This is a genomic window from Cobetia sp. MMG027 (assembly GCF_027947415.1).
GTDB classification, from domain to species: Bacteria; Pseudomonadota; Gammaproteobacteria; order Pseudomonadales; family Halomonadaceae; genus Cobetia; species Cobetia marina.
Map to the genome: position 1 here is coordinate 1 of NZ_JAQJIO010000012.1, position 57,671 is coordinate 57,671.

The 57,671-nt window shown below is 63.6% G+C and carries 46 protein-coding genes and 3 tRNA genes (1 of these 49 running past the window's edge); 37 read left to right on the top strand and 12 right to left on the bottom strand.

Translation table 11 applies throughout. The features are described 5' to 3' along the window. The first annotated feature begins 359 nt into the window (after nucleotides 1-359). A complete protein-coding gene (locus PJK54_RS15605) occupies nucleotides 360-638 on the top strand; it encodes a hypothetical protein (protein ID WP_176494292.1) in 279 nt (92 codons plus the stop codon). A 115-nt stretch (nucleotides 639-753) separates the two neighbouring features. Here PJK54_RS15605 and PJK54_RS15610 read toward each other — a convergent pair whose 3' ends face one another. Further along, complete coding sequence (locus tag PJK54_RS15610) at nucleotides 754-1,599, bottom strand: acyl-CoA thioesterase (protein WP_077380196.1); 846 nt, start codon at nucleotides 1,597-1,599, stop codon at nucleotides 754-756. Nucleotides 1,600-1,753: 154 nt separating this feature from the next. Between PJK54_RS15610 and tadA the strand changes: the two genes are divergently transcribed. Beyond that, a complete protein-coding gene (tadA, locus tag PJK54_RS15615) occupies nucleotides 1,754-2,239 on the top strand; it encodes a tRNA adenosine(34) deaminase TadA (RefSeq protein ID WP_083730713.1) in 486 nt (161 codons plus the stop codon). Nucleotides 2,240-2,295: 56 nt separating this feature from the next. Here the strand turns inward: tadA and PJK54_RS15620 are convergent, their stop codons facing one another. Continuing rightward, nucleotides 2,296-4,251, bottom strand: coding sequence for a GGDEF domain-containing protein (locus PJK54_RS15620; protein ID WP_077380192.1), 1,956 nt, complete (start codon nucleotides 4,249-4,251; stop codon nucleotides 2,296-2,298). Between the two features lie 97 nt (nucleotides 4,252-4,348). Next, complete coding sequence (gene mltF / locus PJK54_RS15625) at nucleotides 4,349-5,842, bottom strand: membrane-bound lytic murein transglycosylase MltF (protein WP_077380190.1); 1,494 nt, start codon at nucleotides 5,840-5,842, stop codon at nucleotides 4,349-4,351. A 172-nt stretch (nucleotides 5,843-6,014) separates the two neighbouring features. Between mltF and purL the strand changes: the two genes are divergently transcribed. The 12 genes from purL to nadA all read left to right on the top strand — a co-directional run bounded on the left by purL (nucleotide 6,015) and on the right by nadA (nucleotide 21,479). Beyond that, nucleotides 6,015-9,929, top strand: a complete 3,915-nt coding sequence (gene purL / locus PJK54_RS15630) for a phosphoribosylformylglycinamidine synthase (RefSeq protein WP_077380230.1) — start codon at nucleotides 6,015-6,017, stop codon at nucleotides 9,927-9,929. A 239-nt stretch (nucleotides 9,930-10,168) separates the two neighbouring features. Beyond that, nucleotides 10,169-11,815 carry an FMN-binding glutamate synthase family protein gene (locus PJK54_RS15635; protein WP_077380188.1) on the top strand — a complete coding sequence of 549 codons (1,647 nt, stop codon included), beginning with the start codon at nucleotides 10,169-10,171 and terminating at the stop codon, nucleotides 11,813-11,815. 225 nt (nucleotides 11,816-12,040) lie between these two features. Next, nucleotides 12,041-12,706 carry an enoyl-CoA hydratase-related protein gene (locus tag PJK54_RS15640; protein WP_271303316.1) on the top strand — a complete coding sequence of 222 codons (666 nt, stop codon included), beginning with the start codon at nucleotides 12,041-12,043 and terminating at the stop codon, nucleotides 12,704-12,706. Between the two features lie 234 nt (nucleotides 12,707-12,940). Then, nucleotides 12,941-14,716: a DEAD/DEAH box helicase gene (locus PJK54_RS15645; protein WP_084207879.1), complete on the top strand. Its 1,776-nt coding sequence runs from the start codon at nucleotides 12,941-12,943 to the stop codon at nucleotides 14,714-14,716. 120 nt (nucleotides 14,717-14,836) lie between these two features. Continuing rightward, on the top strand, nucleotides 14,837-16,051 hold the full coding sequence (locus PJK54_RS15650; protein ID WP_169477286.1) for a tryptophan--tRNA ligase: 1,215 nt from the start codon (nucleotides 14,837-14,839) through the stop codon (nucleotides 16,049-16,051). Between the two features lie 216 nt (nucleotides 16,052-16,267). Further along, nucleotides 16,268-17,305 (top strand): segregation and condensation protein A, encoded by a 1,038-nt coding sequence (locus PJK54_RS15655; protein WP_271303317.1) that lies wholly within the window; start codon nucleotides 16,268-16,270, stop codon nucleotides 17,303-17,305. After that, nucleotides 17,302-18,375, top strand: coding sequence for an SMC-Scp complex subunit ScpB (gene scpB / locus PJK54_RS15660; protein WP_271303318.1), 1,074 nt, complete (start codon nucleotides 17,302-17,304; stop codon nucleotides 18,373-18,375). The genes PJK54_RS15655 and scpB overlap by 4 nt, the downstream gene beginning before the upstream one ends. Before the next feature lie 290 nt (nucleotides 18,376-18,665). Further along, nucleotides 18,666-19,526 carry a 23S rRNA pseudouridine(2605) synthase RluB gene (rluB, locus tag PJK54_RS15665; protein WP_240499734.1) on the top strand — a complete coding sequence of 287 codons (861 nt, stop codon included), beginning with the start codon at nucleotides 18,666-18,668 and terminating at the stop codon, nucleotides 19,524-19,526. Nucleotides 19,527-19,784: 258 nt separating this feature from the next. Next, nucleotides 19,785-19,859: transfer RNA gene (locus tag PJK54_RS15670), tRNA-Lys, on the top strand. A 36-nt stretch (nucleotides 19,860-19,895) separates the two neighbouring features. Further along, a tRNA-Lys gene (locus tag PJK54_RS15675) sits at nucleotides 19,896-19,970 on the top strand. A 16-nt stretch (nucleotides 19,971-19,986) separates the two neighbouring features. Then, nucleotides 19,987-20,061, top strand: a tRNA-Lys gene (locus tag PJK54_RS15680). Nucleotides 20,062-20,420: 359 nt separating this feature from the next. Further along, entirely contained in the window at nucleotides 20,421-21,479 is a 1,059-nt protein-coding gene (nadA, locus tag PJK54_RS15685) for a quinolinate synthase NadA (RefSeq protein ID WP_084209590.1), read from the top strand. A gap of 111 nt (nucleotides 21,480-21,590) precedes the next feature. Here nadA and PJK54_RS15690 read toward each other — a convergent pair whose 3' ends face one another. Next, the gene (locus tag PJK54_RS15690; protein ID WP_271303319.1) at nucleotides 21,591-23,093 is read right to left on the bottom strand and encodes a M48 family metalloprotease; all 1,503 of its coding nucleotides are present in this window, start codon (nucleotides 23,091-23,093) and stop codon (nucleotides 21,591-21,593) included. A gap of 206 nt (nucleotides 23,094-23,299) precedes the next feature. On the opposite strand from PJK54_RS15690, the gene PJK54_RS15695 reads away from it, so the two are divergent. Both PJK54_RS15695 and PJK54_RS15700 read left to right on the top strand, forming a co-directional pair. After that, on the top strand, nucleotides 23,300-23,605 hold the full coding sequence (locus PJK54_RS15695; protein WP_077380174.1) for a sulfurtransferase TusA family protein: 306 nt from the start codon (nucleotides 23,300-23,302) through the stop codon (nucleotides 23,603-23,605). Continuing rightward, on the top strand, nucleotides 23,602-24,696 hold the full coding sequence (locus PJK54_RS15700; RefSeq protein ID WP_077380172.1) for an AI-2E family transporter: 1,095 nt from the start codon (nucleotides 23,602-23,604) through the stop codon (nucleotides 24,694-24,696). Before PJK54_RS15695 ends, PJK54_RS15700 begins: the two co-directional genes overlap by 4 nt. Before the next feature lie 166 nt (nucleotides 24,697-24,862). Here the strand turns inward: PJK54_RS15700 and PJK54_RS15705 are convergent, their stop codons facing one another. After that, nucleotides 24,863-25,339, bottom strand: coding sequence for a peroxiredoxin (locus PJK54_RS15705; RefSeq protein ID WP_271303320.1), 477 nt, complete (start codon nucleotides 25,337-25,339; stop codon nucleotides 24,863-24,865). 447 nt (nucleotides 25,340-25,786) lie between these two features. Between PJK54_RS15705 and dapA the strand changes: the two genes are divergently transcribed. The 4 genes from dapA to purC all read left to right on the top strand — a co-directional run bounded on the left by dapA (nucleotide 25,787) and on the right by purC (nucleotide 29,389). Next, nucleotides 25,787-26,671, top strand: a complete 885-nt coding sequence (gene dapA, locus PJK54_RS15710) for a 4-hydroxy-tetrahydrodipicolinate synthase (protein WP_077380168.1) — start codon at nucleotides 25,787-25,789, stop codon at nucleotides 26,669-26,671. Continuing rightward, nucleotides 26,671-27,609: a hypothetical protein gene (locus tag PJK54_RS15715; RefSeq protein WP_077380166.1), complete on the top strand. Its 939-nt coding sequence runs from the start codon at nucleotides 26,671-26,673 to the stop codon at nucleotides 27,607-27,609. The genes dapA and PJK54_RS15715 overlap by 1 nt, the downstream gene beginning before the upstream one ends. Nucleotides 27,610-27,695: 86 nt before the next feature. After that, nucleotides 27,696-28,478, top strand: coding sequence for an MBL fold metallo-hydrolase (locus PJK54_RS15720; protein WP_077380224.1), 783 nt, complete (start codon nucleotides 27,696-27,698; stop codon nucleotides 28,476-28,478). 194 nt (nucleotides 28,479-28,672) lie between these two features. Beyond that, nucleotides 28,673-29,389, top strand: a complete 717-nt coding sequence (purC, locus tag PJK54_RS15725) for a phosphoribosylaminoimidazolesuccinocarboxamide synthase (protein WP_077380164.1) — start codon at nucleotides 28,673-28,675, stop codon at nucleotides 29,387-29,389. 141 nt (nucleotides 29,390-29,530) lie between these two features. On the opposite strand, the gene PJK54_RS15730 is transcribed toward purC, so the two are convergent. Together PJK54_RS15730 and tsaA are read right to left on the bottom strand one after the other, a co-directional pair. Then, nucleotides 29,531-30,109, bottom strand: coding sequence for an NADPH-dependent FMN reductase (locus PJK54_RS15730; protein WP_077380162.1), 579 nt, complete (start codon nucleotides 30,107-30,109; stop codon nucleotides 29,531-29,533). A gap of 118 nt (nucleotides 30,110-30,227) precedes the next feature. Then, nucleotides 30,228-31,076 carry a tRNA (N6-threonylcarbamoyladenosine(37)-N6)-methyltransferase TrmO gene (tsaA, locus tag PJK54_RS15735; RefSeq protein WP_442870690.1) on the bottom strand — a complete coding sequence of 283 codons (849 nt, stop codon included), beginning with the start codon at nucleotides 31,074-31,076 and terminating at the stop codon, nucleotides 30,228-30,230. A 215-nt stretch (nucleotides 31,077-31,291) separates the two neighbouring features. On the opposite strand from tsaA, the gene PJK54_RS15740 reads away from it, so the two are divergent. From PJK54_RS15740 to PJK54_RS15755, 4 genes are all read left to right on the top strand, one after another. Next, complete coding sequence (locus PJK54_RS15740) at nucleotides 31,292-31,960, top strand: methylthioribulose 1-phosphate dehydratase (protein WP_271303321.1); 669 nt, start codon at nucleotides 31,292-31,294, stop codon at nucleotides 31,958-31,960. Continuing rightward, complete coding sequence (locus PJK54_RS15745) at nucleotides 31,957-32,553, top strand: 1,2-dihydroxy-3-keto-5-methylthiopentene dioxygenase (RefSeq protein ID WP_271303322.1); 597 nt, start codon at nucleotides 31,957-31,959, stop codon at nucleotides 32,551-32,553. The genes PJK54_RS15740 and PJK54_RS15745 overlap by 4 nt, the downstream gene beginning before the upstream one ends. Further along, nucleotides 32,550-33,230 carry an acireductone synthase gene (mtnC, locus tag PJK54_RS15750; protein WP_271303323.1) on the top strand — a complete coding sequence of 227 codons (681 nt, stop codon included), beginning with the start codon at nucleotides 32,550-32,552 and terminating at the stop codon, nucleotides 33,228-33,230. The genes PJK54_RS15745 and mtnC overlap by 4 nt, the downstream gene beginning before the upstream one ends. A 107-nt stretch (nucleotides 33,231-33,337) precedes the next feature. Further along, nucleotides 33,338-33,856 (top strand): GNAT family N-acetyltransferase, encoded by a 519-nt coding sequence (locus PJK54_RS15755; protein WP_240499645.1) that lies wholly within the window; start codon nucleotides 33,338-33,340, stop codon nucleotides 33,854-33,856. Nucleotides 33,857-33,952: 96 nt separating this feature from the next. Here PJK54_RS15755 and PJK54_RS15760 read toward each other — a convergent pair whose 3' ends face one another. The 3 genes from PJK54_RS15760 to nadC form a co-directional block, all read right to left on the bottom strand. Continuing rightward, a complete protein-coding gene (locus PJK54_RS15760) occupies nucleotides 33,953-34,747 on the bottom strand; it encodes an SDR family NAD(P)-dependent oxidoreductase (protein ID WP_271303324.1) in 795 nt (264 codons plus the stop codon). Between the two features lie 160 nt (nucleotides 34,748-34,907). After that, complete coding sequence (locus PJK54_RS15765; RefSeq protein WP_271303325.1) at nucleotides 34,908-35,567, bottom strand: class I SAM-dependent methyltransferase; 660 nt, start codon at nucleotides 35,565-35,567, stop codon at nucleotides 34,908-34,910. Nucleotides 35,568-35,677: 110 nt separating this feature from the next. Beyond that, nucleotides 35,678-36,541 (bottom strand): carboxylating nicotinate-nucleotide diphosphorylase, encoded by an 864-nt coding sequence (nadC, locus tag PJK54_RS15770; protein WP_271303326.1) that lies wholly within the window; start codon nucleotides 36,539-36,541, stop codon nucleotides 35,678-35,680. Between the two features lie 254 nt (nucleotides 36,542-36,795). Here nadC and ampD point away from each other — a divergent pair, with 254 nt between their 5' ends. The 8 genes from ampD to PJK54_RS15810 all read left to right on the top strand — a co-directional run bounded on the left by ampD (nucleotide 36,796) and on the right by PJK54_RS15810 (nucleotide 47,855). Continuing rightward, nucleotides 36,796-37,407: a 1,6-anhydro-N-acetylmuramyl-L-alanine amidase AmpD gene (gene ampD, locus PJK54_RS15775; RefSeq protein ID WP_084207887.1), complete on the top strand. Its 612-nt coding sequence runs from the start codon at nucleotides 36,796-36,798 to the stop codon at nucleotides 37,405-37,407. Nucleotides 37,408-37,854: 447 nt separating this feature from the next. Next, nucleotides 37,855-40,530, top strand: coding sequence for a pyruvate dehydrogenase (acetyl-transferring), homodimeric type (aceE, locus tag PJK54_RS15780; protein ID WP_077380148.1), 2,676 nt, complete (start codon nucleotides 37,855-37,857; stop codon nucleotides 40,528-40,530). Nucleotides 40,531-40,635: 105 nt separating this feature from the next. Beyond that, on the top strand, nucleotides 40,636-42,675 hold the full coding sequence (gene aceF / locus PJK54_RS15785; protein ID WP_271303327.1) for a pyruvate dehydrogenase complex dihydrolipoyllysine-residue acetyltransferase: 2,040 nt from the start codon (nucleotides 40,636-40,638) through the stop codon (nucleotides 42,673-42,675). Nucleotides 42,676-42,897: 222 nt separating this feature from the next. Beyond that, a complete protein-coding gene (locus PJK54_RS15790; RefSeq protein WP_271303328.1) occupies nucleotides 42,898-43,659 on the top strand; it encodes a TerC family protein in 762 nt (253 codons plus the stop codon). Nucleotides 43,660-44,196: 537 nt separating this feature from the next. Next, nucleotides 44,197-44,853: an adenylate kinase gene (adk, locus tag PJK54_RS15795; protein WP_077380142.1), complete on the top strand. Its 657-nt coding sequence runs from the start codon at nucleotides 44,197-44,199 to the stop codon at nucleotides 44,851-44,853. Nucleotides 44,854-45,141: 288 nt separating this feature from the next. Continuing rightward, complete coding sequence (gene tsaB, locus PJK54_RS15800) at nucleotides 45,142-45,837, top strand: tRNA (adenosine(37)-N6)-threonylcarbamoyltransferase complex dimerization subunit type 1 TsaB (RefSeq protein ID WP_077380140.1); 696 nt, start codon at nucleotides 45,142-45,144, stop codon at nucleotides 45,835-45,837. A gap of 207 nt (nucleotides 45,838-46,044) precedes the next feature. Continuing rightward, on the top strand, nucleotides 46,045-46,860 hold the full coding sequence (locus PJK54_RS15805) for an undecaprenyl-diphosphate phosphatase (protein WP_077380138.1): 816 nt from the start codon (nucleotides 46,045-46,047) through the stop codon (nucleotides 46,858-46,860). 251 nt (nucleotides 46,861-47,111) lie between these two features. Beyond that, a complete protein-coding gene (locus PJK54_RS15810) occupies nucleotides 47,112-47,855 on the top strand; it encodes a class I SAM-dependent methyltransferase (RefSeq protein ID WP_271303360.1) in 744 nt (247 codons plus the stop codon). Between the two features lie 121 nt (nucleotides 47,856-47,976). Here the strand turns inward: PJK54_RS15810 and plsB are convergent, their stop codons facing one another. Continuing rightward, on the bottom strand, nucleotides 47,977-50,499 hold the full coding sequence (gene plsB / locus PJK54_RS15815; RefSeq protein ID WP_271303329.1) for a glycerol-3-phosphate 1-O-acyltransferase PlsB: 2,523 nt from the start codon (nucleotides 50,497-50,499) through the stop codon (nucleotides 47,977-47,979). A gap of 212 nt (nucleotides 50,500-50,711) precedes the next feature. On the opposite strand from plsB, the gene PJK54_RS15820 reads away from it, so the two are divergent. Then, entirely contained in the window at nucleotides 50,712-51,836 is a 1,125-nt protein-coding gene (locus PJK54_RS15820) for a phospholipase D-like domain-containing protein (RefSeq protein ID WP_271303330.1), read from the top strand. Between the two features lie 116 nt (nucleotides 51,837-51,952). Here PJK54_RS15820 and PJK54_RS15825 read toward each other — a convergent pair whose 3' ends face one another. Beyond that, nucleotides 51,953-52,684 carry a YecA/YgfB family protein gene (locus PJK54_RS15825; RefSeq protein WP_077380132.1) on the bottom strand — a complete coding sequence of 244 codons (732 nt, stop codon included), beginning with the start codon at nucleotides 52,682-52,684 and terminating at the stop codon, nucleotides 51,953-51,955. A 181-nt stretch (nucleotides 52,685-52,865) separates the two neighbouring features. Between PJK54_RS15825 and PJK54_RS15830 the strand changes: the two genes are divergently transcribed. From PJK54_RS15830 to PJK54_RS15845, 4 genes are all read left to right on the top strand, one after another. Beyond that, on the top strand, nucleotides 52,866-53,516 hold the full coding sequence (locus PJK54_RS15830; protein WP_271303331.1) for a SprT family zinc-dependent metalloprotease: 651 nt from the start codon (nucleotides 52,866-52,868) through the stop codon (nucleotides 53,514-53,516). A 294-nt stretch (nucleotides 53,517-53,810) separates the two neighbouring features. Beyond that, nucleotides 53,811-55,757, top strand: coding sequence for an acetate--CoA ligase (gene acs, locus PJK54_RS15835; protein WP_077380130.1), 1,947 nt, complete (start codon nucleotides 53,811-53,813; stop codon nucleotides 55,755-55,757). Nucleotides 55,758-56,047: 290 nt separating this feature from the next. Next, nucleotides 56,048-57,010, top strand: coding sequence for a DMT family transporter (locus tag PJK54_RS15840; protein ID WP_271303332.1), 963 nt, complete (start codon nucleotides 56,048-56,050; stop codon nucleotides 57,008-57,010). 228 nt (nucleotides 57,011-57,238) lie between these two features. Next, on the top strand, nucleotides 57,239-57,671 hold the 5' portion of the coding sequence (locus tag PJK54_RS15845; protein WP_077380128.1) for a response regulator. Its footprint extends 230 nt past the window's final position; 433 of the gene's 663 nt are visible here — the first part of the coding sequence; the start codon lies at nucleotides 57,239-57,241; the stop codon falls past the right edge of the window.

The window sequence follows — 57,671 nt, forward strand, 5'->3', positions numbered from 1 at the left end:
GTTGGACTGGGGCGCGCAATAAACCGCCCCCCCCCCCCCCCCCCGGGGGGGGGGCCGGTTCTCTTTGTGAGTGAGAAAAGTCGTGCTCTCAGAAGGTTGTGCGAGAGAGGGCCACGGATAAGCGAAGCCCGCTGAAACATTGACTCAAGAAGCCGCTATCATTTTCGTGATAGCGGCTTTCTTGTTTATTAATCAGTACGGAGGGTGAAGTACGGCAGTACTCTGCTGATGATCAGTCTCATGGGCAGGCATTCCACGTTCTCGGGGGATATTCTCTCTACTGCAGAACATGATCGATGACTGCGATGTCATTGAATACCACGCACGGGACTATTCGTGAACGCGCGCAAGGAGGCGGCATGTCGAAATACTTTTCATTTATCCCATCAAGGTCATTGCTGGCAGCGTTGATGGTGCTCTTGATAGGTCTGACGGCTTCAGGAGCAGCATCTGCTGGTGAGCGTGAAGAGAAGATAAAACGTTGCCAGTTCATCAAGAACAAGATCGAATATTATACCGCCATGCGTCGTGGCGGTGGGTCTTCAGGCCAGATGCGTAGTTGGCAGTCTCAGCGCAATGACTACAAGCAGCGTTATCGGGACGAGAACTGTACGCGGGTCCGAACGGCACTGAAGTGATCTGCATCTCGTGGCAATGGCGGTGGTTGCAGCACGACCCCTTGGCTGCAAGTCAGAACAAACGATGCCCCTCAAGAGTGCTTCTCAAGAGGGGCATCGTCGTTCCATCGATCGTTCAGGAGCGTTGGCGCAGGCGCGTCAGCCCTTCCTGAGCGCTGGACGCGACCAATTCGCCATGGCGATTGTAGAGGCTGCCGCGCGAGAAGCTGCGAGCACCGCCTGCCCATGGGCTATCCATCTCGTACAGCAACCAGTCGTTGACGCGAACATCCTGGTGGAACCAGAGTGAGTGATCCAGGCTGGCCATCTGCAGCTCCGGGGAGCCGAAGCGTACACCGTGTCCTCCCAGCGCAGTGGCCAGCAGGTTGAAGTCGGAGCTGTAGGTCAGGAGATAACGGTGCAGAGCATCATCTTCCGGCAGCTCGCCTGAAAGACGGAACCAGAGGCGCTGACGAGGTGGCGCTGATGACGCGCCCTCGCTTGTCGTAGCCGGGGCCTTCATGCGCAGGAACTCGATGGGATGGCCCTCGTAACGTTCGATGCGTGCCCCCTGTTCGATCAACTGCTCAGGGGATTCGATATCGGGCATGGCGAGCTGATGCGTGAAGCCCTCTTCCTTGCCATGGAAGGAGGCGCTGCAGAAGAAGATGGTCTTGCCGTTCTGGATGGCGCTGATGCGTCGGGTCGTGAAGCTGCCGCCATCACGTACGCCATCGACCTGGTAGACGACTGGCTTGTGAGCATCCCCCGGGCGAAGAAAGTAGCCATGCAGCGAATGCACCTTCCGTTCCGAGGGGACGGTGCGTGTCGCGGCGGACAACGCTTGGCCAAGTACCTGCCCCCCGAACAGTTGTGGAAAGCCGAGATCCTGGCTGTGACCCCGGAAGAGATTCTCTTCCAGAGTTTCCAGCCCCAGCAAGGTGACGAGTGATTCAAGCGGTGTCGGTGAAGCGTCGGTCATCGTCCCATCCTTCAGGAAAAAGAGTCACGGCAAGCGGCTTTGATACGAGCAAATGAGCGCGTTGGCATTAGCCGGTATCATGTCGCTTGCGCCAATGACATCAGGATACCGGAGAATGACGGTGAGCGACGAGAGCGTGAGGTCTGAGGCGGCGATGCCTCGCAAGGATCAGTACTACATGCACCGCGCCCTGGATCAGGCGCGGCTGGCATTGGAGGCTGGAGAGGTGCCGGTGGGGGCCGTCGTGGTGAACCCACAGGGGGAGATCATCGGGAGCGGGTTCAATGCCCCGGTCGGGACTCCGGATCCGACGGCACACGCCGAGATTCAGGCACTGCGTTCAGCAGCGGCCAGGCTTGGCAACTATCGGCTTGATGACTGCACGCTCTATGTCACCCTCGAGCCCTGCATGATGTGCAGTGGCGCCCTGATCCACGCCCGTGTGGCGCGCGTGGTATATGGTGCCGCTGAGCCGAAGACGGGGATGGTGGAGTCTCGGGCCAACCTCTTCGTGCAGCCGTGGCATAACCATCAGGTACAGATAGAAGGTGGGGTGCTGGCTGCCCAGGCGAAACGCCTGCTCAAGCAGTTCTTCGCCGAGCGGCGCGCTGCCGCGTTGCCAACCGATGCGTCACCCTGACTCGGCGCCTGCCATGACCCTGCGATGAAGCCGGTGCTTCAAGGGAGCATGAGGCTTCAGGCGGCGACCTGGACCTGATTGCGCCCACTGGACTTGGCGCGATACAGCGCCTCATCCGCCGCCTGGAGCAGTGCTTCCAGTCGCAGAGGTGCTCTGGCCACGCAGGCCATGCCAACCGAGACGGTGACGACACTGTCCGTGGCAGGCTGGGGGAGACCTGCCGCCTGTACGGCACGACGCAGCTCTTCCGCGAGCGTCCGGCCGACAGCACGAGGGCATTCGGGGATGCAGACGACGAATTCCTCGCCGCCGAAACGTGCCAGAATCCCTCCCGCTGCCTCGACAGGCGCTCGCGATACCGAGGCTATCTTCTGCAGATAGCGATCGCCCTCGAGGTGCCCCAGCTTGTCGTTGATCGATTTGAAGAAATCGATGTCCAGTATCATCACCGTCAGTGGCATCTGGCCATTGAAGGTCTGCACCTGCTCGAGGAAATAACGGCGATTGGGGAGCTGGGTCAGCTCATCATGACGTGCCAGCCATTGTATCTCGTTCTGCAGTCGCTCTCGGCGCGTCATCTCTTCCTTCAGGGCATCGTTGGCTTGCTTGACGATGCCATGCTCCTGGGAGACGCGGCGGTACATGTAGACCACCAGGAAGAGCAGATACGAGAGCATGATGCCGGTCAGGAGCGTGACTTCTGGCAGGCGGCCACGGCTTGCTGCGAGGTAATGCTGCGTCGGCTGCAAGCCCAGCGTCAGGTCCGTGGCGGGAAGTTCGATGGGGATTCGATGCCCCCAGGGAGCAAGACGGCTTTCCGGGCCTACATGAATGTAGACATTGCTGCGTTCTGACAACGTGATGGCAAAGGCATCATTGCGGGCGGCATCCAGTGCCTGGTCCAGCAGCGGTGCCAGATCTACCACCATGGCGATGGCGCCGAGGATGTCTCCATCACGCGGATTGCGTACAGGCAGGTAGGACACCATGCCCTTGCCGCCCTGCAGGAGATCGATGATGCCGGTGTGGCCTTCAATGCCCAGCTCCAGCGGATTGCGCAGGGGGGTATCTGGCTGGGCATCAAATAGCCTCACGCCCAGCAGATCATGGTTGCCGCCCTTGTCGGGGAATACCAGAGTCACCACGCTGTCGGGATCAATGAAGGCGATATTCTGGAAGTAATTGAAATCATTGTAATAATTTCGTGCCAGACGTTGCCATTCACCCCGTGAAGGTGTCTGCCCCATCAGGCTCCAGAAGCCGGCGAAGCGCCGCATGGCATTGAGTTGATCATCGATCTCGCGTGACAGCTGTGTCGCGATCTTGTCGCCCAGTACATAGGTCGCCTGGTTGATGCGGTTGTTCTCATCCTTGGTCTGCTGTTGCCACGCCAGAAGACAGACGAGCGTGATGGAGGCAGAGATGGCCAGGGGCAGCACGTTGCGTCGCCACATGCGAGTGAGCGCTGGCAGCAGATCCAGCCATTGTGCAGCCAGAAGCAAGCCCAGGAAGGCAAGCAGCGTGGTTCGCTCCACCCCTACCAGCGGCATGCTGGCCACGGAGAGACTCGGGTCGGCGATGATGGCGAAGATCAGTATGAGAGTCGTCTGCGCCAGCTGTATCGTGGCGCCGAAGCCCAGGCGCATCCGCAAGAGAGAACAGCAGTTGAGCCCCAGGCATGCCAGCAGAATCAGAATCGGAGGGCGAATGTTGGCGACATGCCAGTCACCGGGCAGGGCGGTCAGCAACGCGCCCCAATGATCGACACCGACCCAGCTTTCCGGCAAGAGAAAGGTGCAGGTAAGCACCAGGTTGATGAGCAGGGACATGCCGAGAAACAGTGGACTGAGGAACAGGTTGCGCCAGTGCCACGCAGTCTGTCCTGCCGCCTGCAATGTCAGCATGATCAACAGCAGTGCATTGGCTTCGTGGCCGGCGCGAGGCCAGAGGCCCAGCAAGGCGACGCCGAAGGCAAGCAGGCCAAGCAACATCAAGATGAATCTGCGTGTCATTCCCTGTCCTTAGAAGCTCCTGATGCACCACGCCCCGTGCGCGCTTTTCTCGCCTGTCACGAGTCGCCGACAGGTTTCCCACTACCTTGTTCATGGATCACAGGATCGGGGGGACGGTATCGAAGGGATTGTTGTCCCCTTCATCATCGGTTATCTGGCGCTCATTCAGCTGATAGAACTGCTGCTGACTGCGGTAAACATAGTTGAGTATTTCATAATACCGCCGGATGTTGCGTACATAGATGACAGGCTCACCACCGCGGGCATAGCCATAACGTACCTGTTGATACCATTGGCGTTTCTGCAGCAGAGGCAATGCCTCGCGCACATCCTTCCAGTGGTCGGGGTTGCCACCTTTCATGCGCACGATGCGCCTGGCATCCAGCAGGTGCCCGAGACCGACATTGTAGGCTGCCAATGTCATCCAGGTCCGGTCCGGCTCCTGAATTCCTTCGGGAAGACGTCCCTTTATACTCACAAGATAGCGTGACCCGCCATCGATACTCTGGACGGGGTCCAAACGATTGGCCACGTTCATCTCGCGGGCGGTGGCGTTGGTCAGCATCATCAGCCCACGTACCCCGGTAGGTGACGTCGCTTTCGGTTGCCAATGGGATTCCTGGTACCCCACCGCCGCCAGCAGTTTCCAATCGATGCCGGTATCGCGAGCGGCTTGCTTGAAGGTATCGATGTAGCGCGGGAGCCGCTCTCGTGCCTGGCGGATGAAGGTACGAGCGCCCACATATTCCAGATAGTCATCATGCCCGAAGTACTGGTCGACCAGCTGGTCCAGGGTGCCATCCTCGCTGCGTGTCTCGAGAAAATCGTTGGCAGCGCTCAGCAAGGAGATATCTCCCTGCGCCGGGAAGGCCCAGGCCAGAGTCAATGGGTCCCCCACGGTGAAGCCGTTCTCCACATTGGGGAAGAACAGCCGATTGAGCTTGAACTGGTGGGCGTAGACGACCGCCACGTCCAGGCTGTCTTCCTCGATGCGCTGCAGGAGGTCGGCCACCTCGAGTTCGCCGGTTTCCTTCCAGCTGAGCTCGGGAAGCTGCTGTTGAAGCTCATGCAGAATCAGGCTGGTACCGGCTCCCTTGATGACGCCGATCCGCTTGCCGACCAGATCTTCAAGCTCTCTGGGCGGTTGCATTCCGCGTCGATAGACCACCATCGCCTGCAGTTCGAGAATCGGTCGAGTGAAGCGCAGCCCCTGCTCTGACAGGTCAAGAGGGAGGGTGGCGGCGGCAAAATCGGCCTGATCATCACGCACGCTTCGGGTGAGGGATTCGATATTGTGTTCTGCATCCATCGACAGGCTGACGCCGAGGTAGTCGGCAAAGTCTCGCGCCAGCTCATACTCGAAACCGGTGGGGCCCTGACGGCCACGGTAGTAGGTGGTCGGGCTGTTGCGAGTCACCACCTGAAGGAAGTCGCGCGTGCGAACATCGTCAAGCCGGGAGGGCGGGGCGATCAGGGTCTTTTCCGGCAACAGCAGGGCCAGCGCCATCACCACGAGCGCAAGCCACCGGCGCGAATGGCGCAGCAGTGCTTGCAGGGGCGTGATGAGGGAGGAAAGCGAGGTCTTGAGCATGCGTCAGCATCATTCACGGCAGGGGTTTCACCATACCGACAGCGCTTCACACTGTCATCCAACGCATGTGACTGTCGGGCTTCGTTCACGGGCGGCTTTCACGTATGATATGCGCTTGCTGCCGCCGCTCGGCGGTTGTCCGTTCACGCTGCTTCAGAGGCTTTCCCTGACCATGCTCGAACTGCGAGGCGCGCCTGCCCTTTCCGCCTTCCGTCACTCCCGTCTACTGGCTGCATTGCGCGAGCTGGTGCCGGAGGTGGAATCCCTTCATGCCGAGTACCTGCATCTGGCCGAGGTCGATGGTGAACTGAGCAGTACCGACCGGACCACGCTCGAGCGTCTGCTGGACTACGGCCCCAGTCGCGACGAGAGTTCTCCCGAAGGTCATCTCTTCCTCGTCGTTCCCCGCCTCGGCACGCTGTCGCCCTGGTCTTCCAAGGCCACCGACATCGCTGCCAACTGTGGTCTCCCGCAAGTCCGCCGCCTCGAACGTGGCATCGCCTATCGCATCAAGCTCGACGCCCCTCTGAGCGAAGAACTCTTCGCCACGCTGTCTTCCCGCCTGCACGACCGCATGACCGAAACGGTGCTGACGCGTACTCAGGACGCGGCGCGCCTCTTCCAGCATCAGGCCCCGGCAAAGCTTGCCCATGTCGACATCCTCGGCGGTGGTCGTGACGCACTGGTGCAGGCCAATGGCTCTCTGGGCCTGGCACTGGCGGATGACGAGATCGATTATCTGGTCGAGTCCTTCAAGACTCTGGGCCGCAATCCTGCCGACATCGAACTGATGATGTTCGCCCAGGCGAACTCCGAGCATTGCCGCCACAAGATCTTCAATGCGGACTGGACCATCGACGGCGAAGCGCAGTCGCACTCGCTGTTCAAGATGATCAAGAACACCTACCAGCATCATCCGGATGGCGTGCTGTCCGCCTACAGTGACAATGCCGCCGTCATGGCAGGCCCGACCGCCGGGCGTTACTTCCCGACAGGCGAAGGCCACATCTATACCTATCATCAGGAACCGATCAACATCCTGATGAAGGTCGAGACTCACAACCACCCGACCGCCATCGCCCCCTATCCGGGCGCCGCGACCGGTGCCGGTGGCGAGATTCGTGATGAAGGTGCGACCGGTGTCGGCTCCAAGCCGAAAGCGGGTCTGACCGGCTTCAGCGTCTCCAACCTGCGTATCCCGGGCTTCGAACAGCCGTGGGAGCACGACTACGGCAAGCCGGAGCGCATCAAGACCGCCTACGACATCATGCTCGAAGGTCCGATCGGTGGCGCTGCCTTCAACAACGAATTCGGCCGCCCCAACCTCAACGGCTACTTCCGTACCTATGAGCAGGATGCCTTCGGCGCCGGTGGTATCGAGCGTCGCGGCTATCACAAGCCGATCATGCTGGCGGGCGGCTACGGCAATATCCGCAGTCAGCACGTCGAGAAGGGCGACATTCCGGTCGGTGCCAAGCTGATCGTGATGGGTGGCCCGGCGATGCTGATCGGTCTGGGTGGCGGTGCCGCCTCTTCCATGGCCTCCGGCAGCTCCAGCGAAGACCTCGACTTCGCCTCCGTGCAGCGTGACAACGCCGAGATGGAGCGTCGCGTGCAGGAAGTCATCGATCGCTGCTGGGCGCTGGATGACAAGAACCCGATCTGCTTCATCCACGATGTCGGCGCGGGCGGTCTGTCCAACGCACTGCCGGAGCTGGTCAAGGATGGCGGTCGCGGTGGTCTGTTCGATCTGCGCGCCGTGCCGAGCGCCGAATCCGGCATGAGCCCGCTGGAAATCTGGTGCAACGAATCCCAGGAGCGCTACGTGCTGGCGGTGGCGCCGGAGAATCTGGCCACCTTCGAAGCGCTGTGCGAGCGTGAGCGCTGCCTCTACGCCGTGGTCGGGGAAGCACTGGAAGAGCACGAGCTGATCGTCAAGGATGGTCACTTCGATACGCGTCCGGTCGACCTGCCGATGGACGTGCTGTTCGGCAAGCCGCCCAAGATGTCACGCAGCTTCGAGCGTCAGGCGCTGGAACTGCCGGCACTGGCACTGGACAACCTCGACCCGCGTGAAGCGATGACCCGTGTGCTGCAGCTGCCCACCGTCGCCTCCAAGAAATTCCTGATCACCATCGGTGACCGCTCGATCACCGGCATGGTCGCGCGTGACCAGATGGTCGGTCCGTGGCAGGTGCCGGTGGCGGATTGCGCCGTCACCACCAGCTCCCTCGACAGCCACGTCGGTGAAGCGATGGCGATGGGCGAGCGCACGCCGGTCGCGCTGATCTCGCCGGCCGCCTCCGCGCGTCTGGCCGTGGCCGAGGTGATCACCAACCTCGCTGCCGCGCCGATCGCCAAGCTGTCTGACATCAAGCTCTCCGCCAACTGGATGAGCGCTGCCGATCACACCGGCGAGAATCAGGCGCTGTTTGATGCCGTCCACGCCGTCGGCATGGAACTGTGCCCGGCGCTGGATCTGACCATTCCGGTCGGCAAGGACTCGATGTCCATGCGTACCGCCTGGCAGGACGAGAACGGCGAAGACAAGTCGATCACCGCGCCGCTGTCGCTGGTGATGACAGGCTTCGCGCCGGTCACCGACGCCATGCGTACCCTCACGCCGCAGCTGCGTCGCACGCTGAATGGCGAGGCCGTGGAGACGGACCTGATCCTGATCGATCTCGGCCATGGCGCTCACCGTCTCGGTGGCTCCGCGCTGGCGCAGGTCTATGGACAGGTTGGCAATGACGCGCCGGATCTTGCCAAGCCGGAAGACCTCAAGCACTTCTTCGAGGCCATCCAGCGCTTCAATGTCGAAGGCAAGCTGCTGGCCTATCACGATCGCAGCGACGGCGGCCTGTTGACCACCCTGATGGAAATGTCCTTCGCGGGGCGTGTCGGTCTCGACATCTCCCTCGACTGGACCGCCGCCGAGCCGGGTCAGGCCACCGGCGCGCTGTTCGCGGAAGAGCTGGGTGCCGTGGTGCAGGTGCGTCGCGAGCACACCGAATCCATTCTCGCCGAGCTCAAGGCCGTGGGTCTCGAGCACAGTGGCGTGATCGCCACGCCGCGTCATGATGAGCAGATCAACATCACGCTGCTGGGCCAGAACCTGCTCTCCACCACGCGTGCCAGTGCCGAGCGTCTGTGGGCCGAGACCAGCTATCGCATGCAGGCCGCGCGTGACAACGCCGATTGCGCCAAGAGCGAATTCGAGTCCATCAACGACGTGCGTGATCCGGGTCTCTCCGTCCAGGCCACCTTCGACGTCAACGAGGACATCGCGGCGCCGTACCTGAACACCGGTGCACGTCCGCGCATGGCGATCCTGCGTGAGCAGGGCGTCAATGGTCAGCTCGAGATGGCGGCAAGCTTCGACCGCGCCGGCTTCGAGGCGGTGGACGTCCACATGAGCGACATCCTTGAAGGACGTGTCGATCTGGACACCATGCGGGGTCTGGTCGCCTGTGGCGGCTTCTCCTACGGTGACGTGCTGGGCGCCGGCGGCGGCTGGGCCAAGTCGGTGCTGTTCAATGCGCGTGCGCGTGAACAGTTCGAGCGCTTCTTCCAGCGTGACGACAGCTTCGCGCTGGGCGTCTGCAACGGTTGCCAGATGCTCTCCCAGCTCAAGGAGCTGATCCCGGGGGCCGAGGCCTGGCCGCGCTTCGTACGCAACGAGTCCGAGCAGTTCGAGGCGCGTGTCGCGATGGTCGAGGTCGAGAAGAGTGCCTCGCTGTTCCTCGATGGCATGGAAGGCTCGCGCCTGCCGATCGCCATCGCGCATGGTGAAGGGCGTGCCGAGTTCCGCGACAGCGCTCACCTGCGCAAGATGCAGAGCAGCGGCCAGGTGGCACTGCGCTACGTCGACAACTACGGCCAGACCACCACGCGTTATCCGGCCAACCCGAACGGCTCGCCGTCCGGTATCACCGGTCTCACCACCAACGACGGGCGCGTCACCATCATGATGCCGCACCCGGAGCGTGTGGCGCGCGCCGTCACCAACTCCTGGCGTCCGGATGACTGGGAGCAGGATGGCGCCTGGTTGCGCATGTTCCGCAATGCACGTCGTTGGGTCGATTGATCCCGCGAGAGTGCGCAATGCACAGGTGATGATTGCCTGACCGACGCCCCCATGGTGAACGCCATGGGGGCGTCTTGCGTTCTGACTGACGCGCGAGCCGATTGGCTGGCGGCATCTGGCTCCCTCAACGTGGCGTTCCACGTCGGGAGCTGGGTGTCGGACGCCGGGTGGCTTAAGGTGGGGGATGCCTCGAGGTCTGGGGCACGAATCCCTGCCTGACACATTACAAGGATGTCGTGATGAAGCTGAAATGGTCGCTGTTGCCGCGTTATTCCGTCTTTCTGCTCTGTGTGCTGGGGGCTCTCGTCTGTCTGCTTCTGACGATGCAGACCCCCTGGGTGTGGCCGCTGGCCGTGATCTTCCTGCTGTTGGTCGCCGTCGGCATCAACGACATGCGGCAGTCGGATTACGCCGTGCGGCGCAACTACCCGGTGATCGGCAACATGCGCTATCTGTTCAAGGCGCTGCGCCCGGAGATGCGTCAGTACCTGTTCGAGTCGGATACCGACCAGCTACCGTTCTCCCACAAGCAACGTGAGCTGGTCTATGCCCGCGGACGCCAGCGCAATTCCTCGCAGCCCTTCGGTACCTTGCTGGATGTCTACTCCGACAGTTACGAATTCATCGGACACTCGATGCAGACCTCCGAAGTGCCTGACTTTCGTGACTTCCGTCTGACGATCGGCAATACGCAGTGTGCGCAGCCCTACAGTGCCTCGCTGTTCAACATCTCGGCGATGAGTTTCGGTTCGCTGAGTGGCAATGCCATCCGTGCGCTCAACAAGGGCGCGATGCTGGGAGGATTCGCGCACGATACCGGCGAGGGCAGCATCAGCCCCTACCATCGGGAATTCGCCGGCGATCTGATCTGGGAGCTGGGCAGTGGCTATTTCGGCTGCCGCACCGCGCAGGGGGGCTTCGATGCCGAGAAGTTCGCCCGTCAGGCGGCCAGCGAGCAAGTGAAGATGATCGAGATAAAGCTGAGCCAGGGAGCCAAGCCGGGGCATGGCGGTGTGCTGCCAGCCAGCAAGATCAGCCGCGAGATCGCCGAGACGCGTGACATTCCGATGGGCGAGGACTGCATCTCGCCGGCCAGTCACAGCGCCTTCAGTACCCCTGTCGAGTTGCTGGAGTTCATCCAGCGGCTGAGAGAGCTGTCCGGTGGCAAGCCGGTCGGGTTCAAGATGTGTCTGGGCCAGCCCTGGGAGTTCATGGCCATCGTCAAGGCAATGCGCGAAACGGGAATCGTGCCGGACTTCATCGTGGTGGATGGCAGCGAGGGCGGCACCGGAGCCGCGCCGACGGAATTCACCGATCACCTCGGGACACCGCTGCGCGAAGGGCTGCTGTTCGTCCACAACACCCTGGTGGGCGCGGGGCTGCGTGATGACGTGCGCATCGGCGCCAGTGGCAAGATCATCAGTGCCTTCGATATCGCCTGCGTGCTGGCCTTGGGGGCGGATTGGGTCAATGCCGCGCGCGGTTACATGTTCGCCCTGGGCTGCATCCAGTCGCTGAGCTGTCATACCAACAAGTGTCCGACGGGCATCGCCACCCAGGATGATTTGCGACAGAAGTCGCTGGTGGTGGAAGACAAGGCCGAGCAGGTCCGGCACTTCCATCACAACACCCTGCATGCGCTGGCGGAAATCATCGCGGCCTCGGGGCTCTCGACCCCGTGGCAGATCACTCCGGACCATCTCGTGCATCGCGTGTCGGAGAATGAAGTGCGTCTGTTCTCGCACCTGCACCCCTTCCTGACGCCCGGCGCCTTGCTCAAGGAAGCGGACGATTTCCCCTTCTATCGCCGCGTGTGGGCGATGGCTCAGGCGGACAGCTTCCAGTCACGCTCGCTGGCAGACGTCTCGGGTGCCAAGCGCGAATAGACGTCATGCAAGAGGGTGCCTTGCGATGTCGATTGGCCGGGTGTGGATCCTCTGCGACCAAACGACCGTTTCATGATGGCGTGCGGACAGCCACACTGGACCTCGAGATTGCGCTATCTGTCAGGTGTCTCGCAGATACCTCATGTCGACATGGGCATTGGCTGCCCGTCGTGTCTCGTGAGCAATCGCTGACCGCCGTTTCATTCGCCGTTCGAGGGAGCCGCCATGAGTGATGCCGCAAAGTGCCCGTCCGCACGCCGCGTGACAGTGATGATCAATGAGCATGTCGCCGATGTGCGCCTCAATCGACCCGACAAGCACAATGGACTCGACTGGGCGATGATCGATGCCATCCTCGGTGCCCAGGCAGAGTTGCGGGCACGTGCCGAGGAGGGAGGGCTGCGAGCCATCGTGCTATCCGGAGAAGGCGCCAGTTTCTGCGCGGGGCTCGACATGGCCGCCATCATGGGAGAGGCCGCGCGGGTGCCGCAGTTGCTCGTCGCGGGGGCCAATGGCTGCACGCCTGAGCGCAATACCGTTCAGCAGCTGGCACTGGGCTGGCGGGATGCCGGCGTACCGGTGATCGCGGCCCTGCAGGGCAATGTCTTCGGGGGCGGGCTGCAGATCGCGCTGGGGGCGGATGTCCGACTGTGTGATCCGGATGCGCGCCTGGCGGTGCTCGAGATCGCCTGGGGCATCATTCCTGACATGGGCATCAGCGTCACGGCACGTGGAGTGCGTCCTGACTGGTTGCATGAACTGAGCTGGAGCGGCCGCAAGGTTGCCGCCCGCGAGGCCCTGGAGGCCAGGCTGCAATCCGGCTTGCTCGGCCAGCCGGAGCACATGGAATGTGTTGGCGCCAGGCTTGAAGGCCGCACGCCGCGCTTCTGAGCGCACCTGACCTTCATTCGGGTTATCCACACCCGGTCGCTTTACCGCCGGGGGGCGGGATCAGGATAATGGGTCTTCTGCAGGTGGATGGCTGCCTCACCCCTCATGGGCGGCCATTGCCCCTCAACCTGTGCCCCTTTTCCGTGACCCGGCGAGCTCTCATGTCTGCACCACTCTTTCTGATCATGCCGCTGCCCATGGCCGGCCCACGTGTCCTTGCAGGGAACAGCCGGCATGTTTGAGCTACGTCCCTATCAGCAGGAAGCCGTCCGGCGCACCGTGGAGCATTTCCGCAAGAGTGACGAGGCGGCGGTGGTCGTGCTGCCCACCGGCAGCGGCAAGTCACTGGTGATCGCGGAGCTTGCGCGTATCGCGCGCGGGCGCGTGCTGGTGCTGGCGCATGTGCGCGAGCTGGTCGAGCAGAATCACGCCAAGTACGAATCCTATGGCAAGGAGGCCGACATCTTCAGTGCCGGCCTCAAGCGCAAGCAGGCCGCGCGTCAGGTGGTGTTCGGCTCGGTGCAGTCGGTGGTACGCAATCTCGCGGCCTTCACGCCGGGTGAGCAGACAGGTGCGTTCACGCTGCTGGTGATCGACGAGTGTCACCGGGTCTCGCTGGAGAAGGACGCCAGCTATCGCAAGGTCATCCATCATCTGCGTGAGCAAAATCCACGCCTCAAGGTGCTGGGACTGACGGCGACGCCGTATCGCCTCGGGCAGGGCTTCATCTTCCATCGTCATTATCACGGCATGGTGCGCGGTGATGACGACTGCTTCTTCCGTGACTGCGTGTTCGAGCAACCGTTGCGCCTGATGGTGCGCCAGGGCTTTCTGAGCGAGCCGCGGCGTGTCGATGTCGCCGTGGCGCGCTATGACTTCTCGCAGCTGGCACCGGGGATCGGCGGCAGCTTCCAGGAAGCCGAGCTCAACGAGGTGGTGCAGGGCTCACGCGCGACGCCAGGCATCGTGTTGGATATCGTCTCCCAGGCACGCGAGCGACGTGGGGTGATGGTGTTCTGTTCCACCGTCGAGCATGCCGAGGAGGTCACGGGGCTCCTGCCCGAGGGTGAGGCGGCGTTGATCACTGGTGAGACGCCCGGCGATGAGCGCGAGCGCCTGATCCATGCCTTCAAGGCGCAGCAGCTCAAGTATCTGGTCAACGTGGCGGTGCTCACCACCGGCTTCGATGCCCCGCACGTGGACCTGATCGCCATCCTGCGGCCCACCGAGTCCGTCAGTCTCTATCAGCAGATCGTCGGGCGTGGGCTACGCCTGAGTCCCGGCAAGACGGACTGCCTGATTCTCGATTACGCCGGCAATCCCTGGGATCTCTACGCGCCGGAAGTCGCTACCCCCAAACCGGCAGGGGATACCGAGATCGTGCAGGTCGAGTGTCCCGTGTGCGGCAATGCCAATCTGTTCTGGGGGCGCAAGGATGGGGAGCTGGTGGTGGAGCACTTCGGGCGGCGTTGTCAGGGGCTGGTGGAGTCGCCCGACGGCGAGGGCAAGCCGCTGGTGCAGTGTGATTTCCGCTATCGCGCCAAGGCCTGTCCGCAGTGTGGCGAGGCCAATGACATCGCCGCGCGCCATTGTCACGCCTGTCAGGCGCGGCTGGTGGACCCGGATGACAAGCTGCGCGATGCGCTCAAGCTGCGTGATGCACGGGTGCTGCGCGTCAGTGGCTGGCAGCTGGAGGAGACGCGCAACGGGCGCGGTCTGCCACGCTTGAAGGTGACCTATTACGACGAGGATGGCACCGATCTGTCCGAGTGGTTCGCGCTCGAGACGTCCGCTCAGCGCCATGCCTTTCGCCTGAGCTTTCTCGCCCGGCACCTGCGGGCGCCGGGCAGTGACTGGGCGCCGAAGGACATCGCCGAGGTATTGGCCGGCGAGGAGCGCCTCAAGGCCCCTGACTTCGTCATCGGGCGCAAGAGCGGCCGCTACTGGCAGATTCGTGACAAGCTGTTCGATTACGCCGGGCGCTATCGCACCGGCATCGCGGCGGGGTGAGTCGTCTGCGTGACGCAGAGCATGACGCCCCCCGTACGAGACACGACGTCACGGGGATGCTGATCGGGGGCCGGGATTGTTAGACTGGCCGCTTCATACGTTTCAGGGAGAACTCACAAGGTGAGTGCCACCGATACCTCGGCCAGGCTGGTGTCCGGCTTACGCCCCAGCGGACACCTGACGCTCGGACACTATCATGCCGTGATCCGACGCTGGACCGAGCTGCAGTACCACCACGATGCCTATTTTCTGATCGCCGACTGGAACGCGCTGGCGGTCAGTGGGCATGCGCCCCATGAAATCGAGCAGTACAGCTGGGCCATGGTCATCGATTGCCTTGCCTGTGGGATCAACCCCAAGGTCGCCACCCTGTTCATCCAGTCGTGGGTGCCGGAGCTGACCGACGTGCACATGATCCTGTCCAGCGTGACGCCCAAGGCATGGCTGGAGCGTCTGCCCAGCTATCGTGAGATGGTGGCGGGACTCGGTGAGCAGCAGGGGGCCAGTTTCGCGATGCTGGGTGCCCCTCTGATGCAGGCGGCCGACATCCTGGCGCTGCGGGGCGAGGTCGTGCCCGCCGGACCGGAACAGCGCGCGCACATCGAGTTCACCCGCGAGGTGGCGAGGCGCTTCAACCATCGTTATGGACGCGACGCCGGCTTCGAGGAGCAGGCGGAGCGGGCCATCGCGCGGCTCGGCAAGAAGAGTGGTCGCCTGTATCGCGAATGGCTGAGTGACTATCAGGAAGAGGGGGATCTCGAGGCCTTCGAGCGCGCGCGTGGACTGCTGGCCGAGACCAGCAAGCTCAACCGCAATCAGCAGGAGCGCCTGCTCGGCTATCTGGAAGGCGGCGGGCGGCGCATCCTCGGTGAGCCGGAACACTGGCAGGGGGACAGCCAGCCGCTGCTGGGCATGGAACTCAAGACCCGGTTGTCGTCGCATGAGGAGGCCATCTTCCTGCGCAGTGGGCGTGCCGAGATAGACGCCAGCGTGCGCGAGATGCCCACCGACCCCGCGCGGGTGCGGCGCAGTGATCCGGGCGACCCTGAGCGTTGCCCGCTGTGGAGTCTGCATGAAAGCTTCACTCCCGAAGCGGACCGCAAGTGGGCGGCCGCAGGCTGTCGTGAGGCCAGTATCGGCTGCCTGGACTGCAAGGGCTGTCTGGTCGAGCATATCGATGCCACCCTGACGCCGATCCGCGATCGCGCCGAGGCGCTGGAAGGCGAGCATGGCAAGGTACGTACCATGATGACCGAGGGTGCCGAGCGTGCCCGGGACACCGTTCGCGATACTCTGGATGAGCTGCGACGCGTGATCGGCCTCACCTATCGGTGATCGGCCTTGTACTGGGCGTCGCGAATTCGGCAGGTCCCCGCGCCACCATGACCTTCGACCCCATCGCGACTCTCGGTACCATCATGACTTGGGGGATGGGCCCTGAACGGCTAGAATGCCCGTCCCCCGGTCGCCGTGCGGCTCGATGGTGCCTCCGACGACCCGGTGCATCCTCCGCCCTGGTTCTCCCGACTTCAGCCTCCTGCAGGAGACTTCATGAGCGACCTGCTCGATGGCGCCAGCTTTTCCCTGACCGATGGGCATCAGCCCGCACCGCTGATCGCCGCACCTGCAGCGGGATCGGCCGTGCTGGCGCGCGTCAACGACACGCCGCTCACCGAGATGCCGCAGGATCTCTACATCCCGCCTGAGGCACTGCGGGTCTTTCTCGAGACCTTCGAGGGGCCGCTGGATCTGCTGCTGTATCTCATCCGTCGTCAGAACCTCGACATCCTCGCCATCAACGTCGCGGCCATCACGCATCAGTACATCGAGTACGTCGAGCTGATGCACGCCATGCAGATCGACCTTGCCGGGGAATATCTGCTGATGGCCGCGATGCTGGCGGAGATCAAGTCGCGCAGCCTGCTGCCGCGCCAGCCGAAGGAGAGTGATGATGACGAGGAAGAGGACCCGCGCGCCGAGCTGATCCGGCGTCTGCAGGAGTACGAGCAGACCAAGCTGGCCGCCGAAGGGCTGGACGAGATGCCACGCCAGGGGCGTGACTGGTTCGTCGCCACGGCGGAGCTGCCGGAGCTGGAGACGCGTGTCGTCCACCCTGAAGTGGACCTCTCGGAGCTGCTCGGCGCGCTGTCCGGTCTCCTGCGTCAGGCGGATCTCGTCCAGGCGCACACCATCTCGCGTGAGGTGATGTCGACCCGTGAGCGCATGCTGGCGATCATGAACCTGCTGAGCCACGAGCACTTCACGCCCTTCGAAAGACTGTTCACCCTCGAAGAGGGGCGTGCCGGCGTGGTGGTCAGCTTCATGGCGATTCTGGAGCTGGCCAAGGAGGCGCTGATCGAGGTCGTGCAGAATGCGCCGCTGTCGCCTATTCACGTGCGTGCCCGTACGCCGGAGCCTGACAGCGAGGACGACGAGGACTGGCTGGCACTGGAATTCGCCGACGAAGACGAGGTGGCGGCCGACCAGGGGGCGTTCGATGACGCAGCGTACGATGACGCGGCGTTCGAGGATGCGCAGACGTCACCTTCCTTCCCCCCATCCGACGAGCAGGAGAACGCGCCGTCATGAGTTCGCGCGATGCCCCCCTCGACCAGATCATCGAAGCGGCGCTGCTGGCTGCCGGTGAACCGCTGACGCTGGAGCGTCTGGCGGGATTGTTCGATGAATATTCAAGCCCCACCAAGCCTGCGCTGCGTGAGGCACTGGGCCGGCTGGGAGAGCGCCATCCGGCCGACGCCAGTGCGTTGGAGCTGATCGAGACCGCCAGTGGCTGGCGGCTGCGTGTTCGCCAGCAGTTCTCTCCCTGGGTGTCACGGCTGTGGGAAGAACGCCCGCAGCGCTATTCTCGCGCTCTGCTGGAGACGCTGGCGCTGGTGGCCTATCGTCAACCGGTGACCCGCGGTGATATCGAGCAGGTGCGTGGCGTGACGGTCAGCTCTTCCATCATGCGTACCCTGGTCGAGCGCGGCTGGGTGCGGGTGGTCGGGCACCGTGACGTGCCGGGGCGGCCGGCGGTCTTCGCCACCACGCGCCAGTTTCTTGACGACTTCGGGCTCAAGACATTGGAAGAGCTGCCGCCGGTGCATGAACTGAAAGGCTTCGAAGGACTCGAACAGCTGGAAGCGGAGCTGTATGATGTGCCGCCCTCACAGACCTTGCCGCTGCCGGAAGACCCGGATGGCGAGGGCGACGGGGAGGCATCGGCCGACGATGCGCCGGATCTCGCCCCGTCAGGCCCCGATGCGGCAGCCTCTGATGCGACAGCCGTTGATGCGCCGTCAGCCGAGACTTTCTCGGACGAGACATCGTCAGACGAGACATCGTCAGAGACGACGGGGGCTCAGGTGCCCGCCGACTGGCAGCCGCCGGAGATCACCGCCGAGCAGCTGGAGGAGGCGCTGAAGGCGCGCGCGCTCGATGTCGCGGATGATTCACCGAATACCGCAGGACCCTCCGCCTCACAGGCGGAACATGATCACGCCGGGATGGCGTCCACCGGCTCGGGGTTCGACTTCGCCACGATCGAAGCGCGCCTCAGCCAACGTTTGCGCGGTGCAGAAGATGAGGACGGGGCTGGCGATACGCCACCCAATGACTCCTCCGCTGCCGGGACCGTCGATGATGACGACCCTGCGTAAGCGAAATTCCTATTGATGAAATGGTTCATGTCATGAGCAAGACAGACACTGATAAGCGCAAGGCGTCACGCCAGAACGACGGCAAGTCGACCACTGGCAAGGCCTTCGCGGGCGGCAAGGCGACGGACAGCAAGGCGGCTGGCAAGCACGCTGCCAGCAAGGACGGCGCACAGCCGCGTCGCGACATGGGCAAGTCCACCCGTGGCAGCAAGGCCAATGTCGGCAAGAAGCCGGCCGCCGCCGAAGCCCCGGAATTGCGTCCGCTGCCGCCGCAGGCCAAGGGCGACAAGCTGGCCGACGACGAGAAGCTGCAGAAGGTGCTGGCGCGCTCCGGTCTCGGCTCACGCCGTGAGATGGAAGTCGCGATCAGCGCCGGCCGCGTCAAGGTCAACGGCAAGGTCGCCCAGCTGGGAGACCGCGTCGGCCCCAACGACCAGGTCAGCCTCGATGATCGCCCGCAGAACCTCAAGGGCGCCGAGGAAAGTGCGCGCCGCGTCATCATGTACAACAAGCCGGAAGGCGAGCTGTGCACGCGCAAGGACCCGGAAGGCCGTCGTACCGTCTTCGAGCGTCTGCCGCGCCTGAAAGGTGAGCGCTGGATCGCCATCGGTCGTCTGGACATCAACACCAGCGGTCTGTTGCTGTTCACCACCGATGGTGAGCTGGCCAACCGTCTGATGCACCCGTCGACCCAGATCGAGCGTGAATACGCCGTGCGTGTCATGGGTGAGGTCAAGCGCGAGCACGTCGTCAACATGGTCAATGGCGTCATGCTGGAAGATGGCCCGGCGCGTTTCACCGACGTGCAGGAATTCGGCGGCGAAGGCATCAACAGCTGGTTCCACGTGGTGATCATGGAAGGCCGCAACCGTGAGGTTCGTCGTCTGTGGGACTCCCAGGGGCTGACCGTCAGCCGCCTGAAGCGCGTGCGCTACGGCAACATCTTCCTCGACAAGCGCGCTCGCGCCGGTGAGTGGGTGGAGATGGAGCAGAGCGAGATCGATGAACTGTCCACGCTGGCAGGTCTCGAGCACCGCAAGGCGCCGGCCCTGACGCCGGACGAGCAGAACCGCTGGAGCCGCGACAAGCAGAAGCGTCGTCCAGTGCGCGCCATGAAGAAGCCGCCGCAGCGCACACGCAAGCCGCGCTGAGGCTCTGCGGAGATCGCGTGCCTTGCGCTCACCATCTCCGGCTGGCCTTCCGTGGGCCTGACGTGCATGTCAGCCTCGACATGCCGTCGGCAAGTCTCGCAAGCCCGCGCCTGTCGCGGGCTTGCGTGCATCTGGACGGTGGATGGCGTGGGGATCTCGGGGCGCCATGAGCGGTCAAGCTGGTCATTTGCTTGAAGTTTTTTTGCAAAAGACTTGCGTCGTCTCATGAATGGCGGTATCTTACGCCCCGCTTCGCAAGGGTCGTTAGCTCAGTGGTAGAGCAGTTGGCTTTTAACCAATTGGTCGAAGGTTCGAATCCCTCACGACCCACCATTTCTCGAAATGGTCTCTTGCAAAGCACCCGGCGGCGGGTCGTTAGCTCAGTGGTAGAGCAGTTGGCTTTTAACCAATTGGTCGAAGGTTCGAATCCCTCACGACCCACCATCCGCCACCCAGTTTTGGGTCGTTAGCTCAGTGGTAGAGCAGTTGGCTTTTAACCAATTGGTCGAAGGTTCGAATCCCTCACGACCCACCAGATCTTGCCCCGTGCCTTCATTGGCGCGGGGCAATTTTTGTTATGCGTCAGAAAGATTCCGCGGCGTTGCCTCGACGCACGCCCGGGTACCTGGCGTGAGGTCGACTGGAGCGGGGAGCGTGGCAGGCGTATCCTTGTGCGCGAGCCACGGCTCATGTCCTTCAGAGGATGACGCTCGACAGGACACCGCCAAGGGCGATAGACGCCCAAGGCACCAGTTGCAGTCTGGGGAGCCCAGCTGCAGCGCAAGGGAGGGCCGCCACGCGCCGTTCGTGCTCATGGCCGGGCCCTGACCCACTCAGCACAGGGGGAGCCCCTGTGGGCTAGGTGAGAGACACATGAACAGCCTGACAAATGCCATGCCGGGTCGTGAGGCCCACGATAGCGTCCGCGAGCAGGTGCGAGAGCACCTCGCCCGTGCGTACTGCCCGACCCGTCCCGCGGCAGGGGATGCTGCGCTGATCGCCGAGATCAAGCAGCTGCTCATCAAGCGTGATGCCGTGCTGGTCGCCCATTACTATTGCGATGACGCCATCCAGCAGCTTGCCGAGGACACCGGCGGCTGTGTCGCGGATTCCCTCGAGATGGCGCGCTTCGGCGCCCGTCATGACGCCTCGACGTTGATCGTCGCCGGCGTTCGCTTCATGGGCGAGACCTCCAAGATCCTCTCCCCGGAGAAGCGCGTGCTGATGCCGACGCTGGAGGCGACCTGCTCGCTGGATCTGGGCTGCCCGGAAGACGAATTCGCCGCCTTCTGTGATGCCCATCCCGATCGCACCGTGGTCGTCTACGCCAACACTTCGGCGGCGGTGAAGGCGCGTGCCGACTGGGTGGTGACCTCCTCCATCGCCGTTGACGTGATCGAGCACCTCCACGCGAAGGGCGAGAAGCTGATCTGGGCCCCGGACAAGCATCTGGGCGCCTATGTGCAGAAGCAGACCGGCGCTGACATGCTGCTGTGGGATGGTGCCTGCATCGTGCATGACGAGTTCCGCGCCCAGGGCATCACCGACCTGCTCAAGGTCCACCCTGACGCCGCGGTGCTGGTGCACCCGGAATCGCCGCAGTCGGTGGTGGAGCTTGCCGACGTGGTGGGGTCCACGTCCCAGCTGATCAAGGCCGCCGTCGAGCTGCCTCACGAGCAGATGATCGTCGCCACCGACCGCGGCATCTTCTTCAAGATGCAGCAGGCAGCACCGGGCAAGCAGCTGTTCGAGGCGCCGACCGCCGGCAATGGCGCGACCTGCAAGAGCTGTGCGCACTGCCCGTGGATGGCGATGAATGGTCTCGAGAATCTGGCCGCGGTGCTGCGCCGTGATCCCGCCGAGGCCAACGGCGAGGAAATCTTCGTCGACGACAGCCTGCGTGAGCGCGCGCTCAAGCCGCTGACCCGCATGCTGGAGTTCAATCGTGGCTGATCACGCCGACGCCTGATCGACGAGAGGTGCTGCAGGCAGGCGACGCAAACCGCCGCACCCGAGGAGTCGGGGCGGCGGTTTTTCATTGTCGGCGGGAAGGGGCGGGGGAGATCAGAACGCTTCGATGGCGTTGCGGTAGTCCTTGAAGTCCTCACGCCGCGCATTGATGCGATTGGCCAGCGCGAAGTCGTCTGCCTTGCGCGCCGCCTCATCGGCCAGTTTCAGCTGGGCGAAGGCACTGTCCATGCGTCCCTCGAGCTGCTCGAATTCCGCCCGGTACAGGAAGGCTTCGGCCTGATGCCCGCTGCGGCCACTGGCCTCGGCCGCCAGATTCCAGACCTTGGGATCATCGGGATGTTCGCGGCGCATGTCTTCCAGCTGTTGGCGTGCGCTGGCGGGGTCCTGCTGCAGCCTGACCTCGGCAAGTGCCAGGCGTGTCGGCAGGTAATCCGGCTGCAGGCGCAGCAGGCGTCTGGCGCGTTGCGTGGCCTCGTCATAGCGACGTGCATCCCGGGCGACCTCGATGGCACTGGCGCTGATCAGGGTGAGGTCGGGATGCTTGTCGTGCAGGCGGTCCAGCGCGGCGAGGGCGCTGTCGATCTCGTGATTCTCGGCGGCCGCCAGTGCCTGGTAGTAGGCGATGGCATCCGGATCGGCTGAATCCTCACGCAAGGTCACCAGCCCCTGGGAGGGCTGGCTCAGGTTGAGCGCCAGCAGGGCGCGGGCGCGTATCATCTCGTAGGCCAGCGTGCCCAGCGGATCAGGGGTCGCGGTCTCCAGGGCATCGGCACGCGCCTGGGTGTCACCGATACGTGCTTCGGTGACCGGGTGCGTCAGCAGGAATTCCGGCGCGTTGCTGCCCTGCAGGCTGGCCATGCGCTGCATGGAGCGAAACATGCGGGGCATGGCCTCGGGGTCGAAGCCAGCACGCGCCAGCGCCTCGATGCCGACACGGTCGGCCTCCTGTTCGAAGCGGCGTGAGTAGGCCAGCTGATCCGAGATCGCCGCCGCCTGGGTGCCGGCCATGGTCGCGAGACCGGCCGAGCCGCCACCGCCGGCCGCGATCACCATGCCGGCGAGAAAACCGGCCAGTGTCGGCAGGCGAGTTTCAGCCTGACGTTCCATGTTGCGGGCAAAGTGATGCTGGGAGAGGTGGCCCAGCTCGTGGGCGAGCACCGAGGCGAAGGCGTCGCGGTCCGGCGCGAAGGCGAACAGCCCCGTATTGACGCCGACCACGCCGCCGGGCACGGCGAAGGCGTTCAGCTGACTGCTGGCCACCAGGGTGATGATGAAGTCATTGCGGTCCAGTTCACTCCAGGGCGCCAGCTTGCGAACGATGCCATTGATCCAGTCCAGCGTGATAGGGTCATCCCATTCACGCACGTGGGCGCGGAACTGGCGCAGCCAGGCGCGTCCGATACGATATTCATCGTTGCTGGAAATGCCGCCGCTGGCGCTGCCCAGATCCGGCAGTCCATAGTCGTTCTGCGCCACGGCGGAGGGGCTGGCCAGGGAGGCACCCATCAGCGTCAGGCTGAGCAGCAGGCTGGACAGGGTGACGCGTGTGGTGCGTGCGTGACGAACGCGACCGCTCAAGGGGGACAGCAACGACATGCAGGCAATCCTCTTCAATAAGGTGCAAGGCACAGTCGGCCCGCACGACACATGAAGTGAGCCGGACTGACCTGGCGACCCCTCACTCTCAGGGAGTGGCGGGGCGGAAAGTTGCTTTGTCAGGCAAGGTGCCCTTAAATCGGGGCGTTTTCAAGCTGCACCCTTCATGCGTGTGGCAGAACATCATAACGAGAACGGAAGGGCAGATGGCATTCGAACGACCTGGCGCTGAGACTGCGAATCCGACGGCTGATTCCACGGCCGATACCCACCTGACAACGCTCGATGCGCGCGGCCTGCACTGTCCGTTGCCGCTGCTGCGCACCAAGCTGGCACTGGCTGGCATGAGTGCCGGCGAGCAACTCGAGGTCCTCGCCAGCGACGCCGGCGCCTGGGGTGACATCCCCGCCTATCTGGCGCTGAGCGATCACGCGCTGGTCTCGCGTGAAGAGACGGCCGCGGGTGATTATCGCTTCGTGATCAAGGCGCTCACGGAGGATGACCCCTCATGACCATGAAGACCCTGTTGCGTGGCTGGTTGGAGCGCTATTTCTCCGATGAGGAGGCGGTGGTGCTGTTTCTGGTGCTGGTGCTGGTCTTCGCGGCCGTCATCTGGCTGGGCAGCATGCTGGCGCCATTCTTCACGGCCTTGATCGTCGCCTTCCTGCTGCAGAGCGGCGTGAGCTTTCTGGAGCGGTTCGGCTTGCCGCGTCTGGCCGCCGTCAGTCTGATGACGCTGGTGTTCATGGGCATCATGCTGGCCAGTGCGCTGATCCTGTTGCCGCTGGTCTGGCATCAGCTGGCCAATCTGATCCAGGAGATTCCCGGCATGTTCGCCTCGGGTCAGCGCTGGCTGGGCGAGTTGCAGCAGCGCTTCCCCGGCCTGATCACGCCGGAGCAGGTCCAGCAGTGGGTCGGCGCCGCCGGGCGTGAGCTGACCCAGTTCGGGCAACGTGCGGTGTCCCTGTCGCTGGCGTCGCTCGGCAACCTGATGGGCGTGGTGATCTATCTGGTGCTGGTGCCGATCCTGGTGTTCTTCATGCTCAAGGATCGCGAGCGGCTGGTGGAGTTCACGCTGGCATTGCTGCCGCGCAAGCGCCTGCTGATGAGTCGGGTGTGGAACGAGATGGATGACCAGATCGCCAACTTCGTGCGCGGCAAGGTGATCGAGATCGTCATCGTCGGTGGCGTCAGCTACGTCACCTTCGTCATCTTCGGATTGCCGTACTCGGCGCTGCTGGCCATCGTGGTCGGTTTCTCGGTGCTGATTCCCTACATCGGGGCGGCGGGGGCGACCCTGCCGGTGGCCGCCGTGGCCGGTTTCCATTTCGGGCTGGGCGATACCTTCATGTACGTGATGATCGCCTACGGCATCATCCAGGCACTGGATGGCAACGTGCTGGTGCCGTTGCTGTTCTCGGAGGCGGTCAATCTGCACCCGGTGGCGATCATTCTGGCCGTGCTGTTCTTCGGCGGGATCTGGGGCTTCTGGGGCGTGTTCTTCGCCATCCCGCTGGCCACGCTGATGAAGTCGCTGCTCTACGCCTGGCCGCGTCGTTCCCGCGCCGAGGCAGGCCTGCCCGAAGAAGAAGTGCAGAGCTGAGCGCATGTCCCGGGCCTCGTCCCGTGTCGCCTGCATGAAAAAGCCCCGCCGATCGGCGGGGCTTTTTCATGGGCGAGTGGCGGCGTTTCACCGCCATGGCCCTCCAGCAGGACCCTTGCGCACAGGCAGGCCTTGACGCTCGGGGCTGGCAGCCTTCCGGCGAGCATCACTTGCCGGCGTCGAGCTCGCGGGCGGCGTCCAGCACTTCCTCGACATGGCCCTTGACCTTCACGCCACGCCATTCGCGCGCCAGGTTGCCGTCGGCGTCGATCAGGAAGGTGGAGCGCACCACGCCGAGACTTTCCTTGCCCATGAATTTCTTCATGTGAATGACGTCAAAGATCTTGCACAGGGTCTCGTCCGGGTCGCTGATCAGCTCGAACGGGTAGCCCTGCTGGGCCCGGAAGTTCTCGTGGGTGCGCAGGCTGTCGCGGGAGACGCCGAGAATCACGGTGTTGGCCGCTTCGAATTCCTTGAGGTGGTCGCGGAAGTCACCGCCTTCGGTGGTACAGCCCGGCGTGTGGTCCTTCGGGTAGAAATAGATGACGGCTTGCTTGCCCTTGAGGCTCGCCGGGGTGACTTCGGTGTCACTGGTGGCTTGGGCGGTAAAATCGGGAATTGGCTGACCGAGGCTGACGCTCATCGTGCTCTCCTGGCGATGACTGACGGCCATGTGGCGGCTGACAGTGTGGAATGAGGAAAAAAACCGGCAGTCATGGGCATCGCGCTTGCCCGGTTCTGCGGTATGTCCTGCATTACACGCAGGGCGCCCGAACTTGTCAAAGACGGGGCAGAACTCTTGTGTTTCACCGCCTTGGCGACCGGCGTCATCGGGCCCGTCCGGCGTGCATCTGTCCCGTGGACAGGCGAGGGAATCCATCGCTTTGCACAACCGGTGCAGATGGCGTCTGTACAGGCTTCGATGGTCTTTGTAACATCATCACCCTTGGCGCGACTCGCGTGTCGGCGTGCCCACGCAATCAGAGTCCTGCGTCAACCAATCTATGTCAGATGTCTGTCCCCGGGATCTGCTGTTTCAACAGCACAGGGACACGCCTGGCGCATCAGGCACCAGAGGAGAATTCGAGGGATGATCACAGGTAGCATTGTCGCACTGGCGACCCCGATGAAGGCCACCGGCGAGATCGACTGGGACGCCCTGCGCCAGCTGGTCGCCTTCCACCTCGAAAATGGCACCGATGCCATCGTCGCCGCCGGCACTACCGGCGAGCCGACCACCATGTCCTTCGCGGAGCACTTCGATGTGATCCGCTGTGTGGTCGAGACGGTCGCCGGCAAGATTCCGGTCATCGCCGGGACTGGCGCCAACGCCACCTCCGAAGCCGTCGAGCTTGCCCGTTATGCCAAGGAAGTCGGTGCGGATTACTGCCTCTCCGTGGCGCCGTACTACAACAAGCCGACCCAGGAAGGGCTCTATCAGCACTTCAAGGCCGTCGCCGAGCAGGCCGGCATTCCGGTCATTCTCTACAACGTGCCGGGTCGTACCTGCTCCGATATCTACAACGAGACGGTCTTCCGCCTCGCCGAGCTCGACAACATCGTCGGCCTCAAGGATGCTACCGGCAATCTGGAGCGTGGTCAGGAGCTGATCGACCGCCTCAAGGGCACAGATTTCGCGCTCTACTCCGGTGATGACCCCACGGCCTGCGACTTCATCCTGATGGGCGGCCACGGTGACATCTCCGTGACGGCCAACGTCGCACCGCGCCTGATGCACGAGATGTGCGCCGCCGCCGTCGCCGGCGATGCCGAGCGTGCTCACCAGATCAACACGCGCCTGATGCCGCTGCACTCCGCGATGGGTGTCGAATCCAACCCGATTCCGGTCAAGTACGCCATGCATCGCATGGCGCTGGCACCGGAAGCCGGCGTGCGTCTGCCGCTGACCTGGCTGTCCGAGCAGTATCACTCCACGGTCGATGAAGCGCTGCAACTGGCCGAGGTGCTCAACTGATGAGTCAGCGTCTTGTGCCACTGGCCCTGCTGACGGCTCTCGCGGTCGCCGGCTGCTCCAGTGATGGTTATTACTATGACCGCAACAGCGAGTATGCGGACGCCAGCATCGCGCCGCCGCTCGAGCTGCCCGAGACACGCAATCGCGCCGAATATCAGGACTCGATGCCGGTGCCACAGGCCAGCAGCGATTTCCTGGCCAGCGATGACTTCGAGGCGCCGCGTCCGCAGCCGCTGGCGACCAGCGAGAAAGGACAGCGTGAATTCGTCGCCCTGCGTCAAAGTGGCGATGCCCGCTGGCTGGCGGTGAATGCCGCGCCTGCAGCGGTCTGGACGCGCCTGCAGACCTTCGCGCGTGACCAGCAGCTGGACGTGCAGAGCATCGATGCCGGCAAGGGCGAGATCACCACCAGCCAGGGCGTGATCAGCGTCAATCAGGGCCTGCGTGCCGACGCCTCTGAAGTGCGTTGTCAGCAGGGCGGTGACGTCTCCGGCAGCTGCCTGAACGCGCTGCGTGGCTATCTGGCAGCCTCGCCTGCAGACAGCGGTGTCTCGCTGGCGGCGCAGTCGCTCAGCCGTGACGACCGGGTGCGTCTGGAAGGCCGTGACGGTACCTGGCAGATCGACCTGGCACTGGATACCGAGCGCAGCTGGGCTGAGCTGCTCTACCAGCTGCAGAAGAACTTCAACACCGACTACCAGAAGCTGGTGGATCAGAACCGCTCACGTGGCGAATTCATGGTCAACTACATCCCGCGGGAAGATCGCGACGGTGGCTGGCTGGGGATCGGCGGGGATGGCGAGCCGCTGCCGATGGTGCTCACGCTGCGTGGCGAGCAGGATCATACGCTGGTCACAGCCAAGCGCGCCGACGGTGAAGAGACCACGCCTGCACTGGCCCGCGAGCTACTCGACGCCGTGGCGTCGACGCTGCGCTGAGCATGCTGCTTGATGCGTCTGCCGCCTCATTCGACCTTGCGTCGGATGAGGCGGCTGCGTTCTCGGCGCCGGCCCGCAGCGGCGTGATGTCGATGGCCTCGCTGGGCAGTGGCAGCAAGGGCAACGGCACGCTGATACGCACGCGCGAGGCGCTGGTGCTGGTGGACTGTGGCTTCACGCTCAAGGAGAGCGAGGCGCGTCTGGCGCGGCTCGGGGTGCATCCTTCGCAGCTGGATGCCGTGCTGGTCACCCATGAACATGGTGACCATCTGGGAGGCATCGGGCCGCTGGCGCGCCGTCATGGTGTGCCGGTGCATCTGACCACGGGCACCTGGCTTGCCGGCCGCGCGAAGAAGCTGGGCACGTTGCCGAGCCGTCATCTGATCACGCCGCAGCAGGAATTCGCGATCAAGGATCTCGAGATCCTGCCGGTGACCGTGCCGCATGATGCACGTGAGCCGGTGCAGTTCGTGTTCAGCCGACGTGGCGAGACGGCCACGCGGCGTCTGGGCGTGCTGACGGACCTCGGTCACGTCAGCGAGCACGTGCTGAGCTGCTTTGCCGACTGCGATGGTCTGGTGCTGGAGTTCAACCACGACCCGCAGATGCTGGCCAGTGGCCCTTATCCGCCCAGCCTCAAGCGGCGGGTCGGTGGACGGCTCGGCCATCTGGCCAACGCCCAGGCCTGTGCCGCGCTGCCGTATCTGGGGCTGGAGCGCCTGCAGCGGCTGGTCGCCTCGCACCTGTCGGAGAGCAACAATCATCCGTCATTGGCCCGGGAGGCACTGGCCCCCTGGCTTGCGGATGACGATAGCCGCCTGATCATCTCCGCGCAGGACAGCGGCTTTGGCTGGCAGGCCATCGCCTGATACTCATGACGCCCGGTCGCTTCGCGATCGGGCGTTTGTGATTCTGGATGAGCTGACCAGATGGACAGCTCTCGAATCACGCCATACACCAACGCCACGGTCCTTCTCGACTGGGCGTGACAGACTCAAGCGTGATCGATTCATCGTCGACCGCCTCAACACTCGACGCGACTAGCGTCATCAGGGGGAATCTCATGGAAAAGCGTGAAGAGCTCTACGCTGGCAAGGCCAAATCTGTCTTCGTCACCGACGATCCGGATCTTCTGCTGCTGGAATTCCGCGACGATACCAGTGCCTTCGACGGCAAGCGTATCGAGCAGCTGGACCGCAAGGGCATGGTCAACAACAAGTTCAATGCCTTCATCATGGAGAAGCTCAAGGCGGCCGGTATCCCGACCCACTTCGAGCGTCTGGTCAGCGACAACGAGTGTCTGGTCAAGCGTCTCGACATGATGGCGGTGGAGTGCGTGGTGCGTAACATCTCCGCCGGCTCACTGGTGCGTCGTCTGGGTGTCGAGGAAGGCCTCGAGCTCAATCCGCCGACCTTCGAGCTGTTCCTCAAGAACGACGAGAAGGGCGACCCGATGATCAACGAATCGCTGGTCGAGACCTTCGGCTGGGCAGAGCCCAAGCACCTGGCGCGCGCCAAGGAACTGACCTTCCAGGTCAACGACATCCTCAAACAGCTGTTCCTCGATGGCGGCATCCTGCTGGTCGACTACAAGCTCGAGTTCGGTGTCTTCAAGGGTGAGGTCGTGCTGGGTGACGAATTCTCGCCGGACGGCTGCCGTCTGTGGGATGCCGAGACGCGCGAGAAGCTCGACAAGGACCGCTTCCGTCAGGGGCTGGGCGGCGTGATCGAAGCCTACGAGGAAGTCGGCCGTCGTATCGGGATCGATTTCACGGCGTGAGCATGGCGTGAGGCCGCCGCCTCACTCACGATGCACGCATGAACGAGACGACCCTCCTGCCAGTGGCAGGAGGGTCGTCTCGTGTCAGAGGTTTACATGTGCAGAGGTTCGCATGTGCAGAGGTGAAGCGGTACGGAGGCGTTACCCGTGGCGCAGTCTCGCCAGTTCGATCACCTGCTGTGCGACACTCGCCAGCGCGTGATCCTGACCTTCGTCATCCAGGCTGCCATCCTCGCGAAAGGCACTGCCTGCCCGGGATACCGCGATCTGCTGGGGCGCGACCAGCATGCCGAGGTTGTTCAGATAGAGTCGCACGAACGGCAGGGCGCGCATGCCGCCCATCCCGCCCGGGGACGCCGAGACGATGCCGACCGGCATGCCGCGCAAGGCATCCATGCCGCTCTGGCCTTCGGTGTCCGGACGCGACAGCCAGTCAAAGGTGTTCTTGAGCAATGGGCTGAAGAAACCATTGTATTCCGGGGTGGCCAGCAACAGCCCCTGATGGCTGGCAAACAGGGCCTGCAGACGGTCTGCACTGGCAGGACGCCCGTTGGCTTCTTCGCTGTCCCCATCGTAGAGCGGCATCGGGAAGTCGTTGAGGTCGAGCAGGTTGATCTCGGCTCCCTGATCGCCGGCCAGATGGGCGAGGCGAGTGATCAGGCGCCGATTGACGGAGGCCTTGCGGGTACTGGCGGCAAAGGCAAGCAGACGAATACTCATGCGGCGGACTCCCGGTGGAACACGTGAAGATGCTGGAATGCACGCCCAGTATGGTCAGGAGTCGTGACGGTTCGCCAATGCAATCTGGCATTGTCCTGATCTGGCGCCGCTCTCTCGTTCAGCTGGCCACGATGGCGGCGACCTGCATCGTCAGGCTGCCGTCGGGTTGGGTGTACGCCGTGAAGCGCACATCCACGTCCACCAGCTGCACGCCATATTGACGCTTGCCATCGGCAGCCTTGGCGGCGTGGTAGGCGGGGCGCGGGTCCTGGGCGAGCACTTCCTCGATCAGCGCGCGCAGCGTGGCGCTGTCGGAGCGCTGTTCAAGCTGCTGCTCGGCCTCGTCACTGAATATGACGGCATGGCGTGGTGGCGGGGCGGGCGCGTAACCGGCACGTGCCTGGGGCACGGCATCGACCCACGGCAGATAGGGCTTGATGTCCATCACCGGCGTGCCATCGAGCAGGTCATGGCCGCGCAGCAGCAGGCGCACGCCGCTGGCGCCTGTCTCGACGCCTGCCAGTTCGACCACTGACTGGCCCAGTCGGTTGGGGCGATGGGTACTGCGCGAGGCGAACACGCCGGTGCGTGCATTGCCGCCCAGGCGTGGCGGGCGGATCAGCGGCGTCCAGCGTGTGGGGCTGGCGTGGAACAGGAAGTGGATCCACAGGTGGCTGAAGCCGTCGATGTCGCGCACGCAGTCCGGGTCATCGAAGGGCGGCAGCAGGTGCAGGATGGCGGTGGCATGGCGTGCCAGACCCGGCTGGCGGGGAATGCCGAACTTGTCCGGGTAGCAGCTCTCGATGATGCCCACCGGCTGCATGGCCTGTTGCCCCAGTGTCATGGCCTGCTCACGCAGATGAGGGGGCAGCAGCGGCATGCGCCTGGCCAGTGCGGCATCGCTCATCGGGCGCTCGGCCGTGTCGGCGGTCGGATGGGGGCTGGCGGGCTGATCGGAAGAGGACATGGCAAGACCGTGGCAGAGGCTGAAGTGATGACGGGGCAGGGTGTCGTGTGACATCCCGGGCCGCCATGATGCCATGCTCGTCGTCGTACGGCATGACTGGTCTCGCCGGGCTGGCTTGTGTAGTCTGCCGCGAGAGCAGTGCCCAGCGGCACTGAGTCGTGATGCTGGCGTCGGAGCGAGAGCGCTCCACGCGATTCTTGAGGGCCAATCAGACCATGTCAGACCCCATCGCCATTGCCGCCACCGCCGATGGCCTGCAGCCGACGCTGGATCTTGATTATCTGGCGCAGGCGAGCCAGCAGTTGATCGAGGCCGGGCGCGCACTGGACGCTGCCGGTCAGGTGCCCGCCACGGGCGGCAACTTCTCCTGTCGCCTCAGTGATCGCCTGATGGCGGTGACTGCCTCGGGCTGCCACAAGGGCCGCCTGACCAGTGGCGATATCCTGGTCAGCGATTTCGCCGTCAGGTTGCTGGGCACATCACGCAAGGCCTCGGACGAGGCACGCCTGCATGGCCAGCTCTACGAGGATCTGCCGCAGGCGCAGGCGATTCTGCATACCCACTCCAGGGCCGCCACCGTGCTGTCGCTGTGTCATGAGGGCGACACCCTGAACCTGGAGGGCTTCGAGCTCAACAAGGCCCTGGAAGGTATCAAGAGTCATGAGACGCCAGTACGTCTGGCGGTGTTCGACAATACTCAGGACATCGATGCGCTGGCGCTGGACGTGCGGGCCCGCCTCAAGGCGGATGCCGGCCTGCATGGCTACCTGATTCGTGGTCATGGCCTCTATACCTGGGCCAGCAGCATGACGGCCTGCCGCCGGCATGTCGAAGCGCTCGATTTCCTGATGGGCTGTGAACTGGAACTGAGGAGACAGCGATGAGCTTTCTGGCCATCTACGCCGAACAGGACGCCTCGCGTCCACAGTTGATCACGACCGATGGCGCGCGGATCGCCAGCGAACTCGAGGCCGAAGGCATCCGCTTCGAGCGCTGGACGGCGGGCTGCGAGTTGCGTGATCCCACCGACCAGGCTCAGGTGCTGGCGACCTACGCCGACGATGTCGCGCGTCTCAAGCTGGAAAACGGCTTCGTGACCGCCGACGTGATCGGTCTGACGCCGGATCACCCCGAGCGGGAAGCGCTGCGGGGCAAGTTCCTCGATGAGCATCGCCACGCGGAGCACGAGGTGCGCTTCTTCGTGCGCGGCAGCGGCATCTTCTACCTGCATCTGGGTGAGCGGGTGCTGGCGGTCGGTTGCGAGAAGGATGACCTGATCGCCGTGCCGGCCGGTACCGCGCACTGGTTCGACATGGGACCGACGCCGGACTTCACCGCCATCCGCCTGTTCACCAATCCGGAGGGCTGGGTCGCCAACTTCACCGACAACGACATCGCCACCCGCTTCCCGCGTCATGAAGCGCTGGCGGAACACTTCACCCAGACTGCCGCCCCGCATTCCCAGGAGTCCGCATGATTCGCGCCATCGTCACTGACATCGAGGGCACCACCGGCTCGATTCGCTTCGTGCATCAGGTGCTGTTCCCCTATGCGCGCGCCAATCTGGGCGATTTCCTGCGCGCCAATGCCGAGCGCGATGATGTCGCCGAGCAGCTGGCAGCCACCCGTGAGCTGGCCGAGGTGCCCGAGGCGGACCTCGAAACCGTGATCGGCATCCTGGAAGGCTGGATCGATGCCGATCGCAAGGCCACGCCACTCAAGGCCCTGCAAGGCATGGTCTGGGCGAAGGGCTACGCGGACGGCGACTTCACCGGCCATGTGTATCCCGATGCCGTGAAGGGATTGCGTGACTGGAAGGAACGCGGGCTGTCCCTGCATGTCTATTCTTCAGGCTCGATCCAGGCGCAGAAGCTGCTGTTCGGTCACTCGGATGCCGGGGATCTCACACCGCTGTTCGCGGGCTACTTCGATACCACGACAGGGCCGAAGCAGGAGGCCGAGAGTTATCGTCGGATTGCCGCGCATCTGGGCCTGCCGGGTGCCGAGATCCTGTTTCTGTCCGATGTGGTGGCTGAGCTCGATGCCGCCGCGGCCGCCGGCTTCCAGACCTGGCAGCTGGTCCGTGAGCCCGGCATGGTCACGGGGGATCACCCTCAGGCCAGTCGCTTCGATGAAGTGTCCTTCAGTGGGTGAGAGGCAGTCGCTGATCAGACGTCTCTCTACACCCTCTGCGCCACCGCGAGTCAGCCGCATTCCCGAAAGCGAATCGCCCCGCCCCGGGGCACAAGGAGGACCTACGATTGCACAGCCAGACCGATAGCCGCGCAGCAGCCTCGCGCATCAGCATCGTGACCGCGCAGCCGCGCCACGCCGCGGATCAGGCCGAGGTGTTTTATCAGGCCGTGATGCAGGGAGCGGCCAGTCACTATGATCTGGCGCAACGCCAGCAATGGGCGTCCCGTGTGCCCAGGGATGCCGAGCGCTGGGCGGCGCGCCAGCATCGCTTCGAAGTGCTGGTGGCCGAACGGGACGGGCGCTGCATCGCCTTCTGCGAGTATGCCCCTGAATGGCCGCTGGCCCGGATCGAGATGCTCTACGTCTACCCGGGGCTGACCGGGCAGGGGATAGGCACCCGCTTGCTGGAGGAGGCCGAACAGGACCTTCGCCGACGCAAGGTGCGGGTGGTGAGTCTGGAGGCCAGTCTGATGCTGTCGCCAGGGCTTGCACGCCGCGGCTGGGAGAGTCTGGGGCTTGAGCACGTCAAGCGAGGCGGCATCTGCCTCAAGCGCGAGCGCTTCGAGAAACGTCTCGACGAGTGACGCGTGCGTCACGGTGATATCGGACATGAAGACGCCCCCACCGGTCACCCGGTGGGGGCGTCTTGCGTTCGACAGGGTAACGGACCTGGCTGGCGATCAGGCCATGGTATCGACGATACCGCCTTCCACCCGCAGTGCGGCACCTGTCGTGGCACTGGCCTGCTCGGAGGCCGCGTAGACGCTCATGTTGGCGACTTCCTCGGGGCTTGCCATGCGCTGGAGGATGGAGGTGGGGCGGGTCTGCTGGACGAAGTCAGCCTCGACCTCCTCAAGCGTCCTGCCTTGCTCCTCGGCGTTCTTCTTGAGCATCTCGAGCACGCCCTCGGAGCGGGTCGGCCCCGGCAGGATGGCGTTGACGGTGACCTGCGTGCCGGACAGCACCTTGGCGAGCCCGCGTGAGACGGACTGGACGGCGGACTTGGTCATGCCGTAATGGACCATCTCGCTGGGGACGTTGAGCGCCGACTCGCTGGACAGGAACTGGATGCGCCCCCAGTCGCGCTCCTTCATGCCACGCGCATAGTGGCGGGACAGACGTACTGCCGACATCACGTTGACCTGGAAGAACTGCTCCCAGGTGTCGTCGTCGGTCTCGAAGAAGTCCTGTGGGGCGAAGATGCCGACATTGTTGATCAGGATGTCGGTGTCCGGGACGGTCTGGATCAGCGTGTCGCAGCCTTCGCGCGTGCCCAGGTCCGCGGCCACGCCCTTTACCCTGCTGTCAGGGACGTCACGCTTGAGCTGGGCGATGGCGTCATCGACACGTGCCTGGGTACGGCCGGTCAGGGTGACGCTGGCACCCGCGCGGGCGAGTCCCGTCGCGATGGCAAGGCCGATGCCGGCGGTGGAACCACTGATGATGGCGCTGCGTCCGTGTAGATCAATCTGCATGCAACCTCCTTCACGGCAAGCGACGGCGTTCGCGCACGATGGCCTGGCACCTGGGTGAGTGCCGGGACAACGGTCACGAATCGGCTCGCTGCTGTCATCTGGATGTCCTTGTTGCGTGGCGGTGCCGGGCGCGCAATGCAAGGGGCAGCGCCGGTGCGGATCAGATCTTGCGAAGGTGCATGTGACGCAACAGGCCGCCAGGCCCGAGGTCGCGGTCTTCCATGCGCTGTATGGCATGCCCTTCCAGCAGGCCATCGAGAGGCACGCTGAGATTGGTGGCCAGCAGGCGGGCCAGCGGATTGAGCAGCCGCCGGATCACCCCGGCTGGCTGTTGACCGCGCAAGCCCTTGTCGAGCAGGGACATCTCGCCGTCCGATGCCAGCACGCGCAATGCTTCATCGAAGGCTGTCTGCGGTTCTGGCACGACCGCGAAGATCAGGTGGGCGATCACGACGTCAAAGTGGCCATCGGGAAAGTCGAGTGCCATGGCATCGCCCAGCTTGACGTTGGCATCGAAGCCCAGCGCCTCGGCGCGCTCGCGGCAGCGGCGCAGCATGGCGGGCGAGGCATCGACCACCTCGAGTTCGATGTCACGGGGCAGAAAGGGCAGGTCGAGCCCGGTACCGCCGCCGAGCAGCAGCACGCGAGTCCCGGCTTTCAGGTCCAGTGTCGCGATGGCGTCTCGGCGTGCCGAGCGCAGGACACGCGCTGCCACGCGGTCGTAGAGCGGTGCGTAGAGGCTCCAGCGGCGGGTCTGCCAGCGTCCGCCTGACACCGTGGAGGCGGCAGGCGGACGCTGATGAGGAGATGGCGAGGACATGGAGCGCCTCCCTGGCGGTATGGCAAGGCGTCATGAAGATGGACCGGTGTCACCGGTGGCATCAGCAGGACAGGAGCTGACCAGCAGGAAGACACTCACCTGTCATCTGGCTAGCGGGTCTCGACAGTGTAGATGCGCATCGACAGGTCGATGGCCGTCACGTCCTTGGTCAGCGCGCCGATCGAGATGCAATCCACGCCGGTGGCGGCGATGCCGGCCAGGGTGCTCTCGTTGACGTTGCCCGAGGCTTCCAGCACGGCTGGCCTGGCATGCGCCTTGTTGCGCGCGACGGCCTCGATGAGCTGATCGTTGTTGAAGTTGTCGAGCATGATGACGTCGGCACCGGCATCCAGCGCCTGTTCCAGCTCCGCGAAATTCTCGACTTCCACTTCGCAGGTCAGGTCCGAGGCGATATCGCGTGCCTCACGGACGGCGGCCGCGATGCTGCCACAGGCAGCGATATGGTTTTCCTTGATCAGGAAGGCGTCATACAGGCCGATGCGATGATTGTGGCCGCCCCCGCAGCTGACGGCGTATTTCTGGGACACTCGCATCCCGGGCAGCGTCTTGCGGGTATCCAGCAGACGCACGCCGCTGCCTTCCACGAGTGAAGCGTAGTGGTGGGCGCGGGTCGCGGTACCGGACAGCGTCTGCAGCAGATTGAGTGCTGCGCGCTCTCCGGTCAGCAGCGAGCGAGCGGGGCCTTCCAGCTCAAGGAAGGGCGTGTCGGCCTCGAGTCGGTCACCATCGCTGGCCAGCCACTTGAGACTGACACGCGAGTCGAGGCGACGAAAGAGCTCATCCACCCAGGGCACGCCGCACAGAATGGCCGCCTCACGGCTGATCACCCGGGCCTTGGCCCACTGTCTTTCGGGAATCAGCTCGGCGGTGATGTCGCCACCGCCAACATCTTCGGCGAGCAGGCGGGCGGCGCTGGTGCGGATATCCTCGGCGAGGGCGTCGTGGAAGTTCATGCGCGTCTGATCCTTGTGCAAGAAGTGCTGCCGGAGCTGGTATCGCGCCGCAGGAAGCCCCCCGACACAGACCCATGGCTGCCGAGCATGCCATAATGTGCGCCATTATAGGAAAAGCCGCGCGGGCGGTCAGTCCCTGTGTGCGATACCGGTGCGATATCTCGCCTGACGGTGCACCGGGCCGGCAGGGTCACGATCAGGCCGTCATGAATCTCACGCCCCGCGTGCAATGTCGTTTCCGTCTGGAGTCATCGATGCCCCCCTCGTCTTCCTCCCCATGGTCGGGCCAGCTGGCGCGACTGGCCGTCACCCCTGAGCACTGGCTGGAAAATGCCCGTCAGGTGCCGTCGCCCAACCACAATGCGCGTCCCGAGGGCGAGGTCTCGGCATTGGTGCTGCATTCCATCAGCCTGCCACCGGGGCGCTTCGGGGGGCCGGCCATCGAGCAGCTGTTCACCAATCAGCTCGACCCCGGCGCCCATCCCTACTTTGCCGACATCCATCATCTGCGCGTCTCGGCGCATGTGCTGATCCAGCGTGATGGTCGTCTGGTGCAGTTCGTGCCCTTCGATCGTCGTGCCTGGCATGCGGGGCGGTCGCGCTGGCATGACGGAGCGCGTGAGCGCGTGGAGCTCAATGACTTCAGCATCGGCATCGAGCTCGAGGGCGATGAGGTGCACCCCTACCGCGAGGTGCAGTACCGGACGCTGGCACGGACGGTCGCCGGCCTGATGGCCCGCTACCCGGCGCTGACCCGTGAGCGCATCACCTCGCATGCGCGGATTGCGCCGTTGCGCAAGACGGATCCTGGTCCCGCCTTTGACTGGGCTTACTTCGATCGCCTGCTGGACGACATTCAGGACTAAGGTCGCAAGTGCCTCGCGATGGTGCAATGCAGCATGCAGGGGCCGGATTCCGGTCAGGGAGCGTAGCCACGGGGCGCGTTGGTAGTTTTATTACAAGACGTGCTCCAGGCGACGGCTGGCATGCGGCGGGAAATCCCGCTCGGCACTGGCCGAGACCCGCACGGCCACGGCGGTGCCAGTCCATGGCGCACGGCTGCGCAGCCATGCGCACCGAATTGGCACGGGGGGGTGTTTGCGGTATCTTTCACGCCAAATGACTGCATCTTGTGCCCTGCTTTGACGCACGAAGCACAACGCATCTGGCAGCCGGAGTCTCCGGTTGCCGCGGTTTTATCGGAGACGCGGCCCACTCAGAAGGCTGTGCCCACACTGAAGAGCGCCACTGGTTCCGATGTAGCATTTCGTCGGAACAACTGACAAAAAATTTCTTCACTCGGAGAGACGTCTATGAGTCTGGAGGCAAGAGAAGATCTCGATCCGATCGAAACCACGGAATGGTTGGACTCCCTGGAATCGGTTCTGGATCGTGAGGGTGAGGATCGTGCCCAGTACCTGATGTCACGCCTGGCCGACCGCCTGCGTCGTGATGGCCATCAAGTACCCTTCTCGGTGACCACGCCCCATCGCAACAGTATCCCCGTGCACCGCGAAGCGCGCATGCCGGGCGACCTGTTCATGGAGCGTCGTATCCGTTCGCTTATCCGCTACAACGCCATCGCTCAGGTGATCCGCAACAACCGTGCCCACAAGGGCCTGGGCGGTCACATCTCGAGCTTCATGTCCAGTGCGACGCTTTATGATGTAGGTTTCAACCACTTCTTCCGTGCACCGGAAGGCGATTTCGAAGGTGACCTGCTGTATATCCAGGGCCACGTGGCACCGGGTATCTATGCACGTTCCTTCCTGGAAGGTCGTCTCAGCCAGGAGCAGATGGACAGCTTCCGTCAGGAAGTCGACGGCAATGGCCTGTCCTCCTATCCGCACCCGTGGCTGATGCCGGATTACTGGCAGTTCCCGACCGTCTCCATGGGTCTGGGCCCGATCCAGGCGATCTACCAGGCGCACGTCATGAAGTACCTCAACTCGCGTGAGTTGAAGTCCATGTACGACCGCAAGGTGTGGTGCTTCATGGGTGACGGCGAGTGTGACGAGCCGGAATCCCTGGGTGCCATCTCGCTGGCGGGTCGCGAGAACCTCGACAACCTGATCTTCGTCATCAACTGCAACCTGCAGCGTCTTGATGGTCCGGTGCGCGGCAACGGCCGCATCATGGACGAGCTGGAAGGCGTCTTCCGTGGTGCCGACTGGAACGTGCTCAAGGTCACCTGGGGTCGCTTCTGGGATCCGCTGTTCGAGCAGGACAAGAAAGGCATCCTGCAGAAGCGCATGGACGAGGCGGTCGACGGCGACTACCAGAACTACAAGGCCAATGGCGGCGCGTACACGCGTGAGCACTTCTTCGGCAAGTACCCGGAGACGGCCGATCTGGTCAAGGACATGTCAGACGACGACATCTGGCGTCTGAACCGTGGTGGCCACGACCCGTACAAGGTCTACGCGGCGTATCACGAGGCGGTCAACAACGCCAATGGTCGTCCGACCGTCATCCTGGCGCACACCGTCAAGGGTTACGGCATGGGCATGGGCGATGGCGAAGCGGCCAACGAAGCCCACCAGGTCAAGACCATGGAGCACGAAGCGCTCAAGACCTTCCGTGATCGCTTCGGTATCCCGCTGACCGACGAGCAGCTCGAGGAAGTGCCGTACTACAAGCCGGCGGACGACAGCCCGGAAATGAAGTACATGCACCTCATGCGCGAACGTCTGAACGGCTACCTGCCCCAGCGTCGCACCGAGTATGAAACGCTGGAAATCCCGCCGCTGGACGACAAGATCTTCGCGTCCCAGCTCAAGGGCTCCAACGGTCGCGAAGTGTCCACCACCATGGCCTTCGTGCGCGTGCTCAACGGTCTGGTCAAGCACAAGACCCTCGGCGAGCGTGTCGTGCCGATCATTCCTGACGAAGCGCGTACCTTCGGCATGGAAGGCATGTTCCGTCAGCTGGGCATCTACACCGCGGCAGGCCAGAAGTACGAGCCGGTCGACAAGGGTCAGATCATGTATTACCGCGAGGACCAGAAAGGTCAGGTCCTCGAGGAAGGTATCTCCGAAGCGGGCGCCATGTCCGCGTGGGTGGCGGCGGCAACGTCCTACGCCAACCACAACCTGCCGCTGATGCCGTTCTACGTCTACTACTCGATGTTCGGCTTCCAGCGCATCGGTGATCTGGCGTGGGCCGCAGGCGATCTGCAGGCACGTGGCTTCCTGGTCGGCGGGACCGCCGGGCGTACTACCCTGAACGGTGAAGGTCTGCAGCACCAGGATGGCCACAGCCATATCCTGGCCTCGACCATCCCGAACTGCCGCACCTACGACCCGACCTATGCTCACGAAGTGGCGGTCATCGTGCAGGACGGCATGAAGCGCATGTTCGAGCAGCACGAGCCGGTCTTCTACTACCTGGCGGTGATGAACGAGAACTACGAGCAGCCGGAGCTTGAAACGGTGCCCGCAGACGACATCATCAAGGGCATGTACCTGCTCAAGGAAGGCGCGAAGGACGGCAAGGCACGCGTTCAGCTGCTGGGTTCCGGCACCATCCTGCGTGAAGTCGAAGCCGCTGCCGTGATGCTGAAGGACGACTACGGTGTCGATGCCGACATCTGGAGCGTCACCAGCTTCAACGAGCTGCGTCGCGAAGCGCTGGAACTGGATCGTCAGGCCTTCCTCAAGCCGGAAGAGACCCCGGCCAAGCCGCACATCACTCAGTGCCTGGAAGGACGTGACGGCCCGGTCGTGGCGGCCACTGACTACATGAAGCTGTTTGCTGACCAGGTTCGCGCCTGGGTGCCGGCTGACTATCACGTGCTCGGTACCGATGGTTTCGGTCGTTCCGATACCCGCGAGAAGCTGCGTCACTTCTTCGAAGTCGACCGCAACTTCGTCACCGTCCAGGCCCTGAAGGCGCTGGCGGATCGTGGTGAGATCGACCGCAAGGTGGTCGCGGAAGCGATCAAGACCTACGGCATCGACCCCAACAAGCCGAATCCGCTGAGCGTCTGAGCGGAGATCGCGGAACAGGCGAGCGGCACTCCATCCTCGACATCAAGATGATGCGAAGGTGATTCGGGTGTCGCTCCCCGTGCACGTTTTGGAAGGAGCACGATCTTGAGCAGCGAAATCATCAAGGTTCCCGACATTGGCGGTAGTTCCGATGTCGAGATCATCGAGATACCGGTGGCGGTCGGAGATGTCATCTCCGCCGAAGACACCATGATCACTCTTGAGTCCGACAAGGCCAGCATGGATGTGCCGGCACCGAAGGGCGGCAAGGTGGTGAAGATTCTCGTCAAGGAAGGCGACACCGTCTCCGAAGGCGACGACATCCTGGAGCTGGAAGCGGAAGGCGGTGGTGACACCTCCTCTGACGCTTCTGACGAGCAGGAAGCGCCGAAGGAAGAGGCTCCCAAGCAGGAAGCTTCTGAGCAGCAGGCGCCGAAAGAGGCCGCTGCTGCACCGAAGGCCGCTTCCGGTGGTACCCGGACCGTCGACATTGTCGTGCCGGACCTGGGCGACTCCGAGGCCGTGCCGATCATCGAGATGGCGGTCTCCGAAGGCGACGAAGTCGACGCCGAGGATGCGCTGATCACGCTGGAGTCCGACAAGGCCAGCATGGACGTCCCGAGCCCGCACAAGGGCAAGATCGTCAAGCTGACCGTCAAGGAAGGCGACAACGTCGCGTCCGGTGACGTCATCGGTCAGATGGAAATCGCCGGTGAAGGCGGTGACAGTGCGGCGGAATCAGCGCCGGCGGAAGAATCCTCCGCGTCTGCGTCTGCGTCTGCGTCTGAAGAGACCGCCTCTGAAGCGCCGGCTGCCGAAGAAGAGCCGGCCTCCGGTGAGCCGGAGCGCAAGGAATTGCGTGTCCCGGATCTCTCCGGCAGCGACAGCATGCCGATCATCGAGATGGCCGTGGCCGTCGGTGATGAGGTCAACGAGGAAGACGCGCTGATCACGCTGGAATCCGACAAGGCGACCATGGACATCCCGAGCCCCTACAAGGGCAAGGTGGTGGAGCTTTCCGTCAAGGAAGGCGACACCGTGTCCGAGGGCGACCTGATCGGTTACCTCGAGGTCGCCGGTGCCAAGCCTGCGCCGAAGGCTGCCAAGGCGGAGGCTCCGGCCGCGCCCAAGGCAGACAAGGCCGAGCAGAAGTCTGAGCCGACACCGGCCGGTACGCCGAGCCCGGAAGCCCAGATGGCGGCCCACAAGCCGAGCAAGGGTGCCAAGGTCCACGCAGGGCCTGCGGTTCGCCTGCTGGCGCGTGAGTTCGGTGTCGATCTGGCGGACGTCTCCGGCAGCGGTCCGAAGGGCCGTGTGGTGAAGGAAGATGTCCAGGCCTACGTCAAGCAGATGATGCAGAAGGCCAAGTCCGCACCGGCAGCCCCTGCCGCGCAGGCCACCGGCGGTGCCGGTATCCCGCAGGTGCCGGATCAGGACTTCAGCCAGTTCGGTGAGATCGAAGAGTCGAAGATGGGCCGCCTGATGAAGGCGGGTGCCACCAACCTGCATCGCAGCTGGCTCAACGTCCCGCACGTGACCCAGTTCGATGAAGCCGACATCACCGAGCTCGAGGCCTTCCGCAAGTCCATGAAGGCCGAGGCGGAAGCGGCAGGCGCCAAGCTCACGCCGCTGCCGTTCATGATCAAGGCGGCTGCCCACGCGCTGGCCAAGTATCCGCAGTTCAACGTCAGCCTCAAGTCTGACGGCGAGACCCTGGTGCACAAGAAATACGTGCACATCGGTATCGCGGTGGATACGCCGGACGGCCTGATGGTGCCGGTGATCCGCAATGCGGATCAGAAGAGCCTGCTGGAGCTGGCCCGCGAATCCGTGGAGCTGGCCAAGAAGGCGCAGACCAAGAAGCTCAAGCGCGAAGAGATGACCGGTGGTTGTTTCACCATCTCGAGCCTTGGCTCCATTGGCGGTACCGCCTTCACGCCGATCGTCAACACGCCGGAAGTCGCCATCCTGGGTGTCTCCAAGGCGCAGATGAAGCCGGTGTGGGATGGCGCTGCTTTCCAGCCGCGTCTGATGATGCCGCTGTCGCTGTCCTACGATCACCGTGCGGTGAACGGGGCGGATGCAGCACGCTTCACGGCGTATCTGGCTCAGGTGCTGACCGACGTGCGTCGTCTGCTGCTCTGATTCGTACCTTGCATGACAAGGGCAGGTGCCAGATGGCCTGTCGACAGAACGGCCTCCTTCGGGAGGCCGTTTTTTGTGCATGTCCGTTAGCGTGGCAGGGCGGCGACAGCTGTTGCTGCCCTGCACAACATGCGATGCTTCACGCCAACCTGCCGCGATCTGCCGCATCGTGCTGGCACTACCCGGGAAGGCCGGTTCTCGCAACACACAAGGAGCAAGACAATGGAATGGTTGATGGACCCTTCGGCATGGGTGGCTCTGGCGACCCTGACCGCGCTTGAGATCGTGCTGGGCATCGACAACATCATCTTCCTGTCGATTCTGGTCGCGCGCCTGCCCGAGGCTCAGCGCCAACGTGGCCGCATGATCGGTCTCGGCCTGGCGATGGGCATGCGCATCGTGCTGTTGATGTCGTTGTCGTGGCTGATGTCACTGACGACACCGTTGTTCAGCGTGCTGGATTTCAGCTTCTCCGGGCGGGATCTGATCCTGGTCTTCGGGGGGCTGTTCCTGCTCGGCAAGAGCACCCATGAGATCCATGCCAACCTCGAGGGTGAGGACCCGTCGGAAGAGGGCGCGAAGAAGGGCGGTGCCAGCTTCATGGCGATCATGGTCCAGATCGCGTTGATCGATATCGTCTTCTCGCTGGATTCGGTGATCACGGCGGTGGGCATGGTCGACCATCTGACGGTGATGATCATCGCGATCGTCATCTCGGTGGGCATCATGATGGTGGCGGCCAAGCCGATCGGCGATTTCGTCGATCGCCACCCGACCATCAAGATGCTGGCCCTGTCCTTCCTGATCATGGTCGGCATGATGTTGATGGTCGAAGGCTTCGGCGTCCATGTGCCCAAGGGCTACATCTACGTGGCGATGGCCTTCTCGCTGGCGGTGGAAATGCTCAACATCCGGCTGCGCGGCAAGCGGGCCAAGGCGGTGCGGCTGCGTCGCAGCAGCCAGGCGGAAGAGGTCGCCGAGTGAGGTCATGACCCCCAGGCCATGACGCCTGAACCCTGAAATGAGTGGAACCCTGCCATGACGCCCCTGCGACCGAGTGCCGCGGGGGCGTCATGCCATCGTGAGGCTGGATCACGAGGCGCTGCACGCACCGATCGCCTCGTCCGTCATCAATGAGCCAAAACAGTGCCAAGGGGCGTCATGCGCGCCTTTGGTGTGCTTGTGCGATGGCCGTGTGAGCGGTATCGTCAGCCCTTGCGTTGCATAGCGATGACATAATGAGATCGTCAGTGCGTGGAGAGTGTTCGTCACGCCACCAGTCGGTCCGCTTCCTGTTTCATCCTGGTCGCAAGCCGCTCGAGGCCCCGTGGCTGTCTCCTTCACTGTCATGTCGATGGGGAGACACTGCGCAGGTCAGCGCGTGAGCCGAGTCGTCTTGAGCGCTCGGCGGCCAGAGCGCCTCGGATGGCCATCTGCCGTCGAGGGCAGGGCACACAAGCCCGGATGACCCATTTACACCCGTTTCACGCTTTTCATTTGCACACTCAAGGAGCAGTACCGATGCGTTTGATCCTGTTGGGCGCCCCCGGCGCCGGCAAGGGCACTCAGGCCCAGTTCATCTGCGAGCGTTTCAACATCCCGCAGATTTCCACCGGAGACATGTTGCGTGCAGCGGTCAAGGCCGGCAGCGAGCTGGGGCTCAAGGTCAAGGAGATCATGAATACCGGCGGGCTGGTGTCCGACGAGATCATCATCGCTCTGGTCAAGGAACGCATCAGCCAGCCCGACTGCGAGAACGGCTTCCTGTTCGATGGCTTCCCGCGCACCATTCCGCAGGCTGACGCCATGAAGGAAGCGGGCGTGAAGCTGGACCACGTGGTCGAGATCGCCGTGGCGGACGAGGAAATCGTCAAGCGTCTGTCCGGTCGTCGTGTGCACCCGGATTCCGGTCGTGTCTATCACATCGAGTACAACCCGCCGCGCGAGGAAGGCAAGGACGACGTCACTGGCGAAGCCTTGATCCAGCGTGAAGATGACCGTGAAGCCACGGTGCGCAACCGTCTGTCCGTCTACCATGAGCAGACCGAGCCGCTGGTCGAGTACTACTCCAGCTGGTCCGCCACTGGCGATGCCCAGGCACCGGCCTACCATCGCATCGAAGGCATCGGTTCCGTCGATGACATTCGTGCCCAGCTGGTCAGCGCGCTGGAGCAGTGAGTCGCGTTGCCTGAGACGGCATGAGGACTATGGCGCCGTCATGGCCCGCATGATGCGCTCTTTCGGTATCAAGCGCCTTGAAAACGCCCGCAGGCTTTGTCTGCGGGCGTTTTCTTTGGTCGCGAAAGCGAAATGGCGTGTTGCGACAGACCCCTTCTCCAGCGCAGGTTCGCGGCCTGTGGCACGACTGACGCACAGCGCCGACACCTGCCGTGGACACCCTGCGTCTTTTGCTGCTAGCGGGGGACGGGTAGAATCGCGTCACATTTTTCTGATGATGAACCGCCCATGACCACGCTTCTGGCCATTGATGCATCCTCCTCCGCCTGTTCCGTTGCCCTGTGGCAGGACGGCGTTGTTACTGCCGAGCGCTGTGAAGCTCCCCGTCAGCATACCCAGCTGATGATGCCGATGATCGAGACGCTGCTGGCAGACGCCCAGCTGACGTTGAAGGATCTGGACGCGCTGGCCTATGGCCACGGCCCGGGTTCCTTCACGGGCCTGCGCATCGCGGCTGGCACCATCCAGGGACTGGCCTTCGGGCTTGAGGTGCCGGTGATCGGTGTCTCGACCCTGGCGGCGCTGGCGCTGCAGGCCCATCGTCATCACCACGCCCGTTTCGTGTTGCCGATGCTGGATGCCCGCATGGGCGAGCTTTACACCGGCGCCTATCGTGTGGCGACCTCCGCCGAAGGTGAGGTCGAGGTCAGCCAGCTGCTGCCCGAGCAGGTCGTGGCGCCGGGACTCGTGGAGTTGCCCCAGGAGCTTCGTGAGCACGACTGGCTGGCCATCGGTTCCGGGCTGGTCATGCACGATGCGCTGCCGGAAGCCTTGCGCGCCAGCATCGTGCAGCGTCTGGAGGCACCGCAGCCGGATGCCGAGGACATGGTCATCCTGGCGGCGCAGGCCTTTGCGCGCGGCGAGGCAGTCGCTGCCGTCGAGGCGCAGCCTGTCTATCTGCGCAACGAGGTGGCATGGCGCTGATGGCGCCAGGGATCGCCATCCTCTCGCGTCAGTCAGGTGGTCTGCCAAGGCTGCCGTAAGGTTTCAGCATCACACTGCGGCCCCTGATGTCGGTCGCGCATCGGCTGACAGGGAACCGTTCTGTCATCACCGCACCTCGCAGTGCCACAGGCGATGTCTGTCGTCCGTGTGGGCCATTGAGGCCCGTTACTCTTAAAAGGATGTTTCATGGAACTCATGCACGTGGTGGCGTTGGCCGTCATTCAAGGTCTGACCGAATTTCTGCCGATTTCCTCCTCCGCTCACCTGATCCTGCCCTCGCAGGTGCTTGGCTGGCCGGACCAGGGACTGGCCTTCGATGTCGCGGTCCATGTCGGCACTCTGCTGGCTGTGGTGATGGCCTTTCGCAAGGATGTCGTCAATATCCTCGCTGGCTGGTTCGGACAGTTCAGTGGTTCAGGCGGGCTTGCGGCGCGTCAGACCGACGACAGCCGTCTGGGCTGGGCGGTATTGCTGGCGACGCTGCCGGCCGTCGTCTTCGGTGGCCTGTTGGGCGATGTGGTGGAAACGGCCGGGCGTTCGACTGCCGTGATCGGCACGACCACCATCGTCTTCGGTCTGCTGCTGTGGTGGGCGGATGCCAAGGGCACGCGCACGCGGGATCTGGCGACGCTCACGCTCAAGGGGGCGTTGATCATCGGTCTGTTCCAGGCATTGGCACTGATTCCGGGCACCTCGCGTTCGGGCATCACCATCACTGCCGCGCTGCTGCTGGGCTTCGAGCGTCAGAGTGCGGCGCGCTTCTCCTTCCTGCTGTCAATTCCGCTGATTCTCGCGGCGGGCTCACTCAAGGGGCTGGAGCTGATCGAGACCGGCAGTGAAGCCCAGCTGTTCGATGTCGGACTGGGTGTGGTGCTGTCCTTCGTCTCGGCGCTGGTGTGCATCAAGCTGTTCCTCAAGGCCATCGACAGCATCGGCATGTTGCCCTTCGTCATCTACCGTCTGCTGCTGGGCGTGCTGCTGTTCGGCATGCTGTTGCTGTAAGTCGCGTACGGCAGGTTCAGTCTTTCTCCGACGGCGTCGCTCTTGCGGCGCCGTCGGCGTTTCTGTCAGCCTTGCTTGCGCTTATCATGTCGCCTTTGTGCTGGTCTTTCGCGAGTCCCAGCGTCTCTTCATTTCCATAGAGCCCGTTCATGCTGCCATCCGATCCCCTCGCTCCTTCCTCTGACGCCGCTGCCGCGACCCCCGTGATCGCCATCGCTCGTTCGCAGCTGGCGGTGCATCCGGAGCTCGCCATGCTGGCGGCGCACTTCGGGATCGCCATCCGGGACGATGAAGCGTTGCCGGCTCTGCGGCTCGAGGTGGCGCAGGACGAGCAGGGCATACCGCGGGTCGTGATCGCCGGTGACGAGCGCGAGTACGGCAAACCGCTGCATGTGGATTTCGTCGCTGGTCGGGCGGACCACCGCCGGCGTTTCGGCGGGGGACGCAATCAGCTGATCGCGCGGGCCTGTGGCCTGAATCGCGGCGTGCTGCCAAGCATCGTCGATGCCACCGCCGGGCTGGGGCGCGATGCCTTCGTGCTGGCAAGTCTCGGATCGCCGGTGCTGATGATCGAGCGTGTCGCCGCGACGGCGGCGATCCTGGTCGATGGCCTGACCCGCGCGCAGGGCTGTGCAGACGATGAAATACGCGAGATCGCGCTACGCATGCAGGCGCTGCAGGGGGATGCCTCGCGTGATCTGGGAGAGCTCGTCGCGCTGTGGGATCAGCCGCCGCAGGTGGTGCATCTGGATCCGATGTACCCGCACCGTGACAAGTCCGCGCTGGTGAAGAAGGAGATGCGGCTCTTCCGTGCCCTGGCGGGGGATGACGCGGATGCGCCGGCCTTGCTGGATTCGGCACTGGAGGTCGCGACCCATCGGGTGGTGGTCAAGCGTCCGCGCAAGGCTGAGCCGATCGGCGGCATCGCGCCGAGTCATGTGGTGGAGGAGAAGACCAGCCGCTACGACGTCTACGTCAAGCAGGCGCTGCGCTAGCCGCGATGGCCGGGTGATGCACCCTGACGTGCATGACCGCTCTGAAGGTGACAGGACCCCGCTCGCGTCTGCCGCGAGCGGGGTCCTGTCGTTCATGCGAAGGGATGGCGTGGCACCGTTGTCAGCGTGGCTCGTCAGCCGAGTCAGCATTGTCCTCTGGCGTGTCCGGCGTATCGCGCAGGCGCACATGCTGCAAGCGATGGCGCAATGCCGGGTCGAACAGGTCGCGCCCACGGGTCTGCAGGTCTTCCAGCGCTTCGCCGAAGCACAGACGGTTGTCGTCCAGCCAGATGAAGTCCAGCTCCAGCAGGGTATCCAGCAGGCCACGGAACAGTCGCTTGTCGAAGAACTCGGGCGCGTTGAGGCCCGAGAGCAGCGTCAGCCGCTCTGCCAGCGCGCCGGAGTGGGTCTCGAGGGCTTCGCGATCCAGCGTGCCGCTGCCGTGTTGCAGCAAGGCCGCGATCAGCAGGTAGCCGCGCTCCAGCGTCGGCTGGACCGGCTGGGCCAGCAGCCGCAGCTGCTCGGAGGATTCCTGGCTTGCGACCGGACGCGACCAGCGTTCGGGCGTGTTCTCGGTTGCCGGCTGGTGCTCCAGCAGGCCCTCGTCGCTGAGCAGCGCGAGGGTGGCGGCGATATCGCCTTTCAGCTCCGGGGCTTCCGGCACGAACAGTTCACGTACCAGTACGGGCCAGGCCGGGCTGATCTGCTCATCCAGCGCCTGCAGGGTGTACTGGGCGGTGTTGCGGAAGGCGAAGGCGATCAGCGCCGGCAGCGCCAGCAGATGCAGGACGTTGTTGCGGTACCAGGTCAGCAGGCTGGCCTGTTCCGGTGAGGCGATCACCAGCTCACCGAGGTGCTGGGGGCGCAGGGTGACCAGCCCCAGATGCGCGCAGTGCGCGATCCATTCTTCCGGCGTGCCTTCGGGCAGGCTGTGGTCCTGCCGGCCAGGCAGCTTGCCGGCCAGCCGCACCAGCATGGCCAGCTGGCGCTGCATCAGGCTGGACTCGATGGCGTGGTGTGCGGTGGAAAGCAGTACCAGCGCCGACAGCGAGACAGGGTTGAGGGCCGCGGCGGCATTGATGCGCGTGGCGATCTCGTTGCCCAGTCGCGGCACGGCACTGGTCAGCCATTCCGGACGCCGCTGGTGGCGACTGGCCTGCCACTCGGGAGTGGTCTCGTCCAGCCAGGCCCCCAGCTTGAGCGGCTCGCCAATGTTGAGATAGACCTTGCCGAAGGGCTGCTTGAGCTGCCCCAGCACGCGAATCAGATCCAGCGGCGACTCCTTCTTCTTGCTGGCGCCCGACAGTTCACGCTGATAGCTGAGGCTCTCGAAGACCTTCTCGTAGCCGATGTAGACCGGGACGAAGGCGACCTCGCGGCGCGTGTCACGCAGGAAGGAACGTAGCGTCATCGCCAGCATGCCCGGACGTGGCGGCAACATGCGGCCCGTGCGTGAGCGTCCACCCTCGATGAAGTATTCCACCGGGTGCCCGCGGGTGATCAGCTGGTGGACATATTCATCGAAGACCGCGCCATAGAGGCGATTGTCACGGAAGCTGCGGCGCAGGAAGAAGGCGCCGCCACGCCGGAGGATCGGGCCAATCACCGGCATGTCGAGATTCTTGCCGGCTGCCACGTGCGGCGTCATCAGCCCTTCGTGGAACAGCACGTAGGACAGCAGCAGATAATCGATATGGCTGCGATGGCAGGGCACATAGATCAGCTCGCAGTCCCCGGCGATCGCCTTGACGCGCGACATGCCGCGGATCTCGATGCCGTCATACAGCTTGTGCCACAAGCGCTTGAGGGCGTGAGCCAGGAAGCGCTGCACGGGATAGCCCATGTTGGAGGCGATCTCGCGGCCGTATCTCAACGCGCGCTTCTCGAGACGCGCGGGACGCTGGTTCTGGTCGCGGGCCAGCTCGCTGATCACGTCCTGTACGGCGGGCGCCTTCTGCAGATTGCGGATCATGGTGTGGCGATGCGAGAGGTCCGGCCCCAGCAGTCGGGTGCGCACGCGACGAAAGTGCACGCGCAGCAGACGAGCGATGCGCCGGCGCGCCAGCGCCTGATCCTCGGGACCTTCGCGCAGCACCTCGTGGAGCTTGAGCGGCTGGCCGAAGTGCACATCCACCGAGCGACCATGCACGAGGATGGCGATGGCGCGACGCAATACCCCGGTGACACGCCAGCTGTCAGCGGAGATGAACTTCCAGAAGCCGAATTCCTTGCCCGGCGCACGCCCCCAGAACACGCTGACCGGTACCAGCTGGACCTCGACCTCATCCGGGGCGTTCTCCAGTGCCTCGATCAGCTGCGCGAGTCGTCGGGAGAGCAGGCCCTTGCCCTTGCGTGAGTGACGCAGCAGGCGCAACCGCGAGTGACTCAGGCGCATGTCGCCTATGCTCAAGGGCAGAGTGGGAGACGGCAGGCCACGCCCCTCGCAAAGCTGCTCGATCACCAGTTCATCGGAGAGCGCCTGATAGGGGAAGACGTAGACCACCGGCAGGTCGGGGTCGAGATTCAGGGCACTGTGGTCCAGCGCGTTGATGTCGGGTTCCACCGCGCGCAGCTCCACCCATTTGTCCAGCAGACGGCGGCTGAGGTTGCGCAGAGGGCGCAATAACAGGGTGACGGGCGACATGGCGGAGCCTCGCAGGTGTACTCGAAAAGTTCGATGGTGAGACGCTGTCACAAGCAGGATCGTTTGCGTTGACTCACAGGATGCGGGAGTGGCGATCCGAGGATATCGGCGTTGGGTCGCCGCATGCATGATATTGATCATTATACGCATTCTGTTCGATGACGCCGATATCGGCTGTCATTGCCCAGTGCGGGAGCGACGGGAGGCATGCCATGCTCGGAATGTGGCGTTCAGGCAATCGATTTACCCTGCTGCCGGAGGGGGCGCGCTTTCTGCCCAGCATGCTGGAGGCGGTGGAAGGCGCACGTCACTCGATACTGCTCGAACTGTATCTGGCCGAAAGCGGTCACCTCAGTCGGGTCCTGATCGAGGCTTTGAGCGCTGCGTGCCAGCGTGGCGTCAATGTACTGGTGCTGCTGGATGGTTTCGGCTCGCTGGGGCTCGAGGGGGCGGATCGCCAGCGCATGACCGAGGCCGGCATCGCCCTGCGCTTCTACAACCCGATTCGCTGGTGGCGGTTCGGTCGCAACCTGACGCGGGATCACCGCAAGCTGCTGGTCGTGGATGGCGAGGTGGGCTTCACCGGCGGTTTCGGCGCGGTCGATGAGTTTGCCGAGGCCTGGTCAGAAGTGGCGATACGCATCGAGGGGCCCTGTATCCGTGACTGGGTCAGGCTGTTCGCGCAGGTCTGGGATTCCGCTGCCAGCGAGGGGCAGGGGCGTCGTGAGGCCGTGCGCAGCGTCAACATCAATGCGGTCAACGTCGTCACGGGATATCAGGGGATGCGCGGGCGTGTCGTCTGGGGCCATGGATTTCGTTATCAGGCGATTCGCCACTCGCTCCAGCATCAGGCCAGCAGCACCCGCAAGCGGCTGTGGATCTGCACGCCTTACTTCGTGCCGACCTTCAGCATGCGTCGACGCCTCAAGCGGGCGGCTCGGCGCGGCGTCGATGTGCAGCTGTTGATCGCGGGACAGCATCACGACCATCCCGGCGTGCGTTCTGCAGGACAGCGTTTCTATGCGAGTCTCCTCAAGGCGGGCGTGCGGATCCATGAATTCCAGCCGCGCTTTCTGCATGCCAAGTTCTCGCTGGCGGATGACTGGGTCACGCTGGGGTCATGCAACTTCGATCACTGGAGCCTGCAATGGAATCTGGAGGCCAATCAGGAGGTGCAGGACCATCGCTTCGCGGCGGAGGTGGCGGCGCTGTTCGAGCAGCATTTCGCGCGCAGCGTCGAGATCACCCGGGCTGCCTGGCAGCGACGCTCTCTGGCGCAACGCTGTCGCGAGTGGGGCTATGGCACCCTGGATAGCCTGGTGACGCGGCTGCGCTAGCCAGTTCACGGATGTCAGACACTGCTTCGTGGCACGACAACGCCGGACGACCCCAAGGGGCGTCCGGCGTTGTCGTGTCTGGCGCTGCGCGGCGCAAAGAGGGGGATGGCGGGGGCTCAGCGCTTCTTGCCGCCACCCTTGCCAGCAGGCTTCTTCGCGCCGCCCTTGCCACTGCCCTTGCCGCCCGCATGCTTGCCACGCGGAATGCCCGCGGCGCCCGGCGTTGCGGCTCCCTTGCGGCGCGGTGATGGCTTGGGGCTTTCCGGCGGCACGCGATAGAGCAGGTAGAGATCCAGCAGCAGTTCCGGCAGCTGGTTGACGAAGCGCTGGGCACCGACGGGGTCGGCGATCAGCTCGCCGATCTCCGGGTCTTCATCGTCGAATACGCCCGAGATGGCCATGAAGGGCAGCAGCAGCTCGGCCGCGGTCTCTTCCTGGGTCCCGAACCAGGCTTCCTCGTCCATGAAGACACCTTCCATGAAGCCTGCACACCAGTCACCGATCGGCGTCTCGACGGGGTCGAGGCCACCGAGTTCCAGCTCGAACAGCAGCTCAGGCAGGATGCCGTGCTCGAGGGCGTCGATGGCATTGGCGCGCATCTGCTCGAACAGCGCGACCACCTGGGCTTCCTGCTCGGGGCTTTCATAGGCGGGCTGTCCCTGGAACAGCTCCGGCAGCCACAGGCTGGAAGGCACTTCGCGTGGTGCGATGGCCAGTGCCAGCATGAAGCCATGCGCGCTGATGATGTCGAGGGCTTCCGGGCCGACCAGGTCGGATTCAAGGAACTCATCGAGGATGTCGAGGGATTCATCATCCAGCAACGGCTGGGTCTGGACAGGCTCGGCCATGGGGAAGGTCTCACATGCGGGATAGAAGTCGGGCAGGGCGTCGCGGCCACTGCGAATGTGGCTAGTGTATCATCTCGTGGCAAGGGTTTTCGTCGCCACGACAGCCCCTGAATCGTCGAATTCTCCACTTTCTTCAGCGGTTGCCGTTCACCTCGATCGTCTGGCATCAAGGGGTCGTCTCATGTCTTGTTCCCGTGTCGCGCACGCCGTGGATGGCAGTGTCGTCAGTCGATATCGCTTTCCCGTCGACCATGTACTGGCGTGTCTCGGTGATGCGGTCGCCGACCCCCTGCCGTTGGCCGATGAGCAGACACTGGATGCCCTCAGCGAGCCGCAACTGCATGCCATGCTGCAATCCCGTGTGCTGGCCTGTCTGGCGCGCGCACGTGCGCACTATCCCGAGATGCGCATGCCCGCCGTGTCCTGTCGTCTCAGAGGACGCACTGCCGGGACAGCCGAACCGGCGCGCCAGCGCCTGCGCTTCAACTGGCAATTGCTGTGCGAGAACCGCCATCACTTCCTGAGCCAGACCGTCCCTCATGAGGTGGCGCACTGGGTGGTGATGGTAGTGGTGGAGCGCGCGCGCGGCCAGCGGGTCAAGCCGCATGGCCCGGAGTGGCAGCAGGTCATGACGAATCTCTATGGTGTCGCACCTGAGGTGACCCACCGCATGGATGTTTCCCGCGCGAGTCCGATGCCCTGGGCCTACGGATGCGATTGCGAGACACCGCACTATCTGAGTCATCGTCGACATGCCAATGCGCTTCGTGGGCAGCGTTACCGATGCCGGCAGTGCGGGAAAGCGCTCAAGGGGCCATTGAGCGATTCCTGATGCCTGCCATCGCCTTCCGTGCTGTCCTGCCTCCCGTTTTCAATGCCGCCGTGGCGCGCTCAGTCCCTCTGGAGTGCGGGTTTTCTGCGGCGAAAGTCGCTGTGACCTTGGTGTTATTTGTTGATAAATAGTTGAAATTATTGGGAAAAAATTGTCTACCAAGGTCTAGTGTGTGGCCCCCCCATGCTTGGGTTTAAGCTGAAACGGACTAGCCATGACTCGTCCGCAGCGTACCCGTGTCGTATGAGGCAGCCCGAGGCGTGTCGCCCGCCAACTTCCAGAGGTCGAACAACAATGAGCGAAGATGCCAAGGTCCACCCGGTCAAGCCTGATGTTGCCGCCCGTGCATGGGTAGATCGTGAGCGCTATCAGGCCATGTATCAGCAGTCTGTCGAGGCACCCGAGGATTTCTGGGCCGAGCAGGCGCAGTCGCTGGACTGGTTCAAGGCGCCCTCGGTGATACGCAGTACCGACTTCGGCCCTGAGAATGTCGATGTGCGCTGGTTCGAGGATGGTCAGCTCAACGTGGCCCACAACTGTCTGGATCGTCATCTCGAGGAGCGTGGCGACCAGGTGGCGATCATCTGGGAAGGGGATGACCCCAGCGAGTCCCAGTCGATCACCTATCGCGAGCTGCATGCGCGCGTCAGCCAGTTCGCCAATGGCCTCAAGGAACTGGGCGTGGGGCGTGGTGACGTGGTCACCCTGTACATGCCGATGATCCCCGAAGCGGCCATGGCGATGCTGGCCTGTACCCGCATTGGCGCGGTGCACTCGGTGGTCTTCGGGGGCTTCTCGCCGGACGCGCTGGCAGGACGGATCGCCGATTCCAGCTCGCGTATCGTGATCACCGCCGATGAATCGCTGCGCGGTGGCAAGCGAGTGCCGCTCAAGGAGAATGTCGACGATGCACTGGAGCGCGATGGCACCGACTGCGTCGACCACGTGCTGGTGGTGCGGCGTACCGGGGGTGACGTGCACTGGGGGAGTCGTGATCTGTGGTTCCACGAGCTGGTCGACCGTCAGTCCAGCGACTGCCCGGCAGAAGCGATGGGCGCGGAAGACCCGCTGTTCATTCTCTACACCTCCGGCTCCACCGGCACGCCCAAGGGGCTGAAGCACACCACGGGCGGCTATCTGCTCTATGCGGCCATGACCCACCGTTACGTCTTCGACTACCACGATGGCGACATCTACTGGTGCACGGCGGATGTCGGCTGGGTGACAGGGCACAGCTACATCGTCTATGGACCGCTGGCCAACGGCGCGACCACGCTGATGTTCGAGGGGGTGCCCAGCTATCCGACTCACGGGCGCATGGGGGAGATCGTCGACAAGCATCAGGTCAATATCCTCTACACGGCCCCGACCGCCGTGCGCGCGCTGATGGCACACGGTGATGGCGTGATGGACTCCAGTTCCCGCGACAGCCTGCGCCTGCTCGGCTCGGTGGGTGAGCCGATCAATCCTGAGGCCTGGGAGTGGTTCCACCGCGTGATCGGCAAGGGCAACTGTCCGCTGGTGGATACCTGGTGGCAGACCGAGACCGGCGGCATCATGATCGCGCCGCTGCCGGGTGCCACGGATCTCAAGCCGGGTTCCGCCACCTTGCCGTTCTTCGGCGTGCAGCCGGCGCTGGTCGACAACGAGGGCAACATTCTCGAGGGAGCCACCGAAGGCAATCTGGTGATTCTCGACAGCTGGCCGGGGCAGGCGCGCTCCATCTGGGGCAATCATGAGCGTTACGTGCAGACCTATTTCTCCACCTATGCCGGCATGTACTTCACCGGCGATGGCTGCCGCCGTGACGAGGATGGGTATTACTGGATCACCGGACGCGTCGACGACGTGCTCAACGTTTCCGGGCACCGCATGGGCACGGCCGAGATCGAATCCTCGCTGGTCGCGCACGAGGCGGTCGCCGAAGCCGCGGTGGTCGGTTATCCCCATGACATCAAGGGGCAGGGGATCTACATCTACGTGACGCTCAATGATGGCATCGAGCCAAGCGATGAGCTCAAGAAGACCCTGACCCAGTGGGTGCGCAAGGACATCGGGCCGATCGCGTCACCTGATGTCATCCAGTGGGCACCGGGACTGCCCAAGACGCGTTCCGGCAAGATCATGCGGCGTATCCTGCGCAAGATCGCCGCCAACGAGACCGACGGTCTTGGGGATACCTCGACGCTGGCGGACCCGACGGTGGTGGATGATCTGATCGAGCATCGCGCCAACCGCTGAACTCGTCGGTTGGCGGCCATGCAGGCCTGACGAGACACGTCGCGACATCGAAGCGCGGGAGCCTGGCTCCCGCGCTTTTTTCGTGTGCGTCCGGGTCATGCGCTCCTGTTTCGTGGGTACCTGTTTCGTGGGTGCCTGTCTCGTGCACATTCTGGCCGTGTCTGAAGCAGGAAAGGTTGGCCATCGATGAGCGGCTGACTTGATAATGATGCGACAACCCGCATGCGACAGGTGGGCCTGATGGCCTCCCTGAGCATTTCCTCATTCACTTCATGATCAAGGCAGCCCCCATGTCAGCAGGCAAGTCGGATGCATCCTGCGCCACGCCTCAGCCCGCCACTTCCTCACAGGTTGCATCATCGTCATCCACCGAGGGCGAGAACCGTCCACGCGCTGTCGTGCTGATGTGCCTGTCGGCGATCTCCTTCGCGTTGATGGGGGCGATGGTCAAGTTGAGCGGTGACTTGCCGCTGTTCGAGAAGGTCTTCGTGCGCAATCTCGTAAGCCTGGTGGTTGCCGTCGTGATGGTTCGCATGGCGGGCGCTCGTCTGCTGGGACACTGGCACCATCAGCCGTTGCTGCTGGCGCGCTCGCTGATCGGGCTTGGCGGCGTGATGAGCTTTTTCTACGCCATCGATCACCTGCTGCTTGCGGATGCGACTATCCTAAACAAGCTGTCGCCGTTTTTCGTGATGCTGTTTGCCGGCATGTTTCTGGCAGAGCGCCTGGGCGGCTGGCGGCTGGTAGGCATGCTGATTGCCTTCGTGGGGGCGACTCTGGTCATCAAGCCTCAGCTGGCGTTCGCCGAGGGAGGTGTGGAGGCACTGTTTCCGGCGCTGGTCGGATTGGGCTCGGCCATGTTGGCCGGCGCTGCCTACACGCTGATTCGGGCGCTGCGAGGGCGTGAGGCTTCCGCGACAATCGTGTTACATTTCTCGCTGGTCTCCAGCATCGTCACCCTGGTGCCGATGCTGATGAATCCGGTGATGCCCAGTGCGCCACAGGCACTGGCCCTGTTGGGGATCGGGGTCTTCGCGGCCGGTGGCCAGATCCTGATGACCACGGCCTATCGGCTGTCGCCCGCGGGGGAAGTGTCGATCTATTCCTATCTCACCATCGTGTTCTCCGCATTGGCCGGCTGGGCGATCTGGGGGGAAGTGCCGGACGCTGCCAGCCTCATGGGTTTCCTGCTGATTGCCGGTGTGGCACTGGTCGGTTGGCATGCGAGTCGCGTTGCGGTTAGGGTGGTCTGACTCTCCATCCGCAGGATGCTGTCAGAATTCACTTGTGCATTGTCCACTCATCATTGGGCAATCCGTGCGATACTCGTGTTCCCCGAGCGAAACATCAGTATGTCTCCCGATGGTGGGCTGCTTTGTTAAACGCGCGTTCCATGGGGTAACATGCCAGAAAATAACGGCGATCATTGACCGGCCAGGAAGGTCGGTGATGATCACCATCGGGGTTTTGGAGGAGACTCAATGGCCTTTGCCCAGAAGTTCATCGTTGCAGACGATCATCCGCTCTTTCGTGCCGCACTGACGCAGGCACTCAGGCAAGTGGCCTCACAGGCAGAGATTGTCGAAGCCGACAGCATGGACGCGACCAACGATATCGTTGCCCGCCACCCCGATGCTGATCTGATCCTGCTGGACCTGCACATGCCGGGAGCCCATGGCTTCTCAGGCCTGATCCAGCTGCGTGGTCAGACGCCGGATATCCCGGTCGCCGTCGTATCCGGTAGCGAGGAGCCCTACGTGGTGCGCCGTGCCATCGATTATGGCGCTTCCGGTTTCATCCCCAAGTCCGCAAGTCTGGATGTGATCGCCGAGGCGATCGGCGAGATTCTCGAAGGCGAAGTCTGGCTGCCGACGGACATCGCCGAAGCCATGGGCGAGTCCAGCGAAGATGAGT

Coding starts and splice junctions, on each gene's coding strand:
- dapA (WP_077380168.1), top strand. CDS start 25,787: ATGATCACAGGTAGCATTGTCGCACTGGCGACCCCGATGAAGGCCACC.
- PJK54_RS15765 (WP_271303325.1), bottom strand. CDS start 35,567: ATGTCCTCGCCATCTCCTCATCAGCGTCCGCCTGCCGCCTCCACGGTG.
- PJK54_RS15745 (WP_271303322.1), top strand. CDS start 31,957: ATGAGCTTTCTGGCCATCTACGCCGAACAGGACGCCTCGCGTCCACAG.
- PJK54_RS15740 (WP_271303321.1), top strand. CDS start 31,292: ATGTCAGACCCCATCGCCATTGCCGCCACCGCCGATGGCCTGCAGCCG.
- PJK54_RS15830 (WP_271303331.1), top strand. CDS start 52,866: ATGTCTTGTTCCCGTGTCGCGCACGCCGTGGATGGCAGTGTCGTCAGT.
- nadA (WP_084209590.1), top strand. CDS start 20,421: ATGCCGGGTCGTGAGGCCCACGATAGCGTCCGCGAGCAGGTGCGAGAG.
- scpB (WP_271303318.1), top strand. CDS start 17,302: ATGAGTTCGCGCGATGCCCCCCTCGACCAGATCATCGAAGCGGCGCTG.
- PJK54_RS15825 (WP_077380132.1), bottom strand. CDS start 52,684: ATGGCCGAGCCTGTCCAGACCCAGCCGTTGCTGGATGATGAATCCCTC.
- PJK54_RS15810 (WP_271303360.1), top strand. CDS start 47,112: ATGCTGGCGGCGCACTTCGGGATCGCCATCCGGGACGATGAAGCGTTG.
- nadC (WP_271303326.1), bottom strand. CDS start 36,541: ATGAACTTCCACGACGCCCTCGCCGAGGATATCCGCACCAGCGCCGCC.
- PJK54_RS15645 (WP_084207879.1), top strand. CDS start 12,941: ATGTTTGAGCTACGTCCCTATCAGCAGGAAGCCGTCCGGCGCACCGTG.
- PJK54_RS15720 (WP_077380224.1), top strand. CDS start 27,696: ATGTCGATGGCCTCGCTGGGCAGTGGCAGCAAGGGCAACGGCACGCTG.
- aceE (WP_077380148.1), top strand. CDS start 37,855: ATGAGTCTGGAGGCAAGAGAAGATCTCGATCCGATCGAAACCACGGAA.
- PJK54_RS15805 (WP_077380138.1), top strand. CDS start 46,045: ATGGAACTCATGCACGTGGTGGCGTTGGCCGTCATTCAAGGTCTGACC.
- PJK54_RS15620 (WP_077380192.1), bottom strand. CDS start 4,251: ATGACACGCAGATTCATCTTGATGTTGCTTGGCCTGCTTGCCTTCGGC.
- plsB (WP_271303329.1), bottom strand. CDS start 50,499: ATGTCGCCCGTCACCCTGTTATTGCGCCCTCTGCGCAACCTCAGCCGC.
- PJK54_RS15705 (WP_271303320.1), bottom strand. CDS start 25,339: ATGAGCGTCAGCCTCGGTCAGCCAATTCCCGATTTTACCGCCCAAGCC.
- PJK54_RS15605 (WP_176494292.1), top strand. CDS start 360: ATGTCGAAATACTTTTCATTTATCCCATCAAGGTCATTGCTGGCAGCG.
- PJK54_RS15695 (WP_077380174.1), top strand. CDS start 23,300: ATGGCATTCGAACGACCTGGCGCTGAGACTGCGAATCCGACGGCTGAT.
- acs (WP_077380130.1), top strand. CDS start 53,811: ATGAGCGAAGATGCCAAGGTCCACCCGGTCAAGCCTGATGTTGCCGCC.
- purL (WP_077380230.1), top strand. CDS start 6,015: ATGCTCGAACTGCGAGGCGCGCCTGCCCTTTCCGCCTTCCGTCACTCC.
- adk (WP_077380142.1), top strand. CDS start 44,197: ATGCGTTTGATCCTGTTGGGCGCCCCCGGCGCCGGCAAGGGCACTCAG.
- tadA (WP_083730713.1), top strand. CDS start 1,754: ATGCCTCGCAAGGATCAGTACTACATGCACCGCGCCCTGGATCAGGCG.
- PJK54_RS15610 (WP_077380196.1), bottom strand. CDS start 1,599: ATGACCGACGCTTCACCGACACCGCTTGAATCACTCGTCACCTTGCTG.
- PJK54_RS15715 (WP_077380166.1), top strand. CDS start 26,671: ATGAGTCAGCGTCTTGTGCCACTGGCCCTGCTGACGGCTCTCGCGGTC.
- PJK54_RS15690 (WP_271303319.1), bottom strand. CDS start 23,093: ATGTCGTTGCTGTCCCCCTTGAGCGGTCGCGTTCGTCACGCACGCACC.
- PJK54_RS15760 (WP_271303324.1), bottom strand. CDS start 34,747: ATGCAGATTGATCTACACGGACGCAGCGCCATCATCAGTGGTTCCACC.
- PJK54_RS15790 (WP_271303328.1), top strand. CDS start 42,898: ATGGAATGGTTGATGGACCCTTCGGCATGGGTGGCTCTGGCGACCCTG.
- PJK54_RS15820 (WP_271303330.1), top strand. CDS start 50,712: ATGCTCGGAATGTGGCGTTCAGGCAATCGATTTACCCTGCTGCCGGAG.
- PJK54_RS15655 (WP_271303317.1), top strand. CDS start 16,268: ATGAGCGACCTGCTCGATGGCGCCAGCTTTTCCCTGACCGATGGGCAT.
- mtnC (WP_271303323.1), top strand. CDS start 32,550: ATGATTCGCGCCATCGTCACTGACATCGAGGGCACCACCGGCTCGATT.
- tsaA (WP_442870690.1), bottom strand. CDS start 31,076: ATGTCCTCTTCCGATCAGCCCGCCAGCCCCCATCCGACCGCCGACACG.
- mltF (WP_077380190.1), bottom strand. CDS start 5,842: ATGCTCAAGACCTCGCTTTCCTCCCTCATCACGCCCCTGCAAGCACTG.
- ampD (WP_084207887.1), top strand. CDS start 36,796: ATGCCCCCCTCGTCTTCCTCCCCATGGTCGGGCCAGCTGGCGCGACTG.
- tsaB (WP_077380140.1), top strand. CDS start 45,142: ATGACCACGCTTCTGGCCATTGATGCATCCTCCTCCGCCTGTTCCGTT.
- PJK54_RS15635 (WP_077380188.1), top strand. CDS start 10,169: ATGAAGCTGAAATGGTCGCTGTTGCCGCGTTATTCCGTCTTTCTGCTC.
- PJK54_RS15640 (WP_271303316.1), top strand. CDS start 12,041: ATGAGTGATGCCGCAAAGTGCCCGTCCGCACGCCGCGTGACAGTGATG.
- PJK54_RS15840 (WP_271303332.1), top strand. CDS start 56,048: ATGTCAGCAGGCAAGTCGGATGCATCCTGCGCCACGCCTCAGCCCGCC.
- purC (WP_077380164.1), top strand. CDS start 28,673: ATGGAAAAGCGTGAAGAGCTCTACGCTGGCAAGGCCAAATCTGTCTTC.
- PJK54_RS15700 (WP_077380172.1), top strand. CDS start 23,602: ATGACCATGAAGACCCTGTTGCGTGGCTGGTTGGAGCGCTATTTCTCC.
- PJK54_RS15730 (WP_077380162.1), bottom strand. CDS start 30,109: ATGAGTATTCGTCTGCTTGCCTTTGCCGCCAGTACCCGCAAGGCCTCC.